Origin of the sequence: Nocardia mexicana NBRC 108244, from assembly GCF_001613165.1 — a bacterium.
Lineage (GTDB): Bacteria > Actinomycetota > Actinomycetes > Mycobacteriales > Mycobacteriaceae > Nocardia > Nocardia mexicana.
Genome location: NZ_BDBV01000043.1, coordinates 1 through 55,082, shown reverse-complemented (window position 1 = coordinate 55,082; position 55,082 = coordinate 1). Strand labels below are relative to the sequence as shown.

The following is a 55,082-nucleotide window of genomic DNA, read 5'->3' as shown; positions in this document are numbered from 1 at the left end:
GCGCGGCGCACCCCCTTGCTCATCACCACCCTCACCGACGGGCGAGCGCGGCGCACCCCCTTCCCCGTCACCATCGGCGCCGACGGGCGAGTGCGACGCGACATCGTCGTTGCCCTCATCGGCGGGCGAGTGCGGGGCGGGGCGGTCATCATCCTGTTCAGCGGGCGAGTGCGGCTCGGCGGGGTTGGGGTCGCCGCTCGGGTTGGAGGGATGGTGGGGGTCGGGGTCTGCGGGTGTGCGTGATCGGTTTTCGGCGTCGCCTTCGTCGGTGGCCTTGCCCGGGGCGGTCCCGGCCTCCAACTCGTCGAACCGCGCGTGCATTTGTGCCTGCGCGTCATCCAGCTGTTGCATCAACTGCCGATGTCGGCGCTCCGCCTCGTCCGCACGCAGCTGCAATGCGGAATCCAGCTCTTCCAGTTCGCGTGCTACGGCGTCACTCTGGCTCTCCGGCTCCGGTTGCGGCGGCGCTCCGTCCGGTGTCGACTCCGGTGCGTCCTGCCGAGAGTCTCCCGCCGTCTCGGGCGCCGCCCGACCGGAATCGTCCGCCCCGCCGAGCTCGAGTTCGTCGAACCCTGCCTCCAGTTCCTCCTGGATCTCCGCAAGGCGCCGCATCGCCTTCCGATGCTCGCGCTCGGCCTCGACGGCATTGCGACGCATCGCCTCGTCCAGCAGGCGCAGCTCGTGCTCGACGGCGTCCCGGAAGGGGTTCGGCTCCGATTGCCGCGCACCGGGTTCCGGCTCACCCTCGGGCTGCGAGCCTTCCTCCGGCGACGCCTGCGGCTCCGAACCACCGGTTTCCGGCGGCAGCTTCTGTTCGGGCCCACCGGCTTCCGGCGACGCCTTCTGCTCCGACCCACCGACTTCCGGCGCCCGCGGATCGGGTTTGCCCACCGCTCGGTTCTCCGCATCGCCCGCCAGCGGCCCGGACCCCGTCTGCACACGACCGGAATCGTCCGCGCCGTCGACTGCCGAATTGTCGGGCCCACCCTGCAACTCGGCCTGCAATTCGGCCAGGCGCTGCATCGCCTTCCGATGTTCGCGCTCGGCCTCCTCGGCATTGCGACGCATCGTCTCGTCCAGCAGCTGCAGCTCCCGCTCGACCGCGTCCCGGAAGGGATTCGGCTCTGTGCCCTCCGGCTCGGGAGCACCGGAAAGCTCCTTCGGGTGCGGACTCTCGCCCGGCAGTGCGCCCGAGTCGTCGGGCCCTTGCGGGCGCGGACCCGGACCGGGGAGCGCGGGCCCGGAACCGTTGCCGCCATTGGCCATTCGCGTGGTCTGCGAGGGCGGGACGTAGGGAATGTCGGCACGCCAGTCGGTGAGCGGGGGCCGGTTGGCGTCCCAGTGCAGCCCCTCCTTGGCCGCGACATACGCATTCGCCTCGTGCCAGGTGGCCCCCTCGTTGGCGGCGAGGAATCGCGCCTCTGCCAGCGCATCGCGCAGCAGCAGGATGTCCTGATCCAGCGGGTCCCCGTCCACCAGCCGGTTCCACGCCTCGGCGACATCGGCGACGCAATCGAGCGGACGGCGGGTCACCTGGTGGGTATCGGGATCCAGCCGCAGCAGCGGTGTGCGCATCAGGTGGTTCTTGATCTGCACCAGCTGGTCGCGGGTCAGGTCGGGGATGTCGGCGTCCATGTGCGGGGTGAGCACCGCGGCCAGGGCGTCGGCATCCGCACCCTCGAGCAGCAGCGTCCGAATATCGTCGATGGTGTCGCGCACGACACCGGGATCGGCTACCCGGAACTTCTTCGCGAGTTCGCCTGCCACACGGTCGATTTCGTCGTCCATACGCAGCAGCTGCGCATCGATGTCGCCGCGCGGATCGATTCCGCGGTCCGCCTCGACCAGCTGTCGGCGGACCGCGTCGACGACATCGCGCGCGGCCTGCGCGCACTGATCACGCCGCAGCGGCGCCAGCTCCTGGAGGATGCGATCCACATCGGAGTCGGCCACGTCGTCCCGGTACCGGCGGTATTCGTCGTTCGCCCACTGCTGTACCTCCGCCCACGCCTGCTCGCGCGCGAGTTCCTGGCGGATGAAGCCCGGATCGATCTCGCCCTGGTCGTCGGCCAGTGCGCCCCAATCGATCTCGCGGACCAGCGGCTGCACCTCGGAGGGCTTCTTCTTGAACCAGTAGTGGCCCTTGAACCCCGGGCGGATCTTCCCCGGATTATCCGGGTCGTTGTACCAGGTGAAGCCGCTCAGCTTCGCCGTCTCCAGGATGATCCGCATGGTGTTGTAGACGACCCCGGCGAACGGCACGTCGTAGGCCTGCACCCCCGGCGGGACCATCGGCTCCCCGCCCGGAATCGCCGGAAACAGATCCTTCGGGATCGCACCGGGCTGGTGATCCACGAGCGCGCCCTCGACCGCCGCCTGCGTCGGATCGACCGCCCAGCCGCTGATGCCCTCCGGCAGATCGCGCGGCTTGAAGGCCTTGGGCACGGTCGCCGAGGTGCCGTTCGTGACCAGATCCGGCTTGGCCGGGTTCACCGGGTGCCAGTTGCCGTCGCCGTCGCGCCACAGCGTGACATCGATCCGACGGCCGCCCTGCCAGCCGGTGCTGAGGCGCCGCACATCCGGCGGCGGCAGCTCGGTGACGGTCGGCTTGCCGTTCCGGTCGGCGGTGACCCGGTGGAATTCGACGGTGGTCTCCGGCCGCACCATCGCCTGCGCCACGGCACCGCTGTGGTCGAGCACGTGGGCCAATTCGGCATCGAAATGGGCGCGCGGCGAATCCCCCAGTGCGGCACGCGGACCCAGCACGATGATCCGGGGACGCTCCCCGTCGACGAGGCCGACGGTGTCGGTGATCATGCGCCCGCCCGCATCCTCGACCAGACGCCGCCAGACGCCCGCGGTCCGAGCCATTTCGTCCTGGATGCGGCCGATCTCGTTGTGCGCGGCGTTCACATCGCGCGCGGCATCGCGCAGGGCATCGATCTCGGCAGTGCGGCCCGGCTGCTCGGATGCCAAGCGGCGCACCGTGTCATCGAGCTGGTCGTCGGTCAGCGCCTGCTCGTCGAGCACCCCGTTCTCGTCCACCAGGCCCAGCCGCGCGGCCAGGTCGTCGCGCATGCCGCGCCGCGGTTTGATCCGCAGCAGCTCCTCGGCACGGTCCCGGGCCAGCTGCTCCAGCCGGTCCGCCACCTCCTGCGACGGCGGCCGGTTCACCGCGCCGCTGCGCTCCAGCTCCTGAATCTGGCGATCGAGATGCCGCAGTTGATCGTCGAGCTGGAAGACGTGCTGGGCCGCGTCCACCATCTTGCCGAGTGCTTCGCGGCGGTAGGCCACGTCCAGCGGCTCGGCCCTGCTATCGAGGTGCCCCTCGGCGTCCTCGCCCAGCGGGTCGACGTCGACATGCCGGACGACGGCGTCGCCGTAGCGGAGCAGCACCTCGCGCGCCAACCGGCCGCGATCGCCGAGCGCATCGAGAATCCGCTGCGAATCCGACAGCCGCCCGACCCGGTCCTCCAGCTTGGCGCGCCAGAATTCCAGTTCGCGCACCAGGTTTCGGCGCTCCTGCATGAGCCGGTCGTATTCACCGTTCGCCCATTGCGTGGCCGGGTCGCCGTCGTCCGGCTGCGGCGGGCCGACCGCCGCATCGTCGTCGGGCGTGTGCGCGGGGTCGGCATCCCCGGGTTTCCCGGAACCGGACGGCTCGCCGGGGTCGTCGGGCGCGTTCGGCACCGGCGGCTGCTCGGGCGGCTTCTTCGATCCGCCACCGGCATTCGGTTCATCCGGGGATGCGTCCGGATCGTCGCCGGGTTTCGCGGGCGCGGCGTGATCGGCGGCGGAGGCGACCAGCTGATCGTCGATCTCCCCGAACAGCCGGTACCGCGACAGCGGATCCTCTGCCAGCCCGCGCAGGACTGCGTTCACCTCGGCGAGTTGCTCGGCGGCGGCGTTGTAGCGGCGGGCGGCGCGCTCCAGTTGGGCGATGCGATCGCCCCACGCGTCGACATCACCGGCCTCGACCGACCGATTGCGCAGTGCCTGAAGGGTTTCCTCCAGCGAGCGGACATCGGGATTGTCCTGGTCGCGGTCCGGGCCGAGTTCCGACTCGTCCACCCGCATACCGGCCAGCGCTGCCTCGCGTTCGGCCGCGGCCTCGGCGAGCTCCCGCCGCGCCGCGTCGCGCTGCCCGGCGAACCGCTCGAGCTCGGCCTGCCGCCGGGCGCTGGCCTCCGATTCCATTGCCCGCCAGTACTGTTCGGTCAGTTCCGCCAGCCGGGCACGGTCGCGTTCGGCATGCGGGCCCTGCATGTCGTCGAGCACCGGGCCGAGCCGGTCGCGCCGCAGATCCCGGGGCGCGATGTCGTAGGCGCGGCACAGTTCTCGCAACTCCGCGGCGACTTCGTGGGGCGGTCCCGCATCGGGTTCCGGCCCCTTTGCGGCATCCGCGCCGCGCATGCGACCGTCCCCGATTCGGTTGTCCGGGTGCGGAATCGGACCCTCGGCGCCATCCGGCCCGGCCAGCGCCTCGGCGTTCAGCAGTGCGTGCAGCACCTGTGCGGGCTCGGAGGCGTTGCGGCCGTTGAGCGTTACGTCGAGGAACGCGTCGGCCAATGCCTCGCCCGGATCGAAAATTCCGCGGTCGAAGCTGTACCCGCTGAGCTGCCGCACCCAGGCGATGTACCCCGCGGCGTCACCGTCCGGCCGGGTGGCCCGGTAGTGCGCGATCAGCACGTCCTCGGCCAGCACCCGCGCCCGCTTGCCACCCGCGTAGTCGAGCGCGTGGCCGAGCTCGTGCACGATCGTGGCGTACACCGGCCGGTCCGCCACCCCGCGCGGCGAATGCCCGGTGTCCTCGGCCCGCTGCTTCGACGCCCGGAACTCGTCCGGGTTCGTGGCGAGATCCCGGTTGAGCGTGATGGATTCGGCGTAGTAGGTGCCGTCGGCCCGCTTGCGCCAGACGGCCTGGCCGTGCCGGTTGCCGTCGAGCGGGGCGATGTCGATGCGGCGCAGATCGATATCGGGATGCCGGGTGAGAACCTCGTCGACCGCGCGGGCGTACTCGCGCAGCGTGGCCACATCGATGTCGGCGTCGAAGCCGTGAATCTCCACGCGCGGGTGGTGGAACTGCAGTTCCAGCAGGATGCCGCCGCGATCCAGCCGCGACCACTTGTCGGCGGGCGGCTGTGTGGTCGTCCCGTCCGGATGGTCGACCGGCGAACCCTGATGCTCGGTACCGTTGTCCGCCAGCGGTTCTCGCGAATCGGTCCGATCTTTCACCGGCGCCGCCGTCGCGGAATCGGTGCCTCGGTCCTCGTTCCCGGATCGATCGCCGTCCCGGCGACCGGAGCCCTCGGAACGTCCGGGCGCATCGGATTCCGGCGCATCCGGCTCGTTGCGCTGCCCCAGCAGCCGATCGGAGATCCGCTTCAGCCTGCCGGGGAGTTCCGCCCCGCGGGCGTTCAGCGGCGCCGCGCCGTCGCGGAGGGTGGCAACGATCCGTGCCTTCAGCCGGTCCGCGTCGGTATCCGCCATGCCCTGCAGGTGATGCGCGAGCGCGTCGGTCATGAATCCCGCCCCGGCCGGAGCGGGCACCCGCCAGCCGCCGTCGCTGGTGCGCTCGAACTGGACGGCCAGCGGAACCCCACCGACGTCGATGGTGTGCAATGCGAAGTGCAGGTAATCGCGCGGCGGCGGTCCCTGGGTCGAGTCCAGCGGTATGCGGCGCATCATCAGCTGCTGTGCCACATGCGCGGGATGCGTCACCCCGATCCCCGGATCGGCCTGCGCCATACGGAATCCGACGGACAGGAACCAGTCGACAAGTCCGCCCGAGCTCTTGGTGCGCCCGAATCGAGACTTGGAAGGTTCGGAGAAGGCGCCCTCGCCCAGCTGCCGCATCCAAGCATCGAAACCGAGAGTGGTGCTGCCTTCGCTGCGGTAGCGCAGGTAGTGCGCCAGCATCTGGGCGCGGGCCTCCGACCAATCCGGGGCTCGGTACGGGCCCTCCGCGTCCCTGCTCGCGATGCGGGTCAGCTCCGGCTGACCGTCCGGCCCGGCCGCGACCACACGGTAGTCGAGGGCGTGCGAACGATTCCACAGCACATCGACGTACTGCGAGTGGCTCTGTGCCAGCCGGTTCAGCGCATCGATGTGACCGCCCGCCTCGGCGAGGATCACCATTCGCGGCCACCGGCCCTCCGGCGCCGGAACGCGCACCACCTCGGGGGTCAGCCACTCCGCATCGGGATGGTTCGTCAGTTCCGCATCGATCTTGCGGGCGGCCGCCGAGAGCAGTTCATCGGCATCCAGATGAGCGGAATCCCTTGTCGCAGCAACGGAGTCATTCGGTATGCCGTCACTCATCGACTCCGGCGGGCGACCCCAGCGCCGATGCGGCCGGTCGCTGTCCGCACGGACCGCGTCGAAGGCGATCTCGGCCTTATCCAGCCCGACCTTATCGATATAGCGGCGTATGCCTTTCAGGCCCGCCTCGTAGGCGACCCGGTCCGGATTCGGCGCATCCGGCGAGCGTTCCGCGGCCTTCGTCGCCTTCTGATGCGCCTTGTCGTAGGCGTCGGTGTAGGCCCGCTCCACGGGTCCGATCGCGATCCGGCGGCCCGCGTTCCGCAGCTCCCGATTCGTCTCGATCTCCTGGGCGAAAGCGAGGGTGCGCCGGGTGCGACTCGCGGGAGTATCGGTAGACGGCGGTGCCGGAGTGGTTTCGGCGGCGGGCGGAGCGCCGTGTGCACGGTCCCATGCGGCACCGTAGCGGGTGGCGTAATTGCTGTCGCCCACCGCCGGGCCGAGAGCCTGGAATTGTGCGCGCACGGCCCGCACACCGGCACGGTAGGCCGCGGCCTCCAACGCCGAGGGATGCACGACGGAGCTGTTGCGGTACAGGTCCTTCGCGATCTTCAGTGCGTCGCGATACGCGTCGAGGTAGACGATCTCCAGCTTGTCGCGGTATTTGTCGTAGAACTTGTCGCGACCGCCGTCGCCGCCCCGGGCGACGCGAATATTCTCGAAGGCCAGCGCATGGGCCTCGGCCTGCCGGTCGAGCATCAGGCCGACATACTCCGCCCGTTGCATGGTCAGCCGTTCCCGCACCCAGCCCGGTGTTTCCCGCAGCATGTCGGCCATCGCGGCCGCCCGGATCGCGTCGGCGATTCGCCGCGTCCCGCCCGAGAACGCGCTCAGCACCACGGTATTCGTCGCCGGGTGATATCCGAGGGCCGGGCCGACCGTGACGTCCCCCTCGATCACCTGCGACGACCGAGCCTCCGGTTCGCCGCTCAGGCGGATGTCGATTCCGTGCCGCTCCAGGAACTTCACCGCCCAGTCGCCGACGTGACTTCCCTGCGGCCACTTGCCGGTAGTCCGCGCGGCTTCCCGGAGCAGCCATTGCCATGCCTCGGCAACGGTGTCGCTGAGCGTCCTTCGCCGGTAGGTGCTCGAATTCTCCTGCTGCGGCGCGTTGTCGACGGCTTCGTCCGGTCGACTCGGATCGTCGGCCCGCGGGTGCGCCCCGGACTCCGCGGCACGCATGGCGTCCGTAGCACGGACCACCCGCACTGCCCCCGACTCGTCGACGACGACCCGGACCAGATCCGCGGGCTCCAGCTCGGCGTCCCGCACCGATCGTCCGACATCGACCGCCAACGTGTCGAGCAGATCCTCCCCGACCCTGGTAGCGATCGCGCGCTCGATATCCGCCAGCCGGGCGGCCACGGCATCGTGCCGTGCCGTCATCTCGGTGATCAGCTGCAGATTCATGGCGACGTAACCGTCCGCGAAGACAAGCTTCTTTCGCATCTGCTCGAGCCGGGCCGCCCTGCTCTCGGCCAGTTCGGACTCGGGGATCCGGCCGTCGCCGTCGCCCTGCAGCCGGGCGAACACCCGGTCCCAGTCGGCTCGGAGCCGCCGCAACTCCCGGGTGGCCGCCGCGTGCTCGCGCACCAACTGTTGCACCTGCTGTGCGGATTCCGTTGTCCGCGGTGCGTAGTCCGGCCAGGACTCCGGCGCACCGTCCGGCGGTTGCGGCCGTCTCGCCGCCTCCCATTCCGCCCCGTGCACGGGGCGGTAGGCGGCCTCCGAGCCCGGCCGCCCGAACTCGCCGTATCGCGAATCCGCCAGCAGCGCATCGACTCCGGCATCGTGGGCGATTCCGCGCAGCTGCGACGCGGACAGGTCGGGATTCGCACGCAGTGCGGCGTCGGCCGCCGACCGCCCGGCGTAGCGATAGACCTCTCGCATCTCTTCGCGGTACAGCGCGTCGGCGTCCTCGGGCCGCACCGCGGGATCGAACCCGATCCCCGCGCCGTTCAGCTGGTCCTCGAAATCGAGTTCGCGGCCGAACGCGGCGGCCTCGATACGTTCCTGCGCCGCAAGGTGATCCGCCAGGTCCAGCACCGCGATCCGGGAGGGCAGCACCTCGACGTCCCCGGACAGGATCGCCCGCACGCGTTCCGCCGCCCGTACGACGGCGGCCGCCTTCTCCGCGTCGGAGCGGTCGTGCGTGTCGACGACGATGTCGAGGGTGCGGTCGTTGAACGTATCCGCTTCTCCCACAGGCAATCCGGGCTCGTCCGGCGTGCCGCCGGTATCGTCCCGGTCCGTGCCCGGTCCCTCGAGGCTGTCACCGGCCCGGGCTGCGGCCTCGGCGAGGGCGGCGGCCTCACGTTCGGCGCCGAGATCGGCGAACCGCACGGACGCTCCGGCCTCGCGCAGCACGGCTATGGCCTCGCGCCCGGCCGTGGTGTGCGACAACACTTCCCAGACCCGCACGAAGTTCTCGTCCGGAAAGTGGCCCTGCCAGCCGTCGGGCTCCGCCTGGTCACCGTAGATCGCCTGCCGGACCTCCTCCTGCGCCCGCCCTTCCCGCTCCCGGGTCAGCTCGGCGTCGTTCGGATTCGGCAGTGGCAGTGCATCATCCCCCGCATCGTCACCGGGGGTTCCGGGCTCGTGGCCGTCGCCCGGTAGCTCCTGGTGGTCGGTGGCGGAATCGGGCAGTTCCCGCGGGGCCGGGCCGGTGTCGCCCGCAAGGCTCGCCCGAATCAATTGCTCGTAAATAAAACGCGCTGGTTCACTGGCATTTCGGCCGTTGAGTTCGACGTCGACGAAGGCCTCGGCGATCGCCTCGCGGGTTTTGAGGTCCGTTCTGTCGACGGTGACCGTGCCGTCGGGATTCTCGACACTGTGGAAACTGCGGTCGCTCAGCTGCGCCAGCCACGGCTCGTAGTCGGCGATCGAGCGGTCCGGATGGGTCGCCATGAAGTGCTGGAGCAGTTCGTACTCGATGGTCTCCTCGAGTCGCAGCTGTCCGGCGTTGTCCAGCGCATGCCCGAACTCGTGCAGCATGACGGCGTATACGGGGTCCAGTTCCGTTCCGGGACGGAACCATTCGATGTCCACGGCCTTGCGGATCAGCTCGCGGAAGCTCGCGGCGCTGTCGGCGTAGCGCTGGTTGAAGGTGATGGTGTCGGTGATGATGCGCCCGGTATCCGGATCGATGGCGCGGCGCGCGTTGGCAATCGGGTCGATATCACCGATGCCGACGCGGCGCAGCGTGATCTGCTGATGCTTGTTCAGCATGTCGTCGGTAGCGCGGGCGATATCGCGCACCATGTCGGCATCGATTCCGGGCAGGTCGAATCCGAACACGTCCAGGCCGTGCCGGTCCTCCAGGATCTCCTTGATCTCTTGGGGACTGCGGTCCGTCCATTCGTCCTCGGGCCGGGGTGGGGCCTCGGGAGGCGGATCGGGAACCTCGTGTTTGCCGGACTCCGGGCCGTCGACCTGGTCGTCGAAGCGGCCGCGGGCGTAGTCCGTCCGGCCCGGGCCGTCGGGGCGGGCGGCGGGCCCGGGCTCCGGGGCGATCGGCGCCGCCGACCGGGCGGCGGCCTCCAGCATGTCGTACAGCGCCCGGGCCGGTTCGCTCACCGCGTCCCGGCCGCGCAGCATCACGTCCGCGAAGGCCTCCGCCAGCGCCTCCCCCGGATTCAGGTTCGTCTTGGCCGAGTCGTGGAAGCTGTAGCCGCTGAGCTGCTGCATCCACCGCTCGAACTGGACCATGTCCCCGTCCGGATGCGCCCGCATGTACGCCCGCACCATATCGATGGGCGTGCCGCCGTCCAGGCGCATCCGGGTGAGCGGGGAACCGGCGTTGTCGAGGACGTGACCCATCTCGTGCAGGACGATGCTGCGCACCGGGCGGTCATGGAAGCTCTGGTGGAAGCGGCCGTCACCGATATTGAGGTCGACCGAGCTGTTGAAGTAGGCCAGGTTCGTGGCCACGGTGCGATTGACGACGAGTTCGGAATACTGCCCGTTGCGGTCGCCGGGCCGCGGATGCGCCACCGTCTTGGCGAAACGTCCGTCCGCGAGCGTTTCCACCCGAATGGCCCGCAGATCTATTTGCGGGTACTCGGACCTCGGGTACTTCGTGAGTACTTCCTCGACCGCCCTGGCGATCTCGCGCACCACGTCCGGGTCGGCATCGGCGAAATCGATGTCCCGGATACCGAATTCGTCGCGGAGCCGATCGGCGACCTGACCGGGATCCAGCCGCGTCCAGTCGTCGTGAATATCCGGACGCCGGGGCGCATCGGAGTCACCGGGCCCCAGCTCACCGTCGGCCGCATCCGTGCGGGGATCGGCCGGGCCCGGTTCCGGATCGGCTAGGCCTGAATCCCGCCCCCGCCCGGCCAGGTCCCGTCCGTCCGCATCGCCGACAGAATGCGCGCGGCCACCTTCAGCGTCAACGTGTCCGTCGAGCCGCCCCCCGCTCTGATGTCCTCGCCGTCCTTGCTGATCACCAGCTCGCGGTTCAGGTCCGTCTCGCTGTTCCCGAACCGGTAGGTCACCTCGGTCGGCGTTTCCGTCGCTTTCCGGAACACCACGTACAACGCCATCCTTTTCGGCCCACCTCTCGTAGTTCTCGCCGGTGCGTTCCGGAATATTGTTTTGCCAGTCGGCCTTCGAGTTAGCGTAATCGTGGGCCTTCCGATAGCTGGCCCCCGGGTTTCGCCGCATGTAGTCGGACTCGGCGAGCTCGTGCTCCAAGAGCGTGATATCCGCGGGCAGTGGTTCACCGCGCGACAGCCGCATCCACGCCTCGGCGATATCCGCGTCGGCGTCGAAGCGCCTGGTTTCCTCCCCGACCACGCGACCGTTGCGGTCGACTATGTCGAGCCTGTGCTCGTCGAGGAACAGGTGCTTCTTGATCTGACGAATTTCGCGGTCGGTGAATCCGATCGTGCCGTCCGAGCGCACGACATCCGCGAGGTTCTCGTGCATATCGCGGACGTCGCCCACGGACTGGCGGATCGCCTCGTAGGCCTCGTTCGCCCAGGCCCGCTGGGCGGGGTCGTCGAGTATGTTGCGCGGTCGAATCACACCACCGCCGAACATTTCCCGATAGATCTCGTCCAGCTCGTCCATGTGCCGCTGGTATTCGTCGGCGGCGCCCAGCGCATCCCGCGCATAGGCCTGGTCGCGCTCGGCCCGCTCCTGCCGGGGTGTGGACTCTTCCGGAATTCGCTGCGCGCCGCCGCCGTCGCCGGGCTTGTCGGGATGCGGCGGTGCGGCTCCCGTCGGCGCCGGATCGGGTGGCTCGTCGCCGCGATCACGACCGTCCGGCCCGTCGGATTCGCCGAACAGCTCGCGCCGCAACTGCGCCAGATCTTCCTGCACACGCCGGAATTCGGCGTCGATCTCCTCCTGCTGGCGCCGAAATTCCGCCTCGATCTCCTGCTGTCGGCGCCGGAATTCCGCGTCGGCATCGTCCTGCCGACGACGCGCCTCCGATTCGACATCGTCCTTTCGACGCCGGGCCTCGGATTCGGCATCGTCCCGCCGGCGACGGGCCTCGGCCTCGGCATCATCCTGCCGACGACGCGACTCGGCCTCGGCATCATCCCGCCGACGACGCGATTCGGTCTCCGCATCATCGCGCCTGCGCCGCGACTCTTGTTCCGCATCGTCCTGTCGGCGCCGCGATTCCTGATCCGCATCGTCCTGCCGACGCCGGGACTCCTGATCCGTGTCATCCTGCCGACGCCGCGACTCCTGATCCGCGCCATCCTGCCGACGGCGCGACTCCTGATCCGCATCGCCCTGCCGACGGGGGGACTCGGCCTCGAGCTGAGACTTCTGGTCGGACGATTCCCCCTGCGGCTCATCAGCTTTCGGCGAGGGCGCATTCGCATCGGTGTCCGCCGCCGAGCCGTCTCCATGTTTCGGCACCGAGCCTGCCGCGGGAGTCGCCCCATTCGGCGGGGTCGCCCCATTCGGCGGAGTCGCCCCATTCGGCGGAGTCGCTCCATTCGGCGGAGTCGGACCGTCCGGCGTCGGACCACCCGGCGGCTTCGGACCACCGGGCGTCTGACCACCCGGCGGAGTCGCCCCGTCCAGCGGCGAGGGCCCCGGCGGTGGGGTGGGCGCGGCGGGTCCGTCTCCGGGGCCGACACCCGGATCCGCTGCTTCGAGCCCCTGCACCTCCCGCAACTGTGCGGCCAAGGCGGCGAGGGTGTTGATCTGCTGCTGGCGGTGCCGCACCTCGTCGCGCAGGTCCCCGACCTCGGCGCCCAGATCCTGAGGGCCCTCGTGGTTTTCGATATTGCCGTCCTGGTAGGCCGTGTAGACCTCCAGGAAGCTCGGATCGTCCGGGTGCGGCAGACCGACACCGACCACACGCGACCAGTCGCCGCCCGGTTCGGGGCGCGGACCCGTATGGTCGTCGAGGGTGCCGCCGTCCGCCTCCGCACGCGCGATCGCGTCCGCGACGGCCTGGCCGAAGGCAGCCGGATCGCCGGTCTGCACGGCATCCGCGATGATCTCCTGCAGGCTCGGCAACGCGTCGGTATCGTGCACCGCCGCCTCGGGATCGGCGACCCGCGGATCGGCGGCGTGATCGCCACGCGAGACCTCCGAGTACGGGTCGATATCGATCAGGGCACGCGCGAACTCCTCCATCGCGTCGTGCGCCTGGGATCGCCGGCCCTGTTTCGCCAACCGAGCCAGCGCTTTTCGCAACTTCGCCGGATCGATCGACGTCGAGTCGGAGTTCTTGTGCTTGCGGCGGGCGCCGGTTTCGGGGTCGTTCTTGTACTCGTCCGGATACAGCGACGACTCCGGGATCCCGAGGTCCTCGGCAAGCCGGGCTCGCGCCGCGGCGAAGGCTTCGGCATCGACGGCGCGCAGCCGGACGGCGTACCCGCACAGCGCCCGCATCTGCTGCCTGCGACGGAGAAATCCGTTGCTCGGATCGGTGATTCGGTCCGCCAGGCTCGCCGGCGTCAGCGCCGCCTCCGACAGCCCGAGCGTCTGCGCCAGCTGCGCCCGCCCCGCCGGATCATCGGCCCTGGGCCCGCCGTCCTGCAATCCGTAGTAGGTCCCGATATCGCGCATCGTCCGGGCGAAGTCGGACAGCGCCTCGAGCTGCCCGGCGCGCAGGGCGTTGCCCAGCTTCATATCGGTGATGATCTGTTCGCCGCCGGGCTGCAGCAGCCGGACCACATCCGCGGGGCCCAACCCGAGGTCCCGCGCCACATCGACCAGATCGCGCAGCAGTTCCTCCCGCGACCGCGGCGACGCGAGATCCGGTGTGCCATCGGCAGGTTCGACGGTCGACACCGGATCGACCGTGTGCGGCACCGCACGCCACTCGCCGTCGCCGTCACGAACCAGCGTCGCGACCACGTCCCGGCCGTCGACGGTCTCGCGATGGTGATATACCTCCGGCGTGTCGACCGGATCCAGGCGGATCTCCCCGTCGGCGTCGGTACGCGTCTGCCGATAGTCGAGTGTCACCTCTCCGTCGTTCAATTGCCTTCCGAGATCCGGGTTTTCGGCCAGCAGGTCGGCCAGCACGTCGTTGCGGTCGCGCTCACCGTCGACGATGACCAGCCGATCCGATTCGCCGTCGACCGGCACCCGCACCGCCTGGTCGTTGAGCGGAGCGGGCGGCAGATCCGCCTCGGCGACCGCCGCCAGCTCGGCGAGACGGGCCATGCGCGCGTTGTTCTCGTCCCGCAGGCGGTCCAGCGTCGCGTCCAGGTTCGCCGAATTCACATCGTCGAACCCGAGCCCGAACAGCTGTGTCCACGTGGACAATTCGTCCTGCAGCTGATCGCGACGCAGCGCATTCGAATAGTACGGAGGCAGGCCGCCGTCGCGATCCGATTCGGGATTCGGCGAGACGTGGTGCCACTCACTGATCGTGTCTTCGCCGGTGAGGACGCCCGGCGTATTCCGCAGGCCGGTATCCCCGCCGAAGGCATCGATCACCTCGGTGAGGAAGTCGCCCATCGGGTTCTCGCTGTAGAAGTCGCGCTCGCCACGCGGAACGGGCGCAGACTCGTCGCCGTCCCCGTAGGGGCGAGCCATCTCCTCGTTGTAGCGCCGGGCGGCCTCGCCGAGCCCCTCGATCGCGCCGGTCGTGCGCAGGCAGCGGTACTGCTGTTCGTCCAGCATCCGCCGGATGGTGGACGGATTCTCGTCCGGCAGTGGGAAACCGAGCCGGGCGGCCATCTCCGACAACGTCTCGTTCTCGGGCGGCGGGCCCTCGGGCGGCGGTTGTTTCGGAATCGCGTCGGCGGGGTCGAGCGCCGGTTCGTGCTCGAGCGCACGCGCCTGCTCGTCGGTGATCAGGTTCCGGTTCGTGAGGTCGTCGAGAATCTGCTGTCGCAGATCGGGATCGGACACCAGGTCCCGCAGTTCCAGCAGGCGCTGCCTGCAGTCCTCCGGGGACAGGGTTCCGTCCTGCAGTCTCGCGACGAGATCGGCGTGGGCATCCGCGAGGTCCCCGAACTCCAACGCCATGGCGACGTCGTTGTGCGCCAGGCCGTTGTTGGCCAAGTCGTTGACGATCCGCTCACGCAGCTCGGTATCGGTGACCGACTCGTACAGGTCCCGCAGCGCCGCCCGGGCCTGCCGCGGCGAGACCAGGTCGAAGCGCACCAGATCCCCGATGATCCGGCGGTGCAGGTCCGGATCCGTCGGCAGGCCCGTCTCCGAATCCCGCGTCACCTTCAGCAGATCGAGCAGATCCTCGAAGCCGTCGCGCGGCGAAATCAGTCCCTGCTCCAGGCTTTCGACGACACCGGCGCGGGCCGCTTCCGGCTCGACGTCGGTGATCCACGGCTTGTATTCGCTGCCGTCGGACGCGCGCAGCGGCACGTGCTCGCCGACCTGCAGGACGATCTTGGACGTCAGCCGCCGCAGCAGCGGAACATGCTCGATGTTCGCGATCATCAGCTGGATGATCTGGCCGATCCGGGCCAGCGGATCCTCCGGCGTCCCACCCGAATCCGGTGGGGCCTTGAACTGCGGCAGGTCCGACGGCGGGGGCTGCGCCGGCGGCGCGGGCGGCGGGTCGACAAGGTCGGGAATGCGGGTGGCGCCGTCGATGGCCGCCGACTGTCCGCGCGAATCGAGCCGAGATCCGGAGGGGTGCTTGGCAATCGGGGTGTGGCCGTGCTCGTTGAACATCTTCCGCAGCCGGTCCAGCGCGCGCCGCAGCGCCGACTTCTTGCGAGGCGGCTGGGATCCCTCGGCGCGGGCCGGGGCATCGGAGTCGCGGTGTGCGGGGCCGGGCTCGCCGTCACGCGCCGGTCTCCAGCCGCCTTCCCCGTCGGGAACGCACCGCACCGTCACCTGCTCGCCGTTGATCTCCACGACGAAGTCGCGCGAACGCTCCGGCCTGTCGACCGAGGTCGGCTCGATCGCTTCCGAATCCTTTTGTTTCCCAGGGCCTTCCGGCGCTTCCGGATCCTTCGGAGGCGCCGATTTGTCGGGATCCGAACCGTCCCCGGACTCCGGTTGCTTCGGGCCCGAGCCGTCGCCCGGATCGTCCGGCGACCCGGCGGGCTTCTTGGGCGGGCCGGACGGCGGTTCCTTGCCTCCACCGCCGGCGGCGGGGGCCGGACGCGGCGAGGGAGCCGGTTCGGCGCCGACCGCGACCGGCACGACGAAGGGTGCGGAACCGTCGGATTCCCCGGGCTTCCCGGCCGCGCCGTCCTGACTGCGCGGCGCCTCTTTCCCGCTCGATGCCGCCTGTACGCCCGAATCACCGCCCTGCGGTAGCGAACTCGTTGCGTCCGCGCGACCCTTCGGTGCACCGGAACCGCTTCCGGCGCCCGCGCGCGGCTGCTCCGCACCGGAACGTGCCTCGCCGCCGCGGCCCTCCGGCGTTCCGGCGCGCGGCTGGGAACCCTTCGGCTGTTCCCCGCCGGCGCCTTCTCCGGTACCACGCGCCTCGCCCACCGGACTGGCCTTCGGCGTTGCGGGAGACGAACCGCCACTGGGGTTTTCGCCACCGCTCGCTACCGGGGGCGCCCCGGCGCCCGGTGTGCCCGCCGGGGTGCCGCCCGCGATCGGGGCACCCGCCACCGGAGCGCCCACCACCGGAGCGGCGCCATTACCGGTCGAATCGCCCTTCTGGGCGCCACCGGCTTCGGTATCGCTCTGCGGCGTGACACCGTCGACCGGATCCGCGGCCTTCTGAGCACCGGCTTCGGTATCGCCCTTCGGCGTCCCACCGTCGGCGGCGGACTCGCCGGATGTCTTCGCATCCGGCTGCGGTACACCGGCTCGCCCGTCCTGCTGCCCGTCCGGACCCTCGGCCTTACCGGAATCAGCTTGTCCCACACCGTTATCGGCGCCGGCGGCCTGGTCACCACCGTCCGATGCGCTCAGCGGGCTCGAGCCGCTCTGCGGTGGCGCACCACCACCGGCCTGGCCGTCGTCGCCGGCCTGCTGCTCGGGCGTCGCTCCCTGTTCGGGGCGACCGGCACCGGGGGCGTTCCCCCCGGGCGGCCGCTGTTCACCCGAATTCTCCGGTCCCGCAGATTGTTCCGGTTCCGCGGCGGGAGCCTCGCCCTCCGGCGGCGCGCCCTCCTCGGGCGTCTGCCCGGCGGCGGGCTGCACCTTGGCACTGTCGTCGGCGCCACCACCCGGCTCCTCGGCACCGTCGTCGCCCGCCACATCGTCGGGTTTCGCGCCGCCCTCGGGAGCGCCGCCTTCCTCGCCCCCATCTCCTTCCGGCATCCCGGCACCCTCGGGATCCGCGGGCGCACCACCGGTTTCGTCCGAACCGCCGCCCTGCACGTTCGACGGGTCGTTGCCGTTCTGACCACCGGAACCCTCTGGGGCACCACCGGTTTCGTCCGAACCACCCTGCGGGGCGCCCTGCACGTTCGACGGATCGCTACCGTTCTGCCCGCCCGGTGCCTCACCGGCCCGTGCCGGATCGCGAGGCGCACTGCCGTCACCCCGTGGGTCACCACCCGGGTCTCCACCGGGCTGATTCCCGCCGGGCTGATTCCCAGGCTGATTCCCACCCGGCTGATTCCCGGGCTGGTTCCCGCCCGGCTCGTTACCACCCGGGTTGTTACCACCCGGATCCCCGCCCGGCTGGTTCATCTGGTTGAACACATCGTCCATCCGCGACCCGAAGCTGGGACGATTCGCCAGATCCGGGTTGTGGCTGTTCCAAAAGTGGTTCGCCCCAGCCTTGTTGGCGCCGCTCAGCGCGCCGTTGGAGGCCCCCGCGGTGAACATGAGCGGATCGATACCCGCCGCCTTCGCGTTCGCCCAGGCCTTGTCGAAGCCGTATTTGTAAGTGTCGATGGCCATCTGGGTGCCGGTGGCCGCCAGATAGCCCGCACCCGCCCCGGCGAGACCGGCGGTGGTCCCGGTGATCGCGCCGTTGACGAGCTTGCCGCCCAGCGAGTCACCGAGCTTGCTCCCCAGCGCCTTACCGATCTTGTCGCCGAGCGGTCCGGCGGCGGCGCCACCGGCCGCCGAACTGATCGCGGTGACGGCCACCTGCTCCAGATTGATGTTCTTCCGATGGCCCTCGTTGACCTGATACGCCTGGATTCCGACCTCTTGGATGGTGCCCAGCGCGGTATCGATGGCGACGTGTTTGGCGAGGAACTTCAGCGTCGACGACGAGACCAGCCGCCGGACGATCTGCTGCACGGCCCTTCTGGCCCCCGCGCTGAGCAGGCGCAGGCCGATGCGGGTACCAGCGATCGCCGCGGCCTCCACCGCCGGTGCCGTCGGCGGGAAGATCCACGCCGCCGCGATCTCGGCGGCCAGCAGTCCCAGCGACGTGATGAACATCAGCTGGGTGTATTCGATTTCGGTGCCGACGCCGTCGGCCGTCTCGGCCATCGCGTCGAAGTGCTTGGCCAGCTGCTCCAGCGACGCCTCGCCGTGCAGCAGCTGATCGAAGGCCTTGGTGATCTTCTCGGTGCCGTCGCCCTGCGGATAGGCGGCCAGCGAGGCCGTCTTGGCGTCCTGGATGTCGTCCAGGAGGTCGCGCAGGTCACCGGCCGCGGTGCGCCACGGCTTGCCGACGCCGTCCCACATCCGATCCGGGTCGCCGTCGGGCCATTCCGAGCCGGCCACCCACTCCAGCCAGCCCAGCCAGCCGGGCAGCTCAGCCATCGATACCTACTTCGGTGTCACCAGCTGGAGTCGGTGACACCGCGCGTGCGCTCACCGTCCGATGGAATGGATTCGACGTCGGTGAACCGCATCGCCTCCTCGGGCTCCTGCACCCGCTCCGGCGCGCCCGGCGGTGCGGTGGAAACCGGTGGCGGAGGGGGTGTTTCGGCGCTGAGATCGGGCATGCCCTCGATCAGGTCGGTCAGCTTGGGCAACCGGGCGCGCTGATCGTGCAGCGGCATCATCAGTTCCTGCCCCTTGCGGGCGGCCTCGGCGGCGGCCTGCTGCGCGGCCTCGGTGAACGCCTTGGCGAGCTCCGGATAGGTCAGGTCCTCTACCCCCGCAGCCAGTTTCGTCTCGATGACCGTGCCGTCGGCGTTCACCGTCACCGTCACCCGCTTGCGGACGGTCGCGGTGGCCATCAGCCGCGTGCGTTCCTGCTGAATGCGCGAAATCGTCCGCAATTGATCCCGGACGCCGTCCAGGACCGCGGCCATCTCCGCCTTCGCGTGTTCGTTTGTCACCCCGAGCCCCCGCTCAGCGCCGGAAGTTGGCGCGGTCCTGGTTCTCCAGCTTCGTGGCGGCGTCCGTCTGCCCCTTCGAGAAGTCTCCGAAGGTGGTTTGGAAGTTACCGGCGTTGTCGTACAGGTTCTTCCGGGTGACGCCATAGCCGTTCGGGCCGTCGTAGAACTGCGAGCCGATCTTGTCGTTACCCCAGGGCGAGCCGGAGTCCAGCGACCCCTTCAGCGTGTCGATGACATCCTTGATCTTGTCCCGGACGTCCCCGGTCTTGGTGGACGCCTTGCGGAACCGTTCCGGATCGAGCTCAACGGTCATCGTCATTCCCTCCACGTTCTGCTGCCCGCGCCCGCCCGACGCCGGTGTACATCACTGCACGATGACAGCCGGGGGGAAATCGCTTCTTGCGTGAACGTGAACGGCAGATACCCCGGTGGGTGAACGGGATTCGTTCACCACCAGGACCGCGGGCGCACGCGGTTGGCCAGATCGACGAGCGCGTAGCGCTGCAGCCTGCGCGGCGAGGTGCGCGCGACGGTCCGCAGCACCGTCTCCAACCCCTCGCGCAGACCCGCTGCGGTACAGGGGAATCCCAGTACCGTGGACTGCTCCGGCTCCGGCCGCCCACCCGCGCGCACCCAGGACAGCGCGGCTCCCAGCACGACCGCCTGCAGCTGCAGCAGGCGCGGGTCATCCGGGAGCGCCTGCAGCCGGGCCTGCGCCTCGTTCAGATCGGCCTGCGTCAGTTCCTGCGGGGGCCGCGAGACCAACAGCAGGCAGGCGGTCAACCGGGCGGCGTTGTAGTGCCGCGACACCTCCGGCATCCGCTCCAGCGTGGCGACCGCGCCCACGACGTCGCCGTCGGCGACCTGCCTGCGGGCCAGGCCGAAGGCGGCGCTCGCCAGCCCGCGGTCGACCTGCCAGGCCGCGCGGTAGTGTGCCGCGGCGATCCGGGCCCAGCGTTCGCCATCCCCGGACTCGGCGCCGAGCTGCACCAGCAGTTCGGCGGTGGCGGCCAGGGCGAGCTGCGGCGCTACCTCCCCCGGCACCGCGCCGTGGACGAGATCGAACAGCCTGTAGGCGCGCTCGATTCGGCCCTCGCCGAGTTCGGCGATACCGGTGTACCAGTCCAGGCGCCAGTCGTCGCCGTACTCGGCCCGCAGCCGGTCGAGATCGGCGCGGGCGCCGCGCACCCGGCGCAGGTCGAGCTGCGCCCGGATCTCGGTCAGGGCGGCCTCCAGTTCGAAGGACTCCGGCTGGGGAATGTCGCCCGCGCTCATGTTGTCCCGGTGCAGCCGCAAGGTGTCCAGCGCCTGATTCGGGTCGCCGTGCAGTAGCGGCGACACCAGTTCATAGCTGGGGTCCTCGCTGTCGATCAGCGGAACGGGCAGTGCGGCAAGCACACTGGCGGCGTCGAGCGTGGGCGGCCGGTACCGGCCGTCGATGATGCCGTCGGTCTGGCGCAGCAGCGCGGTGACCCCGAAATCGCCACGGGGCGCACCGAATACGGACGACACCTGGGGATGGCCGCGGTCGGTGTCCGCGGCCAGCACCGCCCGCAGCACGCCGCCGAGCTGCCGATGCATCGCGAACGTCGACGGAAACCGCTGTGTGGGATCGGGATGCGTGGCCCGGCGCAGCAGCCGGTCGAACGACGGATAGCGCCGCAGCACCGGCTCGCGGTCCGCCGACGGCAGCCCCGGCAGCTTGCGGCCGCGCCGATCGGTGGGCAGATCCAGGGTGAGCGCGGCCAGCGTCCGGCCCACCGTGTAGATATCGGACGCGATGGTCGGACCGGTGCTGGTGTACTCGGGCGCCTGGTATCCCTGTGTGCCGTACAGGCTTCCGCCCGACTGCCGGGCCGCCACCGCGCCGAGGTCGATGAGTTTGACCTCGTCCTCGCTCACCATGATGTTGTCCGGCTTCAGGTCGTTGTACGCCAGGCCGAACGAATGCAGATAGTCCAGTGCCGGAAGGATTTCCATCACGTAGGCGATCGCCTCGGCGACCGGCATCCGCGCCGGCGCGTGCAGGTCGAGCACCGTCTTCAGGGAGCGGCCGCCGATGTACTCCATCACGATGTAACCGCACGAGGCGCCGTCTCCGGCTCGGTGCGTGACGAAGTTGAAGATCTTCACGATCGCCGGATGCGCCATCTCCGAAAGGAATTGGCGTTCGGCGAGCGCGACCACGTTCGCCTCGAAGTCCAGCGGATTCTGCAGGCCCTTCAACACCACCCAGCGCCGGGCGACGTTGCGATCACGGGCCAGGTAGATCCAGCCCAGCCCGCCGTAGGCGAGGCACCCCTGCACCTCGTACTGATCGGCGACCAGATCGCCGGGGTTCAGCAGCGGACGGAAGTTGAACGGCGCGCCGCAGGACGCGCACGTGCCGGACGACCGGGCCGGGCCGGCATCCCCGGAACGGCCGACCGGCTGCGAGCATTTCCAGCAGAACCGCTTGTCCTCGGGCACCTCGGGGTCCGACAGCATCGCGGTGGCCGGATCGGTGGAGGTGAACTCGGGAAGTGCGACCAGGCCGGCACCCAATCGCCGCACGCTGGGACGGGACCGAACCCCCTCACGGTTCGAGCCCGGGTCCTCGTGCTCCGAATTCTCGATCTCCGAATCCCCGTACTGCGAATGCGACCGCTCCGAGCCGGAGAACTCCGGCGACCACGGGCTGGTCCCGGCGGTGCGGGTGCCCCACCGATAGTTCTGGTCGGCCTCGCGTAGTTGCCGCGACGCCCACGGCTGCGGGTACAGGCGGTCGGATGCGGTGGCATCGTCCGGCATGTGACCCTCTCAACCTATCGCGCCGACCCGAAACCTGAACCGCCCCGCGGGACGGAGATCATCCGTCCCGCGGAGCGGCCGGGGCCGGTCCCATGCGGCGTCACAGAGTCGGGACCGACGGGCATTACCGCGATTCTGCCTCATCGCGGGGTTCGGGGTGGGGGCTCGTTTCGGAAGACTCCTCTTCCCTGCCCTCGCGGTGCTCGAGCGGGCGCTCGGCCACCACGGGGAACTGGCCCGTGTAGCCCTCGCGCAGCGCCGCCACGTGCAGGACCTTGCGGCGGGCCAGGAACCAGCCGCCGACCAGCAGCGGCACCATGATCACCGCCATCGCGATGACGGCGCCGCGCTGCGTGTCGTCCTCGCCGAACAGCATGAGCAGCACGACGATCGCCATGAAGATCAGAGCGGCGATATTCGTGTAGGGCGCGCCCATCAGCCTGAAGGAGGGCCGCTCCATGCGTCCTTCCTTCGACCACTTCACCAGCTTCATCTGGCAGAGCAGAATGGCCGCCCACGCCGTGATGGTGCCCAGTGCCGACATGTTCAGCACGATCTCGAACGCCTTCTCCGGGACGATCGCGTTCAGTCCGACACCGGCGAGCGCGATCGTGCCGGTGGCGAGAATGCCCACGTAGGGCACACCCTGCTTGGACATGCGCGACGCCAGCGACGGCGCGCTGCCGTTCATCGACATCGAACGCAGGATCCGGCCGGTCGAGTACAGCCCGGCATTCAGGCTGGAGAAGGCCGCGGTCAGCACCACCAGGTTCATCATCGTGCCGGCGCCGTCGACGCCGAGCTTGGAGAAGAAGGTCACGAACGGGCTCTCACCGGACTTGAACGCGGTGAAGGGCAGCAGCAGCGCCAGCAGCACGAGCGAACCGACGTAGAACAGCGCGATGCGGGCGATGACCGAGTTGATCGCGCGCGGCATGATCTTCTCGGGGTTCTCGGCCTCACCGGCGGCGGTACCGATGAGCTCCACCGCGGCGTAGGCGAACACCACGCCGGTGACTGACAACACCAGCGGCAGGCTGCCGTTCGGCAGCAATCCGCCGTGCTCGCTGATCACGCTGATACCGGTCTGCGCACCCTCGATGGTGAAGCGCCCGGCCAGGAAGATCGTTCCGACGATCAGGAAGCTCACCAGCGCGACCACCTTGATCAGGGCCGCCCAGAACTCCATCTCGCCGAACCACTTCACCGACACCATGTTGATGGCGACGACGATTGCCAGTGCCACCAGCGCGATCGTCCACTGCGGGATCACCTTGAACGCGCCCCAGAAGTGGACGTAGGTGGCGATCGCGGTGATATCCACGATGCCCGTCATGCACCAGTGGAAGAAGTACATCCAGCCCACGCCGAACGCCAGCTTCTCCCCGTAGAACTCGCGGGCGTACGAGACGAACGAGCCCGACGACGGCCGGTGCAGCACCAGCTCGCCGAGCGCCCGCAGGATGAAGAAGACGAAGATGCCGCAGACCGCGTACGCGATGAACAGGCTGGCGCCCGCCTCGTGGAGCCGGCCGCCCGCGCCCAGGAACAGGCCCGTGCCGATCGCTCCGCCGATCGCGATCATCTGCAGCTGGCGAGGCCGCAGCGCCTTGTGATAACCCGCGTCTTCGGCGTCCAAGCCACGCGCGGCCGCCTCCGTCTCCGGCGGGTGTTGAACGGTGGTCATAATGAGACCTCTCCTGTGATGCCGATCATACCATCAGTCCATGGAACATACCTCCAATCGATGGCACATACAACGTGGGGACGAAATTTGTAACGCCGCGGAAACCCGGGCCGGACGGTCGAAAACGATTGCCCGGCAATAGCGATCGATACCGAAGTGCCAACGGACACGCGCGGGCGGCATTTGCCCCGGCATCACCCGCCCGACCAGGGCACCCGCCGCGCTCACACGGGGCCGACCGGGGTGCCGGTGTGGTTTCCTTGAGACATGACATCGGGTGCGGAGTTCACGATCGACGAGCTGGCGCGCGAATCCGGCATGACCGTGCGCAGCCTGCGGGCCTACCAGGAGCGCGGCCTGCTGCCGCCGCCGCGCTTGAAGGGTAGGACCGGGATCTACAGTCCGCAGCACCTGAACCGCGTGTGCATCATCAGCCGCCTCATGGATCGCGGAATCAAGCTGAGCGGCATCCGGGAACTGCTCGACGCCTGGGACCGCGGCGACGATCTGGGCGACGTCCTCGGCGTCAGCCTCGAGGCGGAGGGCGCCCCGCCGCGCGGAGCCCCGCCGCAGAGCCGACCCGAATCCGAAAAGACCATTGCGGCAACGGATCTCGCGGCTCGCTACGGCGACGTACCCAACGGCCTGGCCCGGGTCGTGGCGGCCGGTCTGTACGAGCCGTTCGACGCCACCACCTACCGCGAGAGCGATCCGCAGCTCGTCCGATTCGCCGAACAGCTCATGATGTCCGGCGCGCCGCAGGTGCGCGTGCTCGACGAGCTCGAGCGGCTGCGCGCCGACTGCGACCACATCGCCCGGCGCTTCGTCGACCTGTTCGAGAGCACCGCCGTCCAGCGGTATCAACAGTCCGGCCACACCCCGCACGACCTGGCCGAATTCTCCGAACAGCTGGCCACCACCAGGACCCTGCCCGGCCGGGTGTCCGCCGAACTGGTCGACCGGTTCGTGGGGCGGTACCTCGAGCACGCGACCAGGGGACTGGACGAGATCCAGGGCGAGCAGACCGAGCCCACGAGGCCCATCACCCGGACACGTCCCGCCGAATAGTGGCACATAGGTAGCAAATCTGCCCGCCCGAGCGTCTGCGATGATCTCGGGCATGCGAGTACTCGTACAGAGGGTGAGTTCGGCGCAGGTCATCGTCGGCGAGGAGGTCGTCGGGCGCATCGATCCCGCCGCCGCGGGCGTGCCGCACGGCCTGCTCGCGCTGGTCGGCGCCACCCACGACGACACCGCCGACACGGCGAAAGCGCTGGCGGACAAGCTGTTCCGGCTGCGCATTCTCGACGGTGAACGCTCCGCGGCCGATCTGAACGCTCCGATCCTGGTGGTCAGCCAGTTCACGCTGTACGCCGACACCGCCAAGGGCCGCCGCCCGTCGTGGTCGGCGGCCGCGCCGGGTCCGGTCGCCGAACCGCTGGTCGACGCGTTCACCGAGACCCTGCGCGGGCTGGGCGCCACCGTCGCCACCGGACGTTTCGGCGCCCACATGCATATCGAGCTGGTCAACGACGGCCCGGTGACGATCCTGCTCGAGGCGTGAACGCGGTCCGGTCGGCAATTTCGTCCGGCGGACTGTGGCCGAAGTGGAAGCCGCGCCAGCGTTGATTGTGAAACGTCCAGTCGGACCCGGAACGTCCGTGGCGTGGCACCGATCCGGTTAGCGTCGAACACGACTCATGTCTCAGCAGCGGGCCCGATCGGGCCGGGAGATACACCGGTATGCGCAAACGCCTTCCATCCACCGCGGCATCGGAGCTGCGGGAGATCCTCGACTATTTCGGCAAGTGCCCCGAATGTGGTTACCCCGCAAGGGCTTCGACGACCCTGCGAGATACCAGGACCGTCTTCGCCTCCTGCGACCGGCCGTGCGGCTGGACCGGCGTGGTGCCCCTGACGACCATGACCGAGCATCGGCGGCGGGCCGAGGTACACGACTGATCAGCGCACCGCGGCCGCGAACAGCCGCGAACGCCGGGCGTCGTTCCCCAGCACATCGCGAACGAACATCCCGATGTCGCCGTCGAGATGCACACTCCGATAACGCATATCGCAGAGCGGAACCCCGTCGGCCAACACCCGGAATTGCGCCGACTCGCCCGCCCGGAACCAGTCGGCGGTGATCCGGGGGTCGTCCAGGTTCACCGTCCAGCTACCGATGCGCAACGTGAGGCCCTGCCGATCCCGGTAGAACACGGCGGTGGTGTCGTCGAAATTCCCTACGACACCACGCATCCCGGCCGCCGCCTCGGGCGACACCGGCCCGGCCGCTCGCAGCGCACCGGTTTCGGTGTCGAGTTCGGCGAAATCTCCGAACCCCGCGAGAGACCGCACCAGCAAGCCGGCCCCGCTCCGCTGACCATCGGAAGTAGCCCACACTCCCGCACCGCGGCGCCCACTCCCCTCCTCACCACCATCCGCGAATCCACCTGGCGGCACAGACGAAACCGTTTGTGACACAGCCGGTTCCGATGTCTGCTCCGCCACCCCAACGGATACTCCAGGCTCCGAATACGGCAGATCCCACGCCTGCGGCGATCCCGGCGCAGAAGGCACCGACGGTTCCCCCGGCAACGAAGGCCGCGGCAATGTCGAATGTTCCTGTGGCACAGCAAACGGCGGCACACCCGGTCCCGACTGCGGCACCCGCGATTCCGACGGCACCGGCGGTGGCAACGGGCTCCCCGCCACCGGCGTCTCGGGTTGCGACGACGGTCCCGAAGGCCCCGGAGTCGACGGTACGGGCAGTACAGGCGACACCGGAGGTTCCGGCATCGTTGGCACAGAGGGCAGCAGCCCCGGGGCTGTCGGCACCGGAGCCGAAGGCACCGGCGACACAGGAGGTTCCGGCGACACCGGGTTCTGCAGCGTCGGCGACTCCAGCGGCCCAGGAAGCGCGGGTGGCTGCGCCGGCAGCGGAAGCTCCGGAGGCACAGAGGGTGGAGCGGGAGACACCGGCGACACCGGGACCGGAGGCGCAGGGGACGCCGACGGCTGTGGTGGTACAGGTGGCGCCGGCAGCCGCGATGGCACCGGCGGTTCAGCATGTACGGGAGGAAACGGCGCCACAGGAGGCTCCGGCCGCGGCGGCACGGGAGGCTCCGGCTGCGGCGGCATGTGAGGCTCCGGCGGCACCGGGAGAGTCGGCTCCGGTGGCGCAGGCGGAGGAGGTACGGGAGGACGCGGCCGCACCGGACGCTCCGACGGTTCTGAGGGCGCGGGCGGTTCCGGCAGTTGCGGCGGTTCCGCCCGGGGCGGCACGGGCGGTTCCGGCGGTGCGGGCAGCGTCGGTGGGATGGGTGGCGCCGGCTGCGGTGGCACCGGGGGCTCCGGAAGCGCAGGCGGCAATGGTGGCTGCGGAGTCACCGGCTGCTGCGGCCAGGGCGGCGCAGGAGGTTCCGGCTGGGGCGGCACAGGCGGCTGCGGTGGCACGGGAAGTCCGGTCTGTGGCGGAACAGGGGATGCAGGCGGCTGCGGAGGCAACGGCAGCTCAGGCGGCAGCGGCAGTTCCGGTGGCACAGGCGGCCGCGGCGGCACAGGCGGTTCCGGCTGCGGCGGAACAGGGGGCTGCGGCCAAGGCGGCACAGGCGGCAGCGGCGGCTCCGGTGGCACGGGTGGCAGCGGTGGCACAGGAGGCTCCGGCTGCGGCGGAACAGGGGATGCAGGCGGCTGCGGAGGCAACGGCAGCTCAGGCGGCAGCGGCAGTTCCGGTGGCACAGGCGGCCGCGGCGGCACGGGCGGTTCCGGCTGCGGCGGAACAGGGGGTGCAGGCGGCTGCGGAGGCAACGGCTGCTCGGGTGGCAGCGGCGGCTCCGGTGGCGCAGGTAGCCGCGGCGGCACGGGGGGTTCCGGCCGGGGCGGAACCGGGGGCTGTGGTGGCACAGGAGGTTCCGGGCGGGCGGGAGGTGCCGGTGGGGCGGGGGGCTGCGGCGGTTCCGGCTGTGGGGGTACAGGGGGTCGGGGCCGCTGTGGCGGTTCCGGCTGTGGCGGTTTGGGGGCGGGTGGGGTCGGGTCTTCCCACACCTTGTCGTTCGGCGGTTCCGGGGCGTCCCAGTCGGGAATTTCCGGGAGAGTGAAAAACCTTGGGGTGTAGGGAACATTCGCTACCGTGCTGGGTGGGTCGCTGCGCTCCTGCTCGTCGAGTCCAGGGTCGGGGCGGTCCTCGTCCGGGCGCTGTCCGCTTCTGCCGGAGTCGCCCTCGCGTACGGCTCCGTGCTCAGGGGCCTCGCCCCGGTGCTCCGGTTCCGAGGTCGGAGCCTGCTCGCCATCGCCTTGCGGACGCTGTTCTCCCACGCTGTGCCCGCTCTCGCCACCGCGCGGTGCCGCCGGGGCGTCGGGGACCGCCGTGCGCGCACCCGGCGCGGAAGGTTCGGATCGACCCGCCTGCACGGGTGATTCGCCGCCTTGGCCCGCAGGGCGATCCGGTGTATCCGCACGAGGACGTGAACCGTCACCGCGGTCCACGGAAGGACGCGGTACACCGGGTCTCGATGACGAACTCGGCTCCGAGGACCCTTGGCTGGGCCGAAATTCGCTCGCACCGGTGCCCGGACGGATCTCCGGCCCCGCGGAACGTGCACCGGGTTCGGGTCTCGGCGACGAACTCGGCTGCGACGGTCCTGGGCCGGGTCGCAACTCGCTCGCACCGGTGGCCGCGCGGTTCTCCGATCCCGCGGGACGTGCACCGGGTTCCCCCGGCGTGGCACCGGCGGGGGGACGCGCGCTCGGACCCGAATGCGGCGCCGGGCTCCCCGACGGCGCCGGGCTCGGGGACGGCGTCGGGGACGCGGGCGGCGTCGACGGTCCGGCCTCGGTGGAATTCCGGTCCAGCGGCCACACTTTCACGTCGCCCTGCGATCCGTCGGAGGATTCCCGCATCGCCGACGGAGGCCCGGTGCGCTCATCGCGTCCCGTCACCATCTCGCCGGGGTCGCGCGGGCCTTGCGCGCCCTCCGGGCGTTCGCCGGCCGCCGGACGGACGTCCTGCGAGTCCTTGTCGGCGCCGACGCCCCGATCCCGTTGCGGCACTTCACCGTCGCCGCCCTGCCCGGCGGTGCCACGGCGCTCCCCACCCTCACCGTCACGACGCTCTCCACCCTCACGATCGCGGCGCTCCCCACCCCCACCGTCACGACGCTCTCCGTCCTCACGATCGCGGTGCTCTCCACCATCACCACCGCGATCCGCACCGGTGTCGTCACGCGACGTGCCGGGCTCGACACCGTCGCGGTGCTCCCTGCCTTCACCACCGCGATCCGCACCGGTGTCGTCACGCGACGTGCTGGACTCGCCGCCGTCACGGGTCCCCTCTTCGCCCCCGTCGCGCGGTGCGTCCGGCTTCGCACTGCCGGGCGGGGTCTCGGCTGCGGGCTCCTCCGCGTGCGGGGTACTGCCCTCGCCTTCGTCAGGGCCGCGGGATGTCTCAGCGGGGGCGACGCTCTCCTCGCGTGGCGGGCTCGCATTCGACTCGTCACCACCGCGCGGTACTTCGCCGCTGTCCGCAGCCTCGCGCGGCCGCTGAGCCCCACCGGAATCCGCGTCTTCCGGCCGCGACGCCGCCTCCCCGGGCGCCTCGTGACGTCCCGGATCTTCGGAGCCGATGTCCCCGGAATCGCCAGGCGACTCTCGCCTGCCATCCGAAACGCCGGAAGTACCTTCGCCGGGGAGGGATGGGCCTTCCGAATCGCCCTGTCCAGCAGCATGCTCTGGACGATGGCCATCGCCACCGCCTTGGGAGGCAGTTCCGGAATCTTCCGAATTACCTTCCCCCGAAGCATGTTCCGGCTGATTCGGAATACTCTCATCTCCGGAATGCGCGCCGGAATCTTCCGAATTATTATGCGCCGCTGCATGTTCCGGCGAGCCCTGGACGCCCTCCCCGCCCTCCGACGACGCGGGGGTCTGCTTCGGACCGGCCGTCGTCTGTCCCTCGGGCGGAGCCCCGCCCGCACCTTCGGCCGGAGCCGCAGCGGCCGGTCTCGGTGCACCCTGCTGCGGTCCGGCCCCGTTCGAAGGTTCGCCGGTCGCCGGTCCGGTCCCCGAGTGCCGCTGTCCCCCACCATTTTCCGGACTCGGTGGGTACGACCCATCGGGTCCGCCCATAGTGCCCGGGTCCGGTGCGGTGAACCCCGCTCCGCCCGGCCGCGGCCCACTCGCCCGAAAACCCTTGACCCCGCCGACGGCGGCCCCGAAAACGGAACTGCTCGACAGCACCCGAGGGTCGAACGGCGACCACTTGTCGGTATCGAACCCGTTGTTCAGCACATTGCCCGCATAGAAGGAGGCGACGCCCCCGAGGTTTCCGGCCGTGACACCGACCACCGCACCCTTGAAACCTTCGCCGAACCGTCCGCCCGGCAACCGGATATGCGACGCGCCGCGGCCGAGCAGCTTACCGGCGGGCCCGCCGACCACACCCGCGGCCGCCGCCGAGCCCGCCGTGACACCGGCCCGCTTCCAGTCGATGTCCTTGCGGTTCCCCTGCGCCATCTGCAGGAACTGGATCGCCAGATCCTGCCCGGCCCCGATCGCGGTCGAGATGGCGACATGCTCCGCGGTGAACTTCAGCAGGCCGACCAGCAGCCGCCGCACGATCTGCGACTCGATCCTGTGCAGCACCCGCTGCGCGATCTCCCGGATCGCGAATCGGGTCGCCGCGATCGACATCGCCTGCTGCAGCGGCGCGGTGAACGGATTCCACAGGGCCAGTGCCAATTCGATCGCCAGCAGCCCGAGGGAGCTGTAGATCATCCACTTGGTGTATTCGATCTCCGTCCCCATCGCGTCGGCCGATTCGGCGATCTTGTCGAAGATCTCGGCCAGCTTCTCGATGGACTGGTCGCCGTGGTCCAGCTTCTTCAGCGACTTGGACATCGCCTCGACACCCTCGCCCCACGGGTAGGCGGCGATGGTCGCGTTCTCCGCCGCGGCCAGATCCGGGAGCAGATCCCGCAGTTCCTCCGCCGCGGTGCGCCAGTCGTCGGCGAGGGCACGCATCCGGTCCTCGTCACCCAGTGGCCACGCCGAACCGGCGACCCAGCCCAGCTTCTGCATCAGGCTGTCGCCCAGAAAGTCGGACACCGTCGTCAGGCGCTACGTCGAATGATGCCGGTTGTCAGAGGTGATCCTGTTTCTCCAACAGGTCGGCGGCCTTGTACTGCCCGGTCGAGTAGGAGCCGATGGTCGTGGCCATATTGCCCATCTGCACACGCAGGTTCTCGTGCGACGCGATGTAGCCGTGCTCACCACCGGCGAAGGTGCTGCCGTAACTGTCGTTGCCCCAGGCGTTCTCCTTGGAACCCACCGACCGCTCGAGCTTGTCCAGGATGCCCCGCACCCGGTCGCGCAGGTCACCCATGTCCCCCGCGGCCTTCCGCAGCTGATGCGGAGTGACCCCGACCTTCGTAGCCATCGCAAACCCCTTCCACCGGAACGGATCACACGATCACACGGCATGCTCACCAGGCAGAAGAGGTATTAACGAGGTTCTGATATCCGGTGCCGCGCAACCGTTGTCACGGACAATGAACCGGCGGGACATCGAGGCCGGTCTCGCTTCCGACGCGGGCGATACCGTGCGCGCCACCGCAATACGATCGTTGACGGATTCCTGACGGGCCGCCGATCACACGTCCGCCGGCGACCACAGCTCGTCGGCAAGCGCCCGAAACACCGCGTAGTTCGGAATCTCACTGATCGGCAGCGACTCCAGCGGCTGCGACTGCCCCACGACCCGCACGCTCAACCACCCGCTCACGACGGCGATCTCGCTCACCCGGGCCCACGGGATCGATCGTTTGCGCACGCTGATCCCGTTGCCGCTCAACCGGAAGTACTCGAAGTCGACGCACTCGCCCGCGTGCAGCGCCTCCCGCGCCCGGGGCAGCTGCGCCTCGGTCACACCGCGCTCGATCCGCGCTCCCCACTCCTGGGGATTTTCGATGCCCTGCCGCAGGGTGATCGGCACCCCGGCGACGTCGACGACGGTGTAGGCGTACGAGATCTGGTCCGGCGCCGGGTTTTCCACCATGCGCACGATCCGTCGCCGCAGCGTCGTGGAGTCGTAGCGCACCACCCGCACCTGCCCGCGGAACACCATGACGAGCCCGTGCTCGTAGAGGTCCAGCCGCATGCCCCTGTTGCGGGCGGACACCCATCCCAGCAGGCCCAGCCCGGCCAGTAATCGAACACCGCACATCAATACGGTTGTGACACCGAGGATTCCGAGCATCTGCCACCCCATCGAGAACCCGGCGATCGCGGCCGCGAACCCCGCGGTGGTGACGGCGGCTTCCACGACGTAACGCCGCGAGCCGCGAGCCGCCTCCCGGTAGGTCTCGCGATGCCGTCCCAGCCGCTCTCGCTCGGCGGCGGCGCCGATAGCAGCCGCCGGCGCCGGATCCTCCGCAGTCGTCATGGTCGAATCATGCCCAAGACGAACAGGATCGAACCTCGGCGTTAACGGAACCGATGCGCCCGAGCTACTCCGGACGCAACGTCAGAATTCGCGGCCCGTCCTCGGTGACGGCAACGGTGTGCTCCCAGTGCGCGGCCCGGCTGCCGTCCTCGGTCACGACGGTCCAGTCGTCGCCGAGCACGCGGGTCTGGGTGGTCCCCAACGTGAGCATCGGCTCGATCGCGAGTACCGATCCCACAACGAGTTTCGGCCCCCGGCCCGGCTCGCCCTCGTTGGCGAGGAACGGATCCATGTGCATCTGCCGGCCGATGCCGTGACCACCGTAGCCATCGACGATGCCGTAGGCGCGGTCGTGCTCCCGCTCGGCCGCCCGGGTGCCCAGCTCGATGGCGTGGGAGACGTCGGTGAGCCGGTTCTCGGGCAGCATGGCCGCGATACCGGCCTCCATCGACAGCTTCGTCGCCTCGCTCAGCAGCCGGTCGGCCTCGATGAGCTCGCCGACGCCGAACGTCCACGCCGAATCACCGTGCCAGCCGTCGAGGATGGCACCGCAGTCGATCGAGACCAGATCGCCCTCGGCGAGCACCTCGTCCTTGGTCGGAATCCCGTGCACCACACGGTCGTTCACCGAGGAGCAGATGGATCCCGGGAAACCGTGGTAGCCCTTGAACGACGGCACGGCACCGGCCCCGCGGATGACCTGCTCGGCCACCTCGTCCAGCTCCAGCGTCGACACACCCGGCTTGGCCGCCGATCGCACCGCGACCAGTGCCTCGCCGACGACGGCCCCGGCCGCCGCCATCGCATCCAGCTCACCGGCGGTGCGGAACGGCACCACCTTCTTGTGCTTGCGGCCGAAGACCATTCGCGTCAGCGGCCCAGGGCCCGGAGCAGGCGGTTGTTGACCTCTTCGACCTCACCGACGCCGTCCACCGACACGACCAGCCCGTCGTAGTGCTCGAGCAGCGGCTCGGTCTCCTCGCGGTATACGCGCATCCGGTTGCGGATCACCTCTTCGGTGTCGTCGGCGCGGCCACGGCCCATCATGCGGCCGACCACGACGTCCTCGGACACCTCGAAGCTGAGCACGGCGTCCAGCTCGAAGCCGGCCTCCTTCAGCATCTTCTCCAGCGCCTCGGCCTGATCGACCGTGCGCGGGTAGCCGTCGAGCACGAATCCGTTCGCGGCATCGGGCTCGGCGATACGCGCCTCGACCATGCGGTTGGTCACGTCGCTGGGCACGAGATTGCCCGCGTCCAGGTACTTCTTCGCCTCGCGGCCCAGCGGCGTCTGCTGGTCGATGTTCGCACGGAACAGATTCCCCGTGGAGATATGCGGGACACCCAGCTTGTCCGACAACAGTTCGGCTTGCGTGCCCTTGCCGGCACCCGGCGGTCCGAGCAGTACGAGTCTCACTTGAGGAACCCTTCGTAATTTCTGTTCATCAGTTGGCTCTCGATCTGTTTGACCGTATCGAGGCCAACACTCACGACGATCAGCACGGCCGTGCCACCGAACGGCAGGTTCTGCAAACCGCTCGAATTGCCCATGTTAAGGAACAGGTTGGGCAGTACCGCCACGGCACCGAGGTAGAGGGAGCCGGGGAGGGTGATGCGGCTCAGGACGTAGTTCAGATAGTCGGCGGTCGGCTTACCGGGACGATACCCGGGAATGAAGCCGCCGAACTTCTTCATCTCGTCCGCGCGTTCCTCCGGGTTGAACGTGATCGCCACGTAGAAGTACGTGAAGAACACGATCAGCGCGAAGTAGATGATGATGTACGCCGGGTTCGTCGGATCCACCAGATACTTCTGGATGATCTCCTGCCACCAGCTGGGGTCCTGCGTATTCGTCGACTGGGTCAGCTGGGCGACCAGGTTCGGCAGGTACAGCAGCGAGGACGCGAAGATCACCGGGATCACACCCGCCTGGTTGACCTTCAGCGGCAGGTAGGTGGAGGAACCGCCGTACATCTTGCGGCCGACCACGCGTTTCGCGTATTGCACCGGTATTCGGCGCTGGCCCTGCTCGACGAAGATCACCGCGACGATCACCAGGAAGGCGCCGACGCACACCAGGGAGAAGATCAGCGCACCCTTGCTGTCCAGGATCGCCTTGCCCTCACCGGGAATCCGCGCCGCGATGCCGGCGAAGATCAGCAGCGACATGCCGTTGCCGACGCCGCGCTCGGTGATCTGCTCGCCGAACCACATCACCAGGGCCGCACCGGCCGTCATCACCAGCACGATGATGATCATGCCGAAGATGCTGGTGTCGGCGAGGATGTCCTCCTGGCAGCCGCGCAGCAGCTGACCGCGGGCGGCGAGCGCCACGAGACCGGTGGCCTGCAGGATCGCCAGCGCGATCGACAGGTACCGGGTGTACTGCGTCATCTTGGTCTGGCCGGCCTGGCCTTCCTTGCGCAGTTCCTCGAAGCGCGGAATGACCACGGTCAGCAGCTGGATGATGATGCTCGCGGTGATGTACGGCATGATGCCGATCGCGAACACCGACAGCTGCAGCAGCGCACCACCGGAGAACAGGTTGATCAGCTGGTAGATCCCGGCGTTCTCGCCGCCGGACACCTGCTCGATACAGGTCCGGATCGCCTTGTAGTCGACACCGGGCGACGGCAGCGAGGCACCGACGCGGTACAGCGCGACGAGGCCCAGCGTGAAGAGAATCTTCCGCCGTAAGTCCGGGGTCCGGAAAGCCGATACGAAGGCGGAAAGCACAGATCCTCCTGGCTAACGACATGGGGCAGGGCAGACAACAACTTGACTTTAACAGCGACGCCGGACGGGCTCTCACCCGTCCGGCGCCCCCTACTACATAAGGTAACTGTCAGCCCAGCTCGGTGGCGGTTCCACCGGCGGCGGTGATCTTCTCCTTGGCGGAGCCGGAGAACTTGTCGGCGGAAACCTGAACGGCCACACCGATTTCGCCCTCGCCGAGCACCTTCACCAGTTCGTTCTTGCGCACCAGACCGGCCGCAACCAGCTGGTCCTTGTCGATCGCACCGCCCTCGGGGAACTTCACGGCGATGTCACCGACGTTCACGACCTGATACTCGGTCCGGAACGGGTTGGTGAAGCCCTTCAGCTTCGGCAGCCGCATGTGCAGCGGCATCTGACCGCCCTCGAAGCGAGCGGGCACATTCTTGCGAGCCTTCGTACCCTTGGTACCGCGGCCCGCGGTCTTGCCCTTGGACGCCTCACCGCGACCCACGCGGGTCTTCTCGGTCTTGGCGCCCGGGGCCGGACGCAGGTGGTGGAGCTTGATGGTCATGCCTTGACCTCCTCAACATTTACGAGGTGGCGCACGACGTTGATCAGCCCGCGGTTCTCGGCGGTGTCCTCGCGGACGACGGACTTGCGGATGCCCTTCAGTCCGAGGGTGCGCAGCGAATCGCGCTGATTCTTCTTGGCGCCGATCGTGGACTTGATCTGGGTCACCTTCAGCTGTGTCATGTCAGGCTCCCACTCCCGCGCGCGCACGCAGCATGCCCGCAGGTGCCACATCCTCGAGCGGCAGGCCACGGCGGGCCGCCACCTCTTCGGGACGCTGCAGCATCTTCAGGGCCGCCACGGTCGCGTGCACGACGTTGATGGCGTTGTCGCTGCCGAGCGACTTGGCCAGGATGTCGTGGATGCCCGCGCATTCCAGCACGGCACGCGCGGCGCCACCGGCGATCACACCGGTACCCGGCGAGGCCGGGCGCAGCATGACGACACCGGCCGCCGCCTCACCCTGGACCGGGTGGGTGACGGTGGAGCCGATCATCGGGACGCGGAAGAAGTTCTTGCGCGCCTCCTCGACACCCTTCTGGATGGCCGCCGGCACTTCCTTGGCCTTGCCGTAACCGACACCGACCAGGCCGTTGCCGTCGCCCACGATCACCAGGGCGGTGAAGCTGAAGCGCCGACCACCCTTGACGACCTTGGACACGCGGTTGATCGCGACAACGCGCTCGAGCTGGTTCTTCTCGGCGGCATCGTTGCGACGATCGTCGCGGCGGTTACGCCCGCCGCCACGCTCCTGGCGGCCGCCCTCGTTCGAATTCTGTCCGGCGGGTCCGTTTCCGCCGTCACGCCGCTGACGTCCCGGCATCAGACGTTCCTTCCGTTCATGCGCTTGGTGCTGGTCATTAGAACTTCAACCCGCCTTCCCGTGCGGCATCCGCCAGGGCGGCGATGCGGCCGTGGTAGTCGTGGCCGCCGCGGTCGAAGACCACGACCTCCACACCGGCGGCCTTGGCGCGGGCGGCGATCAGCTCGCCGACCTTCTTGCCCTTGGCGGTCTTGTCGCCGTCGACGGCCCGCACGTCGGGCTCGATCGACGAGGCGGCGGCGACGGTCTTGCCGACCGAATCGTCCACCAGCTGGGCGTGCAGGTGCCGCGCGGAGCGGAACACGACCAGGCGCGGGGTCTCGGCGGTGCCGGCGACCTTCTTGCGCAGCCGGAAGTGCCGGCGCGTCTTCGCGACTCGGCGACGGGTCGACACGTCCTTGCCGAGCGGCTTGCGCGCGGCCTTCTGAGTATCAGTTTGTGCCATGGCTTACTTACCCGTCTTCCCTTCCTTGCGCCGCACGACCTCGCCCTCGTAGCGAATGCCCTTGCCCTTGTACGGGTCGGGCTTGCGCAGGCGGTGGATCACCGCGGCGACCTGGCCGACCCGCTGCTTGTCGATGCCGGACACCGAGAACTTGGTGGGGGCCTCGACCTTGAGGGTGATGCCCTCGGGCGCCTTCACCGGAACCGGGTGGCTGTAGCCGAGCGCGAACTCGAGGTCGCTGCCCTTCTGCTGCACGCGGTAACCGACGCCGAAGATTTCCATCTTCTTCTCGTAGCCCTGCGAGACACCGACGATCATGTTGTTGATCAGGGTGCGGGTCAGACCGTGCAGGGAGCGGTTGCGACGCTCGTCGTCGGGACGCCCGACCTCGAGTTCACCGTTCTCGGCCTTGACGATGGTGATCGGTTCGGCGATCACGTGCGACAGGGTGCCCTTGGGTCCCTTGACCGACACGTTCTGGCCGTCGATGTTCACCTCGACGCCGGAAGGAACGGCAATCGGCCTCTTACCGATACGCGACATTGTTCCTAACCTCCCTTACCAGACGTAGGCGAGGACTTCGCCGCCCACGCCGTGTTGCTTGGCCTGACGGTCCGTGAGCAGGCCCTGCGACGTGGAGATGATGGCCACGCCCAGGCCGCCCAGCACCTTGGGCAGGTTGGTGGATTTCGCGTACACCCGGAGGCCCGGCTTCGAGACGCGGCGCACGCCCTGCAGGCTGCGCTCCCGGCTCTGGCCGTACTTCAGGTCGACGATCAGGGTCTTGCCGACGGTCGCATCCTCGGTGCGGAAGTCGGCGATGTAGCCCTCGCGTTTCAGGATCTCGGCGATATTCGCCTTGAGCTTCGAATGCGGGGCCTTCACCTGATCGTGGTACGCCGAGTTGGCGTTGCGCAGACGGGTCAGGAAGTCTGCGATCGGATCAGTCATGGTCATGCTTGACCGCTCACCTTTCTCGCCGCGGTTCCCATACAGCACCCGCATGCCTTTCGGCACGCCGATCGTGGGCCTACAGCAATTCGGCTGGTCCGGCCGGCAAATCACCGACCGGTTGAGTTCGTATCGCCCGGGTCGCGCACACACGAAGATGGGCACAGGGGTGCCCAGGCAACTGGTCCAGTGTAAGCAAGCCCCTCGTCAGGGCCAAAACCGGGGTGACGTGACGCTGCACTCACCCCCTACTCCGCAACCTCGAGCGTCAGGCGAAGTCGCGGCGACCGAGATCGTACAGCGCGTTCGGAGTCACGCTGATCTCGAAGGGATGCTCGACCACGAGGGTCTCATCGGCGGTGGCGACCGCCGTACGGACGTAACGGCCGCCGTCGAGGTGAAGAGCTTCGATGCGCGGAACCGGGCGAAAGTCGACGATCCAATAGCTCGGCACGCCCGCGGAGGCGTATTCGATGCGCTTGACCGTCCGATCATGGGCCTCGCTGCCGCTCCTCGGCGAAACGACCTCGACGATCAGCAGCAGGTCGGCCGGGTCGAGAAACGTCTCCTCCTCGGCGAAACCGGTCTCCTCGGCCTTCGAATCGATGACGAACACATCGGGCTTACGGATACCGTTCGGGAACGCGAACTCGTACTCACCACCATCGACCAGCACATCGGCACCTGCGCGGCGGGCGGCGTCGACGAACAGGCATCGGAGCCCGCGGCTCATCCGGTTGTGACGCAGAGACGGAGACATCTTCTCGATCAGCCACCCGTTCCACAGCTCGGAGCCCTTCCCCTCCTCGGGGCTGTTGTGGAGATCTTCCGCGGTGTATGGGCCCACGCCGAAGGACGAGCTGAAATCGATCGCCGCGCTCACAGCTCCTCCTCGCCTCGTCCCGCAATTGCTCGTCACGCGTCCAGAATTACTGGTCAGCATAACCGCAATCGCCGGTCGTCGAACGGCGTTGCGGCGTACAGCGACCCCGCCCGCATCAATCGATGATCCAGGTCGACGGCGTCCCGCTACTTCAATTCGGAGGAAGAGGGGACGACGATTCCGTAGAGGTCGGCGATGGTGGCGAGAGCGGCCTGGTGGAGCTGGTCGGCGGAGACGTCGCCCGCGGCGCCGGGGAGGGGTCTGGTTGCGCAGGCATCCGCGACGACCGTCGGGTGATTGCCGCGCAGGAATGCGCCCTCGGCGGTGAAGGTGACGCACATGTGGGTCATGAAACCGGCGATGACGACGTTCTCGTGGCCCGCGGCGTCGACGTGTTCGCCCAGGTCGGTGTCGACGAAGCCGTTGGGGACGGTCTTGACGACGACGGCCTCGCCCTCGATCGGGGCGACCTTCGGGTGGATCCGGCCGATCTCGGCGCGGATGTCGTAGGGGGTGCCCTCACCGCCGTCGTTGATGACGTGGATGACCGTCGATCCGGCCGCCCTGGCCTCGGCGAGCAGAGCGGCGGCGTTCTCGAGGGCGGGCTCCCAGCCGGTCAGCTCCATCACGCCCCGGGTGTAGGTGTTCTGGTAGTCGACCAGGATGAGGGTGGCGTCGGCCAGTGCGGCCGGGGTCGGGTCGAAGCCGTTGAGTTCGCGCAGGGTTGTCGCCATTTCCGTTGTCTCCGTTGGTATTCGAGGGGTTCGGGCCTCCGGTTTCCGGCCCGATTTCGACACTATGGCGGATGCGCTATGTCGGCAATGTCATCTAACATGCAGATTCAGACATCCAGCGTCGGCCATATCCAGCCGCCCCTTCGACTCACCGAACGGAGATCCGTTGGGCACCCGCGAACGACTGATCGTCATCGTCCTGTTCGATCGCGTCGACCTGCTCGATGTGACGGGGCCGCCGGAGGTGTTCTCGCTGCTGCAGCGCGAGATGGACGAGCCGACCGGGTATCGGGTCGTGCTGGCCGCCGAGACAATGGACCCCGTGACCACGTCCGCCGGGGTGCGGGTGCTGCCGGATGCGACCTTCGAGGATGTGTCGGCCAGGCGTATCGACACCCTCGTGGTGCCCGGCGCGGTCGAGACCGTCCTCGGTGCGGCCGACTCCCGTACCTCCCCGGCCGACGACAGCCCTCGTCCGGTACGCGCGACCGGTGACCAGAATCCTGACCTCTCCCCCGGTATCCCTGCCGCGGAGAGCCCTCGTCGCCCTGTACAGACGGTTGCCGATCGGCCTCCCAGCGCCTTTCATCCCGCCACCGACAACGCTCGCCGAGTGCGGGCGATCGCCGATCCGGTGGTGGTCGACCGGGTGCGGCGGCTGGCCGGCAACACCCGCCGTATCGCCTCGGTGTGCGTCGGGGCGCACATCCTCGCGGCCGCCGGGCTCCTGGACGGCAAGCGCGCCACCACCCATTGGTCGACGGCGCGGCAGCTCGCGGCCGAGCATCCGGCGATCGAGGTGGATGCCGATCCGATCTTCATCCGCGACGGAAACGTCTGGACGGGAGCGGGACTCAGCGCCTGTTTGGACCTCGCACTCGCCCTGGTCGCCGATGACTTCGGCGAGGCGATGGCTTTGCGGGTGGCCCGGCAGCTGGTGATGTATCTGAAGCGGCCGAGTGGGCAGAACCAGTTCAGCGTCTCGCTCGACCCGGTGTCGACCACGCGCCGCATCGATGACCTGCGCGTGTACATCACCCAGCACATCACCGACCCACTCACCGTCGCCGATCTCGCCGAACGCGCCCACGTCGGCGAACGGCAGCTGACCCGCATCTTCAAGACCGATCTCGGCACCACCCCCGCCGCCTATCTCGAATCGGCCCGGGTCGAGGCGGCCCGCAACCGCCTCGAAACCACCGACGACACCCTGGACCGCATCGCCTCCACCTGCGGCTTCAACACCACCGACACCCTCACCCGAGCCTTCCGCCGCCAACTCGACACCACCCCTGCGGAATACCGAGCCCGCTTCCGCATCGGGTGAGGATCGTCCCCATTCCCGCACTCCCTGCGCGTTCCCGCACCCACTGCATGGGCTTGCAGCCGGTGCGGGAACGAGTAAAGGGTGCGGGAACTTGGGCTACTGCTCGCGGCCGAGGAAGGAGAGCAGCCGGGTCTGTTCGTCGGCGTCGGCGGGCGGGGGGAGTTCGGGGCCGAAGAAGCCCGGGGCGCGAACCACATTGGTGCGTGCCCACTCGTCGGCGCGGGCCACGAGGTCGGGCGGGAGCTGAATGTCCATGCCGAGCGGATGCCCGATATCCCAGGCGTGGGTGATCGAATCGGTCAGCAGCAGCGGAAGGATGGCCGCGAGCGGGATCTCGCCGATCCCCGTGATCTGCGTGACCCGCGCCAGCGCGGCATCGGTCAGCGCGGCATCGCACGCGGCGCGAGCCGCCCGGAAGTCCTCGACCGGATCGCCGCCGACCTGCACCGCGGGATGCGCGGATCCGGGCGCCCCACTCCGGTCGCCGAACTCCTCACCGGTCGCCCAGGCGCACATCTGCCGCTGCGCCCAGGTGACGTGCCCGGCAATATCGCGAACCGTCCACTCGGCACAGGCCGACGGCGAATCCCATTGATCCGCCCCCACTTTCCCCAGCACCGCCTCCAGCTCGTCCTGCGCCCGCCGATACGCCCGCAAGGTCTCGTCCATCACTGTGTTCCTCCAGTTCGAGGGTTGTTGTCACAGCAAGGACGATCGGCGGGCACCCAACTCGACACCGGAGGTCCGAAACCACTGATACCAACGGACTACGACACCAGACCGAAGTAGCGCCGTACATCCGGTTCCGCAGCTCTAAGGTGTGAAGCGGCGCGAGGCCGAGCGGCCCGCGGAGAGGAGACTCGTGCCCACCGCATTCCTGACGTTCCCCCTGCTCGCGGCGGCGGAAACGCTGTTCGGCTGCCCGTCGGACAACTCGTCCGGCGATACCCACGCAGCGGAGAGCGGCGCATCCCAGGCGTCCGCACCCGCAGGCGCGGCGGCTACGCCAGCCGCCGGCGAGGCGGTGGAAGGTCTGACGGTGCAAGCAGGCACGGGCACCGAACGGTTCCTCCTACCAAGCGTCGCGGTGCGAATCACCTCATGCGAAAACGATTCGGAGCTGTCAACCTTGACTACAGGCCGAGACGGCACCGCGACCTATAACGCAGCCGACGGTTGCTACCGCGCCGCGGTGACGACCGCCCCATCCGGCTGCTAATCCGATGCGATTGCAACCGAAACCGCCGACGTCAAATACACCCAACCGGCCACTGCCCGCTTCCTGATCCACTGTGCCTGACAGCCCGGCCATCAACTGCTCACAACACCCGGATTCGCCGACACATGAGCCCCAAAGCCCCACCTTGTCGGGGACGCAGAGTATCCTTTGACCACGACTCTTCACGAAGGGATTTAGAATTGGCGCCTATAAAGCTCGACCATATCGAGCTGGGAGATTGCCTGAAGTGGCTGAAGACTCTCCCAGACGAGGCCGTCGACTGCATCGTCTCGTCACCTCCGTACAACATCGGGAAATCCTACGAGACAAGGCGGGAACTGGAACATTATCTGACAGAACAAAGAGAAGTTCTTTTTCAATGCGCAAGGGTGCTAAAAAAGACGGGTTCCATATTTTGGCAGGTCGGTTCGTATTCCAACAAAGGCCAGCTGATACCTCTGGACATAAAATTCTTTCCGATACTGGAGAGCCTCGATCTACAGCCTCGCAACAGAATAATGTGGGTGCGGCAGCACGGCTTGCACGCACGAAACAAGTTTTCCGCTCGACATGAGTCCATTCTTTGGTTCACGAAGAGCGACGATTACAAGTTCAGCCTTGAGGAAATTCGGGTACCTCAAAAATATCAGAACAAAAAGTCGTGGCGAGGGGAGAACAAAGGGGAGCTGACGTGCAATCCACTGGGAAAGAACCCAGGGGATATCTGGTCATTTCAGAATGTAAAGCATAACCACGAAGAACAAACGATACATCCAGCGCAATTCCCAGAAGACATGGTGAGTAGGATGATACTTGCCACCACTCAGCCTGGCGATGTCGTCATGGATCCTTACATGGGAGTCGGTACCGTCGCCGTCGCAGCACAGGATTTGCACCGGCATTTTACCGGTGCCGAAATCGATCAGGAATATTTCAACATCGCACTCCAAAGAATAAAGGGCGAGCCGGACGACGAGGGTATATTCCCTAACTTGAAAACTCTACGCTCCTACGCTTCTCGGACAGGCACCCCGGCATCAGATTATCGATTCGCAGTTCAAACTGGCAGAGTCGCAACCGATCGAACAAAGTCGAAAATCTTCGATGAAGAGCATCACCGTGCAGAGCTGGCGGACCGCTTGGAGCTCGAAGAATCTGCCTTTGGCGATAGGTTGCGTGGCATCATCGAGGATAAGCCCCAAGCAGAACAAGTCGGCCTATTCGAGTGACGCCACCAAGTTTCCATGTTTGGCCGGTCGCGAACTCCACGTAACATCGAAGGTACGAAGGACCTTTGACCGTGGAACTCGGTCGTAGCGGTTATTTGCATAGGTGTTCCAAACCGCTTCGACCGACCGAGCGAGTGAATCCAGCGTTATTCCGACCAGCCGGATCGGGAGAGTAAATTCCAGGAAATCCATCACAGTTTTTATCTGAGCGCGAGCCTGCTCATAGTACAATGTACTGTTGGATGCCGGAAGTTTTCCGCTTTTTGTGACAATTATCATCGCCTCGACTCCCGACATCCCCGATAGCTGAATCTTGGAGCGATAAACCCCCTGGGTACGTATAATATTATTCCAAAGAAATGGATAGTTCGAGAACTGCCATTCAACTAGTGTTGTCTGCTTACCGACATCCCAATCGCTACCAAACATTTGTAGCTCTTTCGGAACTGGGATCGATTTCCACCCGTGTAGAGCTGCAGCGTCCGTCAACTCGCGGTTCGTAGCTTTCGGGTCAAATATCGGTCTGTGCCCCTTGCCTGCCTGATCGCTCGGCTGTAACTGTAGAGAGCATTTATCAAGTACTGCGTGAATTTCTGCCCATTCACCCGACCCTTCTCCCTCAAAAAACTCAGATGCGCCTGCAAAATCTGCTATTTCGAACTCCAATATATCCTCCTCTTTCCTTTCCAGACTATGAGCATAGTCGAACTTTGTCCAGACTCTTCACACTTACAGTCCATATTTGACACAATCATCCACAAGCCGCCGAATATTTTTCTTCGCATGCTTTCATCTGGCGATGACTCATCTACCCAATACATACAAATGCGGTGGTCCGTCGTCGACGAACCACCGCATCGGCGGGTCTGCTACTTATCTTACCAGCTGGACTTGTGGACGCCCGGGAGTTCGCCCCGGTGCGCCATTTCGCGCAGGCACACGCGGCACAGGCCGAACTTGCGGTAGACCGCGTGGGGGCGGCCGCAGCGCTGGCAGCGGGTGTAGGCGCGAACGGCGAACTTCGGCTTCGCGTTGGCCTTGTTGATCAGAGCTTTCTTAGCCATGTGCTCAGTTCTCCTTGAACGGGAAGCCGAGGTGCTTGAGCAGGGCGCGTCCCTCCTCGTCGTTGGTCGCCGTGGTGACGACCGTGATGTCCATACCGCGCGGGCGGTCGATCTTGTCCACATCGATCTCATGGAACATCGACTGCTCGCTCAGGCCGAACGTGTAGTTGCCGTTGCCGTCGAACTGCTTCGGCGACAGGCCGCGGAAGTCGCGGATACGCGGGAGGGCGATGGACACCAGGCGGTCCAGGAACTCCCACATGCGGTCGCCGCGCAGGGTGACGCGGGCGCCGATCGGCATGCCCTCACGCAGCTTGAACTGCGCGATCGACTTGCGGGCCTTGCGGATCTCCGGCTTCTGACCGGTGATCAGGGCCAGGTCGGCCACGGCGCCGTTGATCAGCTTGGCGTCGCGAGCGGCGTCACCGACGCCCATGTTCACGACAACCTTCACCACGCCCGGGATCTGCATCACGTTGGCGTAGTTGAATTCCTTGTTCAGCGCGTCCTTGATCTCGGCGCGGTAGCGCAGCTTCAGACGCGGCTGGATGTTCTCGGTGGTCGTCATCAGATGTCCTTCCCGTTGCGACGGGAGATGCGCACCCGCTTGCCGTTCTCGTCGGTGCGGTAACCCACGCGGGTCGGCTTGCCGTCGGAGTCGACAACCATCACGTTCGAGACGTGAATGGGCGCCTCCTGGGTCACGATGCCGCCCGAGCTGGCACCACGCTGGTTCGCGGAATTCGCGACATGCTTCTTGATCCGGTTCACGCCCTCGACCAGAACCTTCTCGGTCTGCGGGAAGGCCTGGATGACCTTGCCCTTGGCGCCCTTGTCCTTACCCGAGACGACGATCACGGTGTCGCCCTTGTGCACCTTCATGTCAGAGCACCTCCGGGGCCAGCGAAACGATCTTCATGAAACGCTTGTCACGCAGCTCGCGGCCCACGGGGCCGAAGATGCGGGTGCCGCGCGGATCGTTGTCCGGCTTGATCAGCACCGCGGCGTTCTCGTCGAAACGGATGTAGGAACCATCCGGACGACGGCGCTCCTTGGCGGTGCGCACGATGACGGCCTTGACGACATCACCCTTCTTGACGTTTCCGCCGGGGATGGCATCTTTCACGGTGGCGACGATCACGTCGCCGATACCGGCATAGCGACGCGACGACCCGCCGAGCACGCGGATGCAGAGGATCTCCTTGGCACCCGTGTTGTCGGCGACGCGCAGTCGCGACTCCTGCTGAATCACTTCAGCTCCTCCTAGACCTGGACGATATGCACGCCGGATTCCGACCCGACGGGCATGGCCAGTTGCCCTCCGACAGACCTTTTCGGCCCGCTCCGCAAGCTACGCGGGGCTGCGCCTGCCAGCGGTTTTGCAGATCTGAAGCGATCAACCACTGTGGGTTCGCGGCCGGAGTGCGGGCACACTTGTCCCGCAGGCAACCGGATCAGTGTAGCGAAGCCCCAGGTCGTGCCCAAATCAGGGGCCGGGACGACGGCGCGCGATGGGGGTTCGCGTCGATTCAGCGTTTGCTCAGCCCACTCCACTAACGTCGGCCGGGCTACGTCCGAGCAAGTGCACGTTACCTGGTAGAGGAGACCGAGTGACCGCGCCCGAGCGTCCGTCCAGACTCGCCCGCCGCACCTTCCTGACCGCCCTCGGCCTGGTGCCCGCCGCGGCGGTGCTGGCCTCCTGCGACAACTCCGACGCGGCCACGAAGCCGCTGGCCGGTCCGGATATGGCCGGGTCGGATCCGGCGGTCCGGCCCCAGGACGATCTGTTCCGGTTCGTCAACGGCACCTGGCTGCGGGACTACCAACTGCCGCCGGACAAGACCTCCTTCGGCAGCTTCGACGAGGTCAACGATCGAGTCGAGGGCGAGCTGAAGGAGATCATCGAGGGTATCGAGGACCCGAAGGCGGGGAGCGCGGACCAGCAGATCCGCGATCTGTACGACGCGCGTATGAACGAGGACGAGCTGAACAGGCTCGGCATCTCGCCGCTGCAGGACCTGTTCGCGCAGATCGACGGGGCGGCGAACAAGACCGACCTGGCCCGGGTGATGGGCGCGCTGCCGAACGTCGGGCTGATCGGCCTGGGCGTGGCGGCCGATCCGATGGACTCGAACGCCAACCAGCCGATGGTGGCCCAGTCCGGCCTCGGGCTCGGCGAGCAGTATTACCGCAAGCCCGAATATGCCGAGAAGCTCGCCGCCTACCGCACTTTCATGCAGCGCATCGCCGCCGGAGCGGGCTTCCCCGATCCGGCCGCCTACGCGCAGCGCGTGGTGGATCTGGAGACCCGCATCGCCGCCGGGTTCTGGGACAACGTCCGCACCCGCGACGCCTCGGCCACCTACAACCTGCGCAGCTGGGCCGAATTGACCTCGCTCGCACCGGGATTCGCCTGGGATGCCTGGTTGACGGGCAACACCGACCGGCCGAAGGAACTGTTCGCGACCGTGAATGTCGCCGAACCGTCGTTCGTCACCGAGGCCGGAAAGCTCTGGGACGAGGTCGATATCGCCACCTGGCGCGACTATCTGAAGCTGAGCCTGGTCCGCGAGTACGCGCCGTATCTGACCAAGGAGATCGCCGACGCCAACTTCGATTTCTTCGGCAAGGTGATGCAGGGCCTGCAGGAGCGCCCGGAGCTGTGGCGGTCGGCCGTGAACACGGTCAACTCCAACCTCGGCGAACAGCTCGGAAAGGTGTACGTGGCCAAGTACTTCCCGCCCGAGGCGAAGGACCGCGCCAACCAGATGGTCTCGGATCTGATGGCCGCCTACCGCGACAACTTCCGCAATTCGAGCTGGATGTCGCCGCCCACCCGGGACGCCTCCATCGCGAAGCTCGACAAGATCAATGCCAAGATCGGCTACCCGGACAAGTGGACCGACTACTCCGGGCTCCAGATCACCAAGGGCAAGCTCGTCGAATCCCTGCGTGCCACAACTGCTTTCGAGGCGAAGCGGATGTTCGACAAGCTGGGCAAGCCTGTCGACAAGTCCGAGTGGGGCATGCCGCCGCAGACTGTGAACGCCTACTACAACCCCTCCGGTAACGAGATCGTATTCCCGGCCGCGTTCCTGCAGCCGCCGTTCTTCGATCCCGAGGCGCGGGCCGCGGTGAACTTCGGCGCGGGCGGCGCGGTGATCGGCCACGAGATCGGGCACGGCTTCGACGATCAGGGCTCCAAGTACGACGGCGACGGCAACCTGAAGGACTGGTGGACACCGGAGGACAAGGCGGCCTTCGAGGCCAAGACCAAGCAGCTCATCGCGCAGTACAACGCGCTGGTGCCCGAGGGCCTGCCGCCGGAGCAGCACGTCAACGGCGAGCTCACCGTGGGCGAGAACCTGGCCGACCTGCGCGGCCTGATGATCTCCCTGGCCGCCTACCGGATCGCGGAGAAGCGCGACGGCACCGAGAACCCCGACTACCACCCGGTATTCGAATCCTGGGGCCGCACCTGGCGCACCAAGCAGACCCCGCAGGCCACCGAGACCCAGATCGCGAGCGATCCGCACTCCCCCGCCGAATTCCGCTGCAACCAGGTCGTGCGGAATCTGCCGGAGTTCTACGCCACCTACGACGTGAAGGAGCCGGACAAGTTGTTCCTTCCCCAGGACCAGCGCGTAAGCCTGTAGATCCCGGTAGCCTCTTGCGCAGCAAGTCGGCTACGAGCATGGGTGCGGGGCGTGTTGCCTCGCCGGGGAGTGGGTTTCTGGTGACATCGTCGGGTCCGGTGCGCCTCGAGCGTCGCGCGTTTCTGATCGCCCTGGGGCTCGTGCCCGCGGCCGCGGCCCTCGGGGCGTGCTCGAAGGACGAGGCACCGAAGCAGTTGCACGGCGCGGATCTGTCGGGCGTCGACGAGGCGGTGCGCCCGCAGGACGACCTGTACCGGTACGTCAACGGCAAGTGGCTGCGCGAATATCAGCTGCCGCCGGACAAGGCGGGGTACGGCGCGGGCACCGAGGCGGCCGAGCGCACCCAGGACCAGCTGCGCGAAATCATCGACGGCATCCGGGATCCGGAGCAGGGCACCGAGGCCCAGCACATCCGCGACCTCTACGACGCCCGGGTCGACTGGGACGAGATCGAGCGGCTGGGCATGACCCCACTCCAGCCGATGTTCGATCAAATCGACAGGGCCGCAACGAAACCCGATTTGGCGCGAGTCATGGGCGAGCTGCCGCTGGGCGGGTTGATCGGGCTCGGCGTGGGCATCGACCGCAAGAAGACCGACAGCTATGTGCCCTCGATCGGCCAGTCCGGCATCGGACTGGGCGAGGAGTACTACCGCAAGCCGGAGTACGCCGACAAGCTGGCCGCGTACCGCACCTTCATGGAGCAGATCGCCGCCGGCGCCGGACTTCCCGACCCGGCGGCACTGGCCGGGCGGGTGGTCGACCTGGAGACCCGCATCGCGTCGCACCACTGGGACAACGTGCGCCTGCGCGATGCCAACGCCACCTACAACCGCATGACCTGGGCCCAGCTGGTCGAACTCGGCAAGGGATTCGACTGGGAGCCTTGGCTTTCCGGCAACACCGGTCGGCCGAAGGAGCTGTTCGCCGAGCTGGTGGTGGGGCAGCCGTCGTATATCCCGGCGGCCGCGCAGCTCTGGGCGGAGGTGGATATCGCCGGGTGGCGAGAGTACTTGAAGCTCAGCCTGATTCGCTCCTTCGCGAAGTACCTGCCCAAGGCGATCAACGACGCCAACTTCCATTTCAACGGCACCGTCATGGCGGGGCAGAAGGAGCGGCCGGAGCGCTGGAAGTACGGCGTCGGCATCGTCCAGGAGTCGCTGGGCGAGCAGCTCGGAAAGCTGTACGTGGACAAGTACTTCCCGCCGGAGGCGAAGGACGAGGTCAAGAAGATGGTGGCCGACCTCATGGCGGCCTACCGGGAGGACTTCCGCAACTCCAGCTGGATGGCCCCGGCCACCAGGGACGCGGCGCTGCTGAAGCTCGAGAAGATGACCGTGAAGCTCGGCTACCCGGACAAGTGGACCGACTACTCCGGCCTGAAGATCACCCGCGGCAAGCTCGTCGAATCCCTGGTCGCCATCAACAACTTCGAGGCCAGGCGGGCATTCGACCGGCTCGGCACGCCGGTGGACAAGGCCGAGTGGAACAGCACGCCGCAGACGGTCAACGCCTTCTACTCCCCGTCCAACAACGAAATCACCTTCCCCGCCGCGTATCTGCAGCCGCCGTTCTTCGACAAGGACTCGCAGCTCGCCGTCAACTTCGGCGCGGTCGGCGCCACCATCGGTCACGAGATCGGCCACGGCTTCGACGATCAGGGCTCCAAGTACGACGCCACCGGCAACCTGCGCAACTGGTGGACGCCCGAGGACCGCGCCGCCTTCGACGCGAAGTCCAAGCAGCTCGTCGACCAGTTCAACGTGCTGGTGCCCGAGGGCCTCGAACCGAATCAGCACGTCAACGGCGAACTGACCCTGGGCGAGAACCTGGCCGACCTGCGCGGCCTGCAGATCGCGCTCGCCGCCTACCGGATGGCCGAGCAGCGCGCGGGCCGGGAACCCGACTATCGCAGCATGTTCATGTCCTGGGCGCGCAGCTGGCGCGGCAAGCAGACCCGGGAACTCACCGCCGAACTGCTCACGGATACCCACTCCCCCAACGAATTCCGCTGCAATCAGGTGGTGCGCAACCTCCAGGAGTTCTACGACACCTTCGGGGTGAAGGAGGGCGACAAGCTGTTCCTCCTGCCGGACCAGCGGGTGACGCTGTAGGGGCTCTCCGCGAAAACCGGTAACGCTGGTGCGCCGCCGATATACTGCGAAATCAGCGGGGACAACAGGACACGGGAGGCCGCTCGGTTATGCGCAGTTCGTTCTTCGGCAATCTGGATCAGGGGCAGCTCCCCGGGCACTTCGCCCTGCAGAACGCCAAAATGCTCCGAATCCAGCTCAACGGTGATGTGCTGGCCAAGCAGGGCTCCATGGTGGCCTTCCAGGGCCAGATGGACTTCGACTACGAAGGCGCCGGGGGCATCGGCAAATTCATCAAGAAGGCCGTGACGGGCGAGGGCGTGCAGTTGATGCGCGTCAAGGGCCAGGGCCTGCTGTTCCTGGCCGACGACGCCAACGACGTGCAGATGTTCTTCCTGGAGAACGAGGGCATCACCGTCAACGGCGCCAACGTGCTCGCCTACGACGCGAGCCTCACCTCCAACATCCAGCGGGTGCAGGGCGCGGGCATGGCCTCGGGCGGGCTGTTCAACACCACCCTGCAGGGCACCGGATGGGTGGCCGTCACCACCCACGGCGCACCGGTGATGCTGGACGCGAGCCGCGCCCCGACCTTCGCCGACGGCCAGTCCGCGGTCGCCTGGAGCACCAGCCTGCAGGTCGGCGTCAACCGCACCTTCAAGGCGAGCGCCCTCATCGGCCGCGGCAGCGGCGAGGCCATGCAACTGGCCTTCCACGGCCAGGGTTTCGTCCTGGTCCAGGCCAGCGAGGGGCCGACGGTGCCGCCGCACACGCACTGAGTATCAGCGAGGAACGACTACAGTCGGGACGGACGACAAGCTCGAGGGGGTTCGATATGAGTGACTCTGCGCCATCGGTTTCCGCCGATCATCAATTGCGGCTGGCCCGTGTATATGAGGGGCACGACCCGAGCGGACGGCCCGTCGCCGACCGAGCCGCCGTGAATCCCGAACTGCGCGAAGCACTTCTGACATATCTGGAGGCCGCACCGGTGGTGCTCGCCGCCCGGCACCTGGACGTCGACGAGTTCGCACCCGACGAGCACGACGTCCCCCTGAACTACCGCACCGACGGCACCTGGATCTGGGCGGGCTCGGTTCCCCACTACCTCCGCAAACACGGATTAGCCCCGGAGCCGAGCCTGGTTCAGCACATTCTGGAGCGCGGCTTTCGCACACCCGATGTCGATGAGGCGACGAAAGGCCTTGCGGTGTCGGTGATTACCGGGACGTGAGACGCTCCCGCATCCACTCCGGAACGAACTCGGCAGCGCGCGGATACAACTCCAGCTCCCGAGTGCAGTCCGCGCCGGACGGGGCGTCGTCCCACAGCGGCATCTGCTGTCGGTCGTACTCCACAGTGGCGGCGTCCGGGTAGTCGAGCCGATAGGTCGCGTGCAGCCAGGCGCCGGTCTCCGGGTTTGCCATCCCCGCGCGTAGCGCCCCGAATCGCTCGTCGACGTCCTCCGGCAGCGCGACACCGACCATTCCACCGTTCTCCATACGCAACAGACCGCCGCTGATCACAGTGTCGCCGACCGCGGTGTAATCGATTTGCAGATGACGCCACCCTGCCGGCAGCACCATCTGCAGCCGCGCCGTGATCGCGGACAGGATCTCGGATTGGGCCTCAGGGCCAAGCGGTTTCGTCACCGTAGTCAGTATTCCTCTTCACTCTGCTTCGGGCAGCTTCGCACGAAGCCAGTCCGGTATATGTTCTGGATTGCGAGGGTACGCTCGAAGATCTGTCGCCCATTCCTCCGGCGCGATCTCGGGCCACCACTGCGGGTCGTCGTCGTAGTCGAACAGCACGCGGTACTCCATCGGCGGATCGATGGTGTAACGCAGCGAGAACCACGTGCCACGGCCGGGCTCGTACATTTCGGCGCGCAACTCGCGCAGCGCCCCTACGACCGAAAACGGCACGGGTACGGCACGAGTCGCGCCATCGCGCTCGACCACCGTCAACTCCGACTGAGCCATGGTGCCGGTGCTCCAGAAGCGGAAATCGATCCGAAACCAATTCTCCGACACTGTCGACGCCAGATCGCGGCCGACGGTGGCGAGCAATTCCGCGTGGATTTCACGGGCTCGGTGGGGGTGGGTAGAGGTAGATGGGGTGTCTCGCTTGCTCGGGGACATTGTAGAAACTCCTCAAATACACTCGAATCGACGCCGGGTTCCTGAGAATCAGTTGGAACTGAGCGTGCAGAACATCCGGGGTGTGCACGCCAGGTGTTCGACGTTCCGCCCACACGTCGATCCTGTCGACATCGATATTGGGGTCGGCACGAAGATCGGCCTGATCCGACTCCATTCTCCGCCACGAATCCGACGTCGGCCGCTCATCCAGCCGCCAGCCACTGTTTTCGTAGGCCCACTGCGGAATATGGTTGATGCGTTCGCCGGGGCCACCCGATTCATAGGAGGCGAGGTGCCCACCGGCGAACCGATACATCCTGCGGTCCGCCGGCGCCTGGCTGTCGCGATCGTATTCCCCGTCGATGCGCGTGCCCGTACGATCGTTGCCGCCACTGGCGATTTGCCCCACGTCGGTCTGCAAGTTGCCGGTCTCGTCGAACCCGCGCCGTGCACCGAAGTAGTCGGCTGCCCTGGTTCCCGGCGGCGGGTAGTGCGGGCGAATCGACGCGGCGACGGTATCGCCCTGTGCGTCGGTCCGATACAGTTGCCGCGGCTCACGCGCATCGAAGCCGTCCAGATACCGTGGACCGACCGCATACGTGGTATTCGGCCTCGGAACCTGCAATCCGCTGTCCCAGGTCGCTCCCGTGCCGAGTTCCGGATTGAATCCATGGTCGCGGTTGCCCGACCACGTATGAATGTGGGAGAAGTTGCCGTGCGCGTCCGTGTAGAAGGTGCCGTGCCAATTCCCGTTGGTGTCGTATACGTCGTACCGAGTGTGCGGTTCCCTCGGCTCGCCCAGCGAGAACGGGCCGGATGTCGCCGGGTCGTAGTTTCGCACCGGCTCCGCCATCCGATACAGGCCGTTGTGATCGCCCGGCGGGTTCCAGTCGACGGCCGGTGGCACATCCCCGCGGTTGAACTCGTCGAAGCGCTGCGGCGGTTCATAGGTCGGCTCGCGGGCGGGTAGCGGCGAATCGTGCGGAGGGGGCACGGTCGCGTCCGGTTCGCGTCCAGCGGGCTGCCTCTCGTGGGTCGGCTCGGGCCCCATGAAGATATGCCTGAGGTTGGGGCCCGTCGACACGTTGTATTTGACGCCCGGAGCGGGCCGGGCGGTATCGGGATTGACGGGCGCCGCGATCGGATCACGGCTCAGCCCCACGTTCGGCACGGCCGTCTCGACGTGCGTGACATTCCGATCGGCATCGGTATAGAACACGCCCCGCAGATTGCCGTCGGTATCGGTGACCCGCATCCGGGAATTCGGCTGCAAGGGTTCCCGGCCGTTGAAATCGAGCACTCTGACGTCCCTGTCGACGGTCAACGGCACCTCCGGCAGCGGAGTGCCGTCGGGCCGAGCCGGGGGATCCCAGGTCTCCCGCTGCTGCGGGGTTCCGTCGCGACCCGGTTCGTCCCGGACCGGGTCGACGGGACGCGCGCGTTCGGCCGCGTCGTGAGGGGTCAGGTCCTGCTTGTCGGCGTCCCGGGTGCCCGGGACGAAGCCGTCGTCGCCAGCCCTGGTCGTCGACCCGTCGGGATGGTGGGTCTCCCATCCGCCGTCGGGTGGAATTCGCGGGCGGCGGTTGCCGTCCGGGCCTATTTCCGGGGTGCTGCTGTAGACGCGGCCCTGGCCGTCGGTCCAGGCGGATTTGGTGGGGGCGAGGACGTCTACGCCCAGGTGGGCGGCCAGGCGGCCGGCGAAGCCGTTGGTGGCGGCGTCGCAGCCGATCAGGCGGATCGGGCTCGTTCCGTCCCAGCCGTGGTCGCGCAGCAGGTTGCCGTATTCCTCGGGGGTGTATTCGTGTTTTCCGATGCGGGCGTGGCCGTCCGGGGTGACGTGCACGTCCGCGGTGAAGCGGCCCTCGTCGCGGGGGACGCGGTGCGGCAGGTCGCCCATGGAGTTGTCGCCGCGGTGGTGGGAGATGCCGGCGGGCGTCTGCTCACCGTGTCGGGCGTGAGCTTCCTCGATGCTCGGGCGGATTTCCGACGGACCGGTCTCGTGGGGTTCGGTGCGGTCCCGGTGCGGCTGCTCGTCGTCGCGATCCGGCCGGCGCTGCGACTCGGCTTCGCGCGGATCCCTCGGCGGCGCCTCGCGATCGTGCGGTCCGGACGGCCCCTGATCACGATCCCGGGGCGGTCCACCCGGCTCGCCCGGTCGATCGGCACCGAGCCCCGCACGATCACCCGGCATTGCGGTGCGGCCGGATTCGGAGCTCGCGGGTGTGCGCGGCGTGCTCTCCGCGCCGGTGCTGCGCGCATGGATCGGCGTTCCGGATTCGGGGCTCGCGGGCGTGCGCGGCGTGCTCTCCATACCTGTGCTGCGGGCATGGATCGGCGTTCCGGGTTGCCCGTCACCCGGCAACCCCGCCCCGCGCGACGCGTCGGACGAGCGCGCAGGGCTGGGGGCATCGGCCGTGCGACCCGCACCCGCCGGTTCGGCTGCCCGATCCGGGCCGCCGGACTCCCCGATACGCGCCGGGCCCGCCCCATCGCCTGCGCGCGCGGGACTACCCGAATCATCCGCGCGCACCGGGCTACTCGAATCACCGGCACGCGCGGGGTGACTCGAATCACCCACACGCGGAGAACTGCTCGAATCACCCACACGCGCAGGACTACTCGAATCACCCACACGCGCAGGACTACTCGAATCACCCACACGCGAAGAGCTACCCGAATCGCCCGCACGTGCCGGGCTGCTCGAATCACCGGTGCGTGCCGGGGTCGAGGTTTCGGAGCGGCCCGGGGTGAGCGAATCCGACCGGGCCGCAGGGCTACTCGCTGCGGGTCGGGGTTCGGAGCCCGGGACGACCGGGACGGTGCCGGGGTCGCCGGTGCGCGCCGCGCCGGGCGGGGACGTGCGGTCGGACGGTGGGGCTGCGGGTGAATCCCCCCTGGCGGCAACGGGTTCGGCGCCGATCGGGGTCGCGGCGGCCGGATGCATGTCCGGCGCTACGAAGGGCCGGTCCACCGGTGCCGCGTGCGCGGGACCGCCGTCGGCCTCGGGTCGCACCCCGGCCGCCGGAGCGGCGGCGTCGGAACCCTTGTCACCGACGGGCACACCCGGATCGCCGGGATGCGATCCATCGTGTGGCGCGCCGCCGAAATCTCCGTTCCCCGTGTGGGATACGTTCCCGGCCGGGACTGTCTCCGGAGTCGGGGGCCGCCCGGCGGCACCATCGTGGCCCGGCTGCACACCGGGTCCGTCATGCGGCGTGGTCGCGCTCGAACCGTCGTGGGTCGGCTGGCCACCGACATCCTGCGGGGCCGCCCGGTCGCCCGGGCCGTCGTGCGCCGGCTGTCCGCCCACCCCGTCGTGCGTCGCCGGTTCGTCCGCGGCGTCTCGCGCGGGACGCTCACCGGCCCCGTCGTGGCCCGGCC

40 protein-coding genes and 2 pseudogenes are annotated in these 55,082 nt (G+C 68.0%); 13 read left to right on the top strand and 29 right to left on the bottom strand.

All coding sequences use genetic code 11. From position 1 onward, the window contains the following. The 5 genes from NM1_RS17045 to NM1_RS17025 all read right to left on the bottom strand — a co-directional run. Window positions 1–18,411 (bottom strand): WXG100-like domain-containing protein (locus NM1_RS17045; protein WP_444980090.1); only part of this gene is annotated, 18,411 nt, incomplete at its 3' end. Window positions 18,412–18,428: 17 nt separating this feature from the next. Continuing rightward, window positions 18,429–18,935: a YbaB/EbfC family nucleoid-associated protein gene (locus tag NM1_RS17040; protein WP_246011566.1), complete on the bottom strand. Its 507-nt coding sequence runs from the start codon at window positions 18,933–18,935 to the stop codon at window positions 18,429–18,431. 13 nt (window positions 18,936–18,948) lie between these two features. Continuing rightward, window positions 18,949–19,248 (bottom strand): hypothetical protein, encoded by a 300-nt coding sequence (locus NM1_RS17035; protein WP_147289080.1) that lies wholly within the window; start codon window positions 19,246–19,248, stop codon window positions 18,949–18,951. A gap of 134 nt (window positions 19,249–19,382) precedes the next feature. Then, complete coding sequence (locus NM1_RS17030) at window positions 19,383–21,725, bottom strand: serine/threonine-protein kinase (protein WP_068020657.1); 2,343 nt, start codon at window positions 21,723–21,725, stop codon at window positions 19,383–19,385. A gap of 124 nt (window positions 21,726–21,849) precedes the next feature. Next, window positions 21,850–23,412 (bottom strand): amino acid permease, encoded by a 1,563-nt coding sequence (locus NM1_RS17025; RefSeq protein ID WP_068020655.1) that lies wholly within the window; start codon window positions 23,410–23,412, stop codon window positions 21,850–21,852. Between the two features lie 267 nt (window positions 23,413–23,679). Between NM1_RS17025 and NM1_RS17020 the strand changes: the two genes are divergently transcribed. The 3 genes from NM1_RS17020 to NM1_RS17010 all read left to right on the top strand — a co-directional run bounded on the left by NM1_RS17020 (window position 23,680) and on the right by NM1_RS17010 (window position 25,374). Then, window positions 23,680–24,480 carry a MerR family transcriptional regulator gene (locus NM1_RS17020; RefSeq protein WP_068020653.1) on the top strand — a complete coding sequence of 267 codons (801 nt, stop codon included), beginning with the start codon at window positions 23,680–23,682 and terminating at the stop codon, window positions 24,478–24,480. 52 nt (window positions 24,481–24,532) lie between these two features. Beyond that, window positions 24,533–24,976: a D-aminoacyl-tRNA deacylase gene (dtd, locus tag NM1_RS17015; protein WP_068020665.1), complete on the top strand. Its 444-nt coding sequence runs from the start codon at window positions 24,533–24,535 to the stop codon at window positions 24,974–24,976. Between the two features lie 179 nt (window positions 24,977–25,155). Continuing rightward, window positions 25,156–25,374, top strand: coding sequence for a hypothetical protein (locus NM1_RS17010; protein WP_068020651.1), 219 nt, complete (start codon window positions 25,156–25,158; stop codon window positions 25,372–25,374). On the opposite strand, the gene NM1_RS17005 is transcribed toward NM1_RS17010, so the two are convergent. Further along, window positions 25,375–25,773: a hypothetical protein gene (locus NM1_RS17005; protein WP_068020649.1), complete on the bottom strand. Its 399-nt coding sequence runs from the start codon at window positions 25,771–25,773 to the stop codon at window positions 25,375–25,377. A 955-nt stretch (window positions 25,774–26,728) separates the two neighbouring features. On the opposite strand from NM1_RS17005, the pseudogene NM1_RS44795 reads away from it, so the two are divergent. Both NM1_RS44795 and NM1_RS16995 read left to right on the top strand, forming a co-directional pair. Beyond that, window positions 26,729–27,256, top strand: a pseudogene (locus NM1_RS44795) (hypothetical protein); the annotation flags it as partial. 2,484 nt (window positions 27,257–29,740) lie between these two features. Continuing rightward, complete coding sequence (locus NM1_RS16995) at window positions 29,741–30,178, top strand: hypothetical protein (protein WP_147289081.1); 438 nt, start codon at window positions 29,741–29,743, stop codon at window positions 30,176–30,178. Here NM1_RS16995 and NM1_RS44790 read toward each other — a convergent pair. From NM1_RS44790 to NM1_RS16930, 14 genes and pseudogenes are all read right to left on the bottom strand, one after another. Next, a pseudogene (locus NM1_RS44790) lies at window positions 30,109–30,429 on the bottom strand (WXG100-like domain-containing protein); the annotation flags it as partial. The gene NM1_RS16995 and the pseudogene NM1_RS44790 sit on opposite strands and share 70 nt — an antisense overlap. 118 nt (window positions 30,430–30,547) lie before the next feature. Further along, on the bottom strand, window positions 30,548–30,844 hold the full coding sequence (locus tag NM1_RS16990; protein ID WP_068020640.1) for a WXG100 family type VII secretion target: 297 nt from the start codon (window positions 30,842–30,844) through the stop codon (window positions 30,548–30,550). Between the two features lie 213 nt (window positions 30,845–31,057). Next, on the bottom strand, window positions 31,058–31,849 hold the full coding sequence (locus NM1_RS16985; protein ID WP_068020639.1) for a DUF6585 family protein: 792 nt from the start codon (window positions 31,847–31,849) through the stop codon (window positions 31,058–31,060). Between the two features lie 64 nt (window positions 31,850–31,913). Beyond that, complete coding sequence (map, locus tag NM1_RS16980) at window positions 31,914–32,714, bottom strand: type I methionyl aminopeptidase (protein ID WP_068020637.1); 801 nt, start codon at window positions 32,712–32,714, stop codon at window positions 31,914–31,916. Between the two features lie 5 nt (window positions 32,715–32,719). Further along, window positions 32,720–33,265, bottom strand: a complete 546-nt coding sequence (locus NM1_RS16975; RefSeq protein ID WP_068020635.1) for an adenylate kinase — start codon at window positions 33,263–33,265, stop codon at window positions 32,720–32,722. Continuing rightward, entirely contained in the window at window positions 33,262–34,584 is a 1,323-nt protein-coding gene (gene secY, locus NM1_RS16970) for a preprotein translocase subunit SecY (RefSeq protein ID WP_068020633.1), read from the bottom strand. Before secY ends, NM1_RS16975 begins: the two co-directional genes overlap by 4 nt. Window positions 34,585–34,693: 109 nt before the next feature. Continuing rightward, complete coding sequence (gene rplO / locus NM1_RS16965) at window positions 34,694–35,137, bottom strand: 50S ribosomal protein L15 (protein ID WP_068020631.1); 444 nt, start codon at window positions 35,135–35,137, stop codon at window positions 34,694–34,696. Then, on the bottom strand, window positions 35,134–35,319 hold the full coding sequence (rpmD, locus tag NM1_RS16960) for a 50S ribosomal protein L30 (RefSeq protein ID WP_068020629.1): 186 nt from the start codon (window positions 35,317–35,319) through the stop codon (window positions 35,134–35,136). The genes rplO and rpmD overlap by 4 nt, the downstream gene beginning before the upstream one ends. Before the next feature lies 1 nt (window position 35,320). Beyond that, window positions 35,321–35,959 (bottom strand): 30S ribosomal protein S5, encoded by a 639-nt coding sequence (gene rpsE, locus NM1_RS16955; RefSeq protein WP_068020627.1) that lies wholly within the window; start codon window positions 35,957–35,959, stop codon window positions 35,321–35,323. Window positions 35,960–35,996: 37 nt separating this feature from the next. Further along, window positions 35,997–36,404, bottom strand: a complete 408-nt coding sequence (rplR, locus tag NM1_RS16950) for a 50S ribosomal protein L18 (RefSeq protein WP_068020626.1) — start codon at window positions 36,402–36,404, stop codon at window positions 35,997–35,999. Window positions 36,405–36,407: 3 nt separating this feature from the next. Beyond that, the gene (gene rplF, locus NM1_RS16945) at window positions 36,408–36,947 is read right to left on the bottom strand and encodes a 50S ribosomal protein L6 (RefSeq protein WP_068020624.1); all 540 of its coding nucleotides are present in this window, start codon (window positions 36,945–36,947) and stop codon (window positions 36,408–36,410) included. 15 nt (window positions 36,948–36,962) lie between these two features. Then, window positions 36,963–37,361 carry a 30S ribosomal protein S8 gene (rpsH, locus tag NM1_RS16940; RefSeq protein ID WP_040745733.1) on the bottom strand — a complete coding sequence of 133 codons (399 nt, stop codon included), beginning with the start codon at window positions 37,359–37,361 and terminating at the stop codon, window positions 36,963–36,965. Between the two features lie 262 nt (window positions 37,362–37,623). After that, on the bottom strand, window positions 37,624–38,238 hold the full coding sequence (locus NM1_RS16935) for a Uma2 family endonuclease (RefSeq protein ID WP_068020622.1): 615 nt from the start codon (window positions 38,236–38,238) through the stop codon (window positions 37,624–37,626). A 146-nt stretch (window positions 38,239–38,384) separates the two neighbouring features. Continuing rightward, entirely contained in the window at window positions 38,385–38,972 is a 588-nt protein-coding gene (locus tag NM1_RS16930; RefSeq protein ID WP_068020619.1) for an isochorismatase family protein, read from the bottom strand. A 166-nt stretch (window positions 38,973–39,138) separates the two neighbouring features. Between NM1_RS16930 and NM1_RS42310 the strand changes: the two genes are divergently transcribed. Then, window positions 39,139–40,299, top strand: coding sequence for a GlxA family transcriptional regulator (locus NM1_RS42310; RefSeq protein WP_246011567.1), 1,161 nt, complete (start codon window positions 39,139–39,141; stop codon window positions 40,297–40,299). A 96-nt stretch (window positions 40,300–40,395) separates the two neighbouring features. Here the strand turns inward: NM1_RS42310 and NM1_RS16920 are convergent, their stop codons facing one another. Beyond that, window positions 40,396–40,968 (bottom strand): TIGR03086 family metal-binding protein, encoded by a 573-nt coding sequence (locus NM1_RS16920; RefSeq protein WP_068020617.1) that lies wholly within the window; start codon window positions 40,966–40,968, stop codon window positions 40,396–40,398. Between the two features lie 193 nt (window positions 40,969–41,161). Here NM1_RS16920 and NM1_RS42305 point away from each other — a divergent pair, with 193 nt between their 5' ends. Both NM1_RS42305 and NM1_RS41195 read left to right on the top strand, forming a co-directional pair. Then, window positions 41,162–41,518: a hypothetical protein gene (locus tag NM1_RS42305; RefSeq protein ID WP_147289082.1), complete on the top strand. Its 357-nt coding sequence runs from the start codon at window positions 41,162–41,164 to the stop codon at window positions 41,516–41,518. A 200-nt stretch (window positions 41,519–41,718) separates the two neighbouring features. Next, complete coding sequence (locus NM1_RS41195) at window positions 41,719–42,747, top strand: DNA-methyltransferase (RefSeq protein ID WP_211339499.1); 1,029 nt, start codon at window positions 41,719–41,721, stop codon at window positions 42,745–42,747. Here the strand turns inward: NM1_RS41195 and NM1_RS42300 are convergent. The 5 genes from NM1_RS42300 to rplN all read right to left on the bottom strand — a co-directional run bounded on the left by NM1_RS42300 (window position 42,736) and on the right by rplN (window position 45,063). After that, entirely contained in the window at window positions 42,736–43,413 is a 678-nt protein-coding gene (locus tag NM1_RS42300) for a BglII/BstYI family type II restriction endonuclease (RefSeq protein ID WP_169814278.1), read from the bottom strand. The two genes, NM1_RS41195 and NM1_RS42300, sit on opposite strands and share 12 nt — an antisense overlap. 212 nt (window positions 43,414–43,625) lie before the next feature. Then, window positions 43,626–43,811 carry a type Z 30S ribosomal protein S14 gene (locus NM1_RS16915; protein ID WP_029923637.1) on the bottom strand — a complete coding sequence of 62 codons (186 nt, stop codon included), beginning with the start codon at window positions 43,809–43,811 and terminating at the stop codon, window positions 43,626–43,628. Between the two features lie 4 nt (window positions 43,812–43,815). Beyond that, window positions 43,816–44,379: a 50S ribosomal protein L5 gene (rplE, locus tag NM1_RS16910; protein ID WP_068020614.1), complete on the bottom strand. Its 564-nt coding sequence runs from the start codon at window positions 44,377–44,379 to the stop codon at window positions 43,816–43,818. Next, window positions 44,379–44,693 carry a 50S ribosomal protein L24 gene (rplX, locus tag NM1_RS16905; RefSeq protein WP_068020612.1) on the bottom strand — a complete coding sequence of 105 codons (315 nt, stop codon included), beginning with the start codon at window positions 44,691–44,693 and terminating at the stop codon, window positions 44,379–44,381. The genes rplE and rplX overlap by 1 nt, the downstream gene beginning before the upstream one ends. Before the next feature lies 1 nt (window position 44,694). After that, entirely contained in the window at window positions 44,695–45,063 is a 369-nt protein-coding gene (gene rplN, locus NM1_RS16900) for a 50S ribosomal protein L14 (protein ID WP_068020610.1), read from the bottom strand. A 358-nt stretch (window positions 45,064–45,421) separates the two neighbouring features. Here rplN and NM1_RS16895 point away from each other — a divergent pair, with 358 nt between their 5' ends. The 4 genes from NM1_RS16895 to NM1_RS16880 all read left to right on the top strand — a co-directional run bounded on the left by NM1_RS16895 (window position 45,422) and on the right by NM1_RS16880 (window position 50,794). Next, a complete protein-coding gene (locus NM1_RS16895) occupies window positions 45,422–47,467 on the top strand; it encodes a M13 family metallopeptidase (RefSeq protein ID WP_246011568.1) in 2,046 nt (681 codons plus the stop codon). 80 nt (window positions 47,468–47,547) lie between these two features. Next, complete coding sequence (locus NM1_RS16890) at window positions 47,548–49,581, top strand: M13 family metallopeptidase (protein WP_307719316.1); 2,034 nt, start codon at window positions 47,548–47,550, stop codon at window positions 49,579–49,581. A gap of 89 nt (window positions 49,582–49,670) precedes the next feature. Then, window positions 49,671–50,339, top strand: coding sequence for an AIM24 family protein (locus NM1_RS16885; protein ID WP_068020608.1), 669 nt, complete (start codon window positions 49,671–49,673; stop codon window positions 50,337–50,339). A gap of 56 nt (window positions 50,340–50,395) precedes the next feature. Next, window positions 50,396–50,794, top strand: a complete 399-nt coding sequence (locus tag NM1_RS16880) for a hypothetical protein (protein WP_174556883.1) — start codon at window positions 50,396–50,398, stop codon at window positions 50,792–50,794. Here the strand turns inward: NM1_RS16880 and NM1_RS16875 are convergent. From NM1_RS16875 to NM1_RS16865, 3 genes are read right to left on the bottom strand one after another with little or no spacing between them, the layout of a single operon-like run. After that, a complete protein-coding gene (locus NM1_RS16875; protein WP_068020606.1) occupies window positions 50,781–51,212 on the bottom strand; it encodes a hypothetical protein in 432 nt (143 codons plus the stop codon). The genes NM1_RS16880 and NM1_RS16875 overlap by 14 nt on opposite strands. Window positions 51,213–51,230: 18 nt before the next feature. Then, on the bottom strand, window positions 51,231–51,629 hold the full coding sequence (locus NM1_RS16870; protein ID WP_084519715.1) for a hypothetical protein: 399 nt from the start codon (window positions 51,627–51,629) through the stop codon (window positions 51,231–51,233). A gap of 13 nt (window positions 51,630–51,642) precedes the next feature. After that, the gene (locus NM1_RS16865; RefSeq protein ID WP_068020602.1) at window positions 51,643–54,012 is read right to left on the bottom strand and encodes a DUF8616 domain-containing protein; all 2,370 of its coding nucleotides are present in this window, start codon (window positions 54,010–54,012) and stop codon (window positions 51,643–51,645) included. A 669-nt stretch (window positions 54,013–54,681) separates the two neighbouring features. Between NM1_RS16865 and NM1_RS16860 the strand changes: the two genes are divergently transcribed. Then, the coding region (locus NM1_RS16860) for a hypothetical protein (RefSeq protein WP_157123941.1) at window positions 54,682–55,082 on the top strand (401 nt) is incomplete at its 3' end.

Bases quoted from the DNA above. Each gene is read 5' to 3' on its own strand.
- rplX (WP_068020612.1), bottom strand. From the start codon at position 44,693: ATGAAGGTGCACAAGGGCGACACCGTGATCGTCGTCTCGGGTAAGGAC.
- NM1_RS16880 (WP_174556883.1), top strand. From the start codon at position 50,396: ATGAGTGACTCTGCGCCATCGGTTTCCGCCGATCATCAATTGCGGCTG.
- NM1_RS17010 (WP_068020651.1), top strand. From the start codon at position 25,156: ATGCGCAAACGCCTTCCATCCACCGCGGCATCGGAGCTGCGGGAGATC.
- NM1_RS17030 (WP_068020657.1), bottom strand. From the start codon at position 21,725: ATGCCGGACGATGCCACCGCATCCGACCGCCTGTACCCGCAGCCGTGG.
- rpsE (WP_068020627.1), bottom strand. From the start codon at position 35,959: ATGCCGGGACGTCAGCGGCGTGACGGCGGAAACGGACCCGCCGGACAG.
- NM1_RS16920 (WP_068020617.1), bottom strand. From the start codon at position 40,968: ATGGACGAGACCTTGCGGGCGTATCGGCGGGCGCAGGACGAGCTGGAG.
- rpmD (WP_068020629.1), bottom strand. From the start codon at position 35,319: ATGACACAGCTGAAGGTGACCCAGATCAAGTCCACGATCGGCGCCAAG.
- NM1_RS16915 (WP_029923637.1), bottom strand. From the start codon at position 43,811: ATGGCTAAGAAAGCTCTGATCAACAAGGCCAACGCGAAGCCGAAGTTC.
- rpsH (WP_040745733.1), bottom strand. From the start codon at position 37,361: ATGACCATGACTGATCCGATCGCAGACTTCCTGACCCGTCTGCGCAAC.
- NM1_RS16990 (WP_068020640.1), bottom strand. From the start codon at position 30,844: ATGGCTACGAAGGTCGGGGTCACTCCGCATCAGCTGCGGAAGGCCGCG.
- rplE (WP_068020614.1), bottom strand. From the start codon at position 44,379: ATGACGACCACCGAGAACATCCAGCCGCGTCTGAAGCTGCGCTACCGC.
- rplO (WP_068020631.1), bottom strand. From the start codon at position 35,137: ATGACCATCAAGCTCCACCACCTGCGTCCGGCCCCGGGCGCCAAGACC.
- rplR (WP_068020626.1), bottom strand. From the start codon at position 36,404: ATGGCACAAACTGATACTCAGAAGGCCGCGCGCAAGCCGCTCGGCAAG.
- NM1_RS16885 (WP_068020608.1), top strand. From the start codon at position 49,671: ATGCGCAGTTCGTTCTTCGGCAATCTGGATCAGGGGCAGCTCCCCGGG.
- NM1_RS16985 (WP_068020639.1), bottom strand. From the start codon at position 31,849: ATGACGACTGCGGAGGATCCGGCGCCGGCGGCTGCTATCGGCGCCGCC.
- NM1_RS17020 (WP_068020653.1), top strand. From the start codon at position 23,680: ATGACATCGGGTGCGGAGTTCACGATCGACGAGCTGGCGCGCGAATCC.
- map (WP_068020637.1), bottom strand. From the start codon at position 32,714: ATGGTCTTCGGCCGCAAGCACAAGAAGGTGGTGCCGTTCCGCACCGCC.
- rplF (WP_068020624.1), bottom strand. From the start codon at position 36,947: ATGTCGCGTATCGGTAAGAGGCCGATTGCCGTTCCTTCCGGCGTCGAG.
- NM1_RS17025 (WP_068020655.1), bottom strand. From the start codon at position 23,412: ATGACCACCGTTCAACACCCGCCGGAGACGGAGGCGGCCGCGCGTGGC.
- dtd (WP_068020665.1), top strand. From the start codon at position 24,533: ATGCGAGTACTCGTACAGAGGGTGAGTTCGGCGCAGGTCATCGTCGGC.
- NM1_RS16865 (WP_068020602.1), bottom strand. From the start codon at position 54,012: ATGGAGAGCACGCCGCGCACGCCCGCGAGCCCCGAATCCGGAACGCCG.
- NM1_RS17035 (WP_147289080.1), bottom strand. From the start codon at position 19,248: ATGACCGTTGAGCTCGATCCGGAACGGTTCCGCAAGGCGTCCACCAAG.
- NM1_RS16930 (WP_068020619.1), bottom strand. From the start codon at position 38,972: ATGGCGACAACCCTGCGCGAACTCAACGGCTTCGACCCGACCCCGGCC.